We start from the raw sequence: 57,671 nt of genomic DNA, 5'->3' as shown, positions 1-57,671 counted from the left end.
AACATCATCCCGACCACTTACTTCGGTACAGATGCCTATGCTGCTCCGCTCGTCGGTATTGCCGGCGCGCTGATCGTCTTCATCGGCGGCCTGTGGTGGCTGGAACGCCGCCGCAAGCAGGCAGCTGCTAACGGGGAAGGCTATGGCACCGGCCATAAGAACGAACCGGAGGTGCTGGAGAACGCCAAATATCCAAACATCTGGATATCTGTTCTGCCGCTTCTGCTCGTGCTCGTATTCAACTTCCTGCTCAGCCGGACGTCCATGTCGGTGACCAACTGGTACAGCAGCGAGCTGCTGGAAACGTTCAATATCGCTAATGTCAAAACTGTATCCTCAAGCTGGGCCTTGATTATTGCCCTCTGCATCGGGGTTATCGCTGCCGGATGTATCAATATCCGCCAGGTCAAAGGCAAAATGGCCGCTGGCCTGACCGCCGCAGCTATGGGCTCCCTGCTGGCCATTTTCAATACAGCCTCCGAAGTAGGCTTCGGCAACGTTGTCAAAACACTCCCAGGCTTCAAATCCATCCAGGAATGGATCATGAATATCAGCGATCATCCGCTAATTTCCGAAGCGTTGTCCGTCAACATTCTCGCCGGAGTCACCGGCTCCGCTTCAGGCGGTTTGTCCATCGCCCTGGAGGTCATGGGCAAATCCTACCTGTCCATGGCCCAGACGCTGGGGATCAGCCCGGAAATGCTGCACCGCATCGCTTCCATGGCATCCGGCGGTATGGATACGCTTCCACACAACGGTGCCGTCATCACTTTGCTGGCAATTACCGGACTTACGCATAAGCAATCCTATAAAGATATCTTTGCCATCACCTGCCTGAAGACAATTGCCGTATTCACTCTTGCCATCGTTCTATCCATCTTCTAATTCATCCCCATGGAGGTTATGCAGAAATGAGCAGATTTTTGGAAAATAGAGCTGCATTCGTCACCGGCGCTGCCAGCGGCATCGGTCTGGAGATTGCCCGCAAGTTTGCCCATGAAGGCGCCAAGGTAGTCATTTCCGATGTACGTGAGGAGTTGGCCGTCAACGCCGCCGAAGAATTGCAAGCCCAGGGCTATGAAGCCTATGGCCTCAGATGCGATGTTACCCAGGAAGCGGAATACAGCGCGGCGATTGCCAAAGCCAAAGAAGTCTACGGAAGACTGGATATTCTGGTGAATAACGCAGGGTTGCAGCATGTGTCGCCGATTGAGGATTTCCCCGTGGAGAAATTCGAGTTCATGCTGAAGGTGATGCTGACCGGCGCTTTTATCGGCATCAAGCATGCCTTCCCGATTATGAAGGAGCAAGGCTACGGCCGCATCATTAACATGGCCTCCATTAACGGAGTCATCGGTTTTGCCGGCAAAGCCGCTTACAACAGCGCCAAACACGGCCTGATCGGGCTGACCAAGGTCGCCGCTCTGGAAGGCGCTGCCCACGGCATTACCGTGAATGCCCTCTGCCCGGGCTATGTGGATACCCCGCTGGTGCGCGGACAAATGGAGGATCTGGCCCGAACCCGGAATGTGCCGCTGGAAAGCGTACTGGAGGAAGTTATTTATCCGCTCGTCCCGCAGAAACGCCTGCTGGCCGTTGAAGAAATCGCCGACTACGCCATGCTGATCGCCAGCGAGCGCCTCGGGGGCGTCACCGGCTCTACCCTGCTGATTGATGGCGGGTATACTGCGCAGTAAGCCAGATTATTCAGTCCTCATACAAAGTTAAGCAGCGGTCCTCCCGTTAACTGGGGGACCGCTGTTTTGCTGTTTTGTGTTATAGCTGCTCAAGCTCCTTAGAGACTTGTTCAAATCTGTTTATACCTTGGACTATTTCCATATAAAAGAAAAATACATAATTATTCAAATATCGAAGCTGAAGCATGGAGATTTGCTTTCTTTTAATTTCAGCTTTGATCATTATTAAAATCTTTGTAATGTAATCAAAATGACCGTAAAAAAAATCAGGAGATTCTTGTATTAATGGATTAATGGACATGTAATACTGATCAAAATAGTCACGTAATACAGTGATTCTGTTCTCAAAAAAAAGGGTCAGCAGTTCAATGTATTTAATCGTATTGTTGTCTAAGTCAATTGCTGCTTCCAGAGCTTGCTGCTCTATTTCATACATAGTTTCGATTCTTCTTACCAGGATCCTTAACAGGCGCCTGTTTAGCATTACCCAGTGAACGTCATACGAGACGTATTCGAATATCGGTTGGTAGAATCTCAACTCTCTTTTTAATTCATCAAATTTTTTTCTTCTCCTTTTGGCTTTAAAGAAGATAAACACCCCCTTTAAGAGATAATTCTATTACCTTATATATCCATATGCATCAGCATTAATCACACGGTAGTGGAACAATTTTCTGCTGAATCTTGCACCACTTTCAACATATATGTTATATATGTAATATAACAAACAAAATGTATTTTGAATACAGAAATAACCATAAGGAGGGATATTCGTGTTCATAGAGCTCGATCTGCAATCGGACACCCCGCTGTACACGCAGCTGGCCGATCAATTGACCGAAGGGATCGCGTCAGGCGAGCTGAAGCCGGGTGATCCGCTTCCGTCGATCCGGAGATTGGCTGAGGACCTCGGGATCAATCTCCATACCGTCAACAAAGCCTACAATTTGCTTAAGCAGGAAGGCTTGCTTCAAGTGCACCGGAAGACGGGCGTTATTGTTCAGCCGGACGGGATGCCCGGTGTGACGGAGGCGTTCGAGGCAAAGCTCCGGCGGCAGCTGCGCTCTCTTGCGGCAGCGGCTGCGGTACGTGGCATGGCGGAAGAGGTATTCGCGCAGGAGAGCAAATCGGTATACCGGGATATAATTACGAACCGTGGAGGGGAATAACGGTGACACAAGAACAGATGATTATTATATCCAGCAGCTATTCGATGATTGCTCTGATGCTCTGCTTACAGGTCTACATCGGCTTGCAGACCGTTCTATTCGGCATTGTGCTGCCGGAGGAGGCCCTGAAGGATCCGTCCGTTCGTGCCATCCGCCGGAATTACGCTTTGCTGACCTGCGGTTTTGCGGTTGTCATCGGGGGTGCCTGCTTGTTCTGGCTACGCCAACAACCGGCGCGGGGTCTCCTGATTTTGACGTCATCCATCTTGCTTTTAATGATTGCTTCATCCTTCGCAGCCCGGCTAAGCCGGATATCCGCGCAACACTTGAAGGCAGCCAGAGGCTGGAAGGCTGTAGTGCAGAAGAAGCGCACAGCCAGCCTTACGGCCGGCCGGATGCATAGCCCGGTGCTTAGCTCTTGGTGGTACTCGGCAAATGCCGGCGTTAACGCGCTATGCATCTCCTTTGCTATTGCCAGGTGGGATAGAATTCCGCAAGTGCTGCATCTCGGAAATTGTAGCTTTTACAAAACCGGTTTGACGGTGTTCTCTTTAAACTTCGTGCAAGCACTGAATATTACCGTGTTCGTCTGCTACAACCTGCTGATCAGCCGTGCCAGAACATCGCTGGACCCCCAGGACCGGGAAGGTTCGCTGCAGAAACAGTTGAAGCACAAGAGAATCCATTCGCTTCTGGCTTGGGGCGCCTCGCTCTTAATGGTTGTATTCTACGGGGTGGCGCAAGCCATAACATTGTACGGCTGGAAGGGAAATCTGCTCTTCCTCTCCGGCATGTGGCTCTGTACAGCACTCTTAGTCGCACTGTTCGGCGTCATCCTGTATATGCGAATCAAGGGTATTGATCAGCTGAGGGACGTTCCGTCGCTGGAGGAAAAGCACTGGAAGTGGCTTGGCCGCCTCTACGTGAATCCTGAAGATCCGGCGTTGATCGTTCCGAACACCCGTGGTTTCGGCTGGACGATCAATTGGGCCAATTCGCGCAGCAAGACCATAATCTCCGCCATCCTAGCCGTTCTCGTGATCGAATTTATAATTTGCTATCCTATCTTCAATAAATATCTTCAATAAATAAAGAAATCCTGGAGAGGGGGAGTTCAAATGATAAGAAATCGGTGGAGAACCGCAGCTGTACTATTCTTGTGTCTGCTTCTCCTACTAACCGCCTGCAATGACAACACACCAGTGGCTGAAATGCAGAACGTAGCAGAAGCACTGAATACGGCTGAGGTAACCCTGTCAAGTGCTGCTCCGCAAGCCGTGTCAACGGCGGAAGCGGACTCGCCTCCACAGCAAGCTGTATCCACTTACGAAATTACCCGGCAAGCCGCACAGGAGAAAGCAGAACTTCTCACAACTACATATGCCACGAACAGCGTGCAATACGCCCTTATCGATCATGGCAGCATCACCGTATCCGGCCAATCCGGCAAGAATGATGAGCAGGGCCTGAACCCGCTCACGAAAGACACGATGTACGGGATCGCCTCGATAAGTAAGATGTTTACCACGGTTGCCGTTATGCAGCTGGCCGAACAAGGGATAATCGGTCTCGACACGCCGGTCATCCGGTATATCACGGAGTTTACGATGACGGATGAACGCTACAAGCAGATTACGCCGCGCATGCTGCTGAATCATTCCTCCGGGCTGAACGGATCGTCGAACGTGAACGCTGATTTATTCGAAGACAACGATACTTATGCCCACGACACACTGCTGAAGCAACTGTCCGGTCAGACCTTGAAGGCGGACCCCGGCGCTTATTCGGTGTACTGCAATGACGGATTTACACTGGCCGAGATTCTGGTCGAGCGGGTCAGCGGCATGGACTTCACCTCTTATGTCCACCGGTATATTACGGAACCCCTGGGTATGATGAATACGCTGACGCCGCTCGATTCACCGGACAGGGCAAAGATGGCGGGACTCTATTATCCTGCATATCCCGGACAACTTCCGGGCCAGACGGTCAACGCGATCGGAATGGGCGGCATTTATTCCACAGCGGAAGATTTGGCCCGGTTCTCGCAACTTTTCACGGGAGAAGCGGAAGAAGTATTGGCCGGCAAATCGGCTGCGCTCATGGCACAAGACGAGTATAAGACGCCACTCTGGCCTGACGATGCGGACAACTCCTTCGGATACGGTCTCGGCTGGGACAGTGTCGATCTGTATCCCTTCAGTGAATACGGAATAAAGGCGCTGACCAAAGGCGGGGAAATCACTCTCTATAAAGCGTCGCTCGTTGTGCTTCCCGGACAGGACATAGCGGCAGCTGTTGTCTCTTCCGGAGGGAGCGGCATGTACAATCAGCTCATGGCGAACGAAATTCTGCTGCAGGCATTGAAGGAAAAAGGTACAATTACTGAATTTAAGCCTGAGAAGTCATACGGTGCGCCGATACAAGCTGACATCCCGGAGTCCATGCTGCAGTATTCGGGAATCTATGGCGCGACTGGTACAATGATGAATATCAAAATATCCGCAGGCGGCGTCTTGTCCATTACTTCGGAACAGCCCTCCAATAATCCGAAACAGATCTTCAACTATTCAAGGGACGGCATGTTTCATAGTTCGGATGGAGATGCGATGGTCAGCTTCGTGAAAGAGGAGAACGGCCGCACTTACTTATGGATTCGTCAATACGTTTCGGTGCCGGGTCTTGGGCAGACCGCATCGTCAGAGTACACTTCCGAGAAGCTCCAGCCCCAAGAGCTTCCGGCAGAAACCAGGGAAGCATGGATGAAGCGCGACGGCAAGAAGTATTATCTGCTGAATGCGAAGTATACGTCGCTCGGTTATCTCGTATTGCCTCCCACCGAATTGAATGTGTCGGAGCAATTGCCGGGGTACGTGCTCGATAAGCGAATAACCGGTCCGGATTCAGCCGTCTCCGAATTGCAAATTCCGGGAAACAGCGGGCGGGATCTCTCCGGTCTTACGTTCTTTACACAAGATGGCGTTGAGTACTTGAATCTTGCCGGATTCATCTTAGTGAACGAGGACGCCTTGAAGCCTACTAATTTCGCTAAGAAGTCAACCGTAACGATTCCGCCGAGCGGATACGCCAGGTGGTATACGATAAGCGACAAAGACGGGGGCAAGAACATCAAGGTGAGTATGCCCTCGAAAGCCTCCTTCGCCGTTTATGATGCCAAGGGAACATGCATCTATTTCAGTGTCATCGGAGGCAAGGATCAGATCACGCTGCCTGCGGGAGGATCGATTGTGTTCGCAGGGGATGCCGGCACGAAGTTTGAGGTTTCAGTGCAATAACATCGTATCGGGTAGTTCTTCATCATTACTCTGGAGGCCCGGCACCCCGGATGCGTCTTGATGTTACGTGTGCCCGGCCGGCCGTAAAGCGTTTTGTATTTTTTTCGAGAAATGAAAGTAGTCTTGTGAGCATTAGTCCTTCACCGAAGAGGACTGAGAATCCGTTATTTGAGTAAATTCGGCGAAATTGCCGGTTAATCGGAATCGCTTAATTGACCTGGAATGCCTTCTTTTGGGTTCAAATGAATAAGATAACGGAATCTCAGTCCGCTTCAGGATATATGAACCTGGGGAGGGGCAGCTGGCCTGACAGTTTGCTATCAAGTGGAAACGCACCGTCCTTTAAAGGACGGTGCGTTTCAGCGAGAAATAGAAGGATAAGTTATCATGAGAAGCATATAAATTCTGGCGTAATATTTCAAAAAAAGCAAAGCTCCAGTGATAGGAGCTTTGCCTGCAATAATATTGTTCTATATTTCACAAACCTTCTGATCATCCTGGCAAGGATGCCGCCTTCTCGGATGTCTGCAGCTTATATCCGCTCTATCCTTGCTCTATCTTCGCGAATCTTTGCTCTATATCCGCTCGATAATTGTCGTGACGCCATGCCCGCCGCCGATGCATAGTGTGGCAAGACCGGTGCGTGCACCGCGCTGCTTCAGTGCATGTACCAGTGTTACGAGAATTCTAGCGCCGCTCGCACCGATGGGATGGCCCAGGGCGATGGCCCCGCCATTCACATTGACCTTCTCCTCCGGGAAGTCCAGGGCCTGGCCTACCGCCAGCATCTGTGCGGCAAACGCCTCGTTAGCCTCGATAAGATCGATATCGCTGATCGTCAGGCCGCCCCGCTGCAGCGCCTTCTTCGTTGCCGGTACCGGCCCCATCCCCATGATGGAAGGATCCACACCGCCGGACGCGTAAGACAGAATGCGCGCAAGCGGCTTCAGCCCCAGCACCTCTGCTTTCTCCGCCGACATAATGACCAGCGCCGCAGCACCGTCGTTAATGCCCGAGGCGTTCCCGGCGGTAACACTGCCGTCCTGCTTAAAGGCCGGGCGCAGGCCTGCCAGCTTCTCGGCCGTTGTTCCTTTCCGCGGAAACTCATCGGTATCGAAGATGATGGCATCGCCTTTTCGCTGCGGAATGACTACAGGCACGATTTCTTCCTTGAAATGGCCTGCTTCAATGGCGCGCACGGCCTTCTCCTGGCTGGACGCCGCCAGGGCATCCTGCATTTCGCGGCTGATCCCGAATTGTTCGGAGACATTCTCAGCCGTGATCCCCATGTGGTATTGGTTGAACGCGCAGGTCAGGCCGTCACTTACCATCGTATCGATCAGTGTGCCGTTGCCCATGCGGTAGCCGTAACGGGCCTGATCCAGCACATAAGGCGCTTTCGACATATTTTCCATCCCGCCGGCTACAATAATCTCACTGTCTCCCGCCATAATACTCTGCGCAGCCAGGTGAACCGCCTTCATGCCCGAACCGCAGACCTTATTGATAGTCAGGCTTGAGGCCTCTACTGGAATGCCCGCTTTCATTGCCGCCTGACGCGCCGGATTCTGGCCCAGCCCGCCCTGAAGCACATTGCCCATAATGACTTCATCGACCTGCTCCGGAGCAACACCCGCCCGCTGCAGCGCCTCCTTGATGACCAGCGCCCCCAGATCTACAGCGGCAATTCCGGCAAGACTTCCGCCAAAGGTGCCGAGTGCCGTCCGCACCGCACTGACAATGACAATTTCTTGGGCTGTATTCATAACAACACCTCATTCGAAGGGATATTCCGCATGGGAGACAGATCCGCAGAAACCGTAAACGCTGCACCCGTTCTATTTGTAACCGTTTCCAATTCAACGCCCGGAGCCAGCTCTTCCAGCACCAGCCCCTGCGGGGTGAAACGGAATACCGCCAGCTCCGTGATAATCATCGATACTGCGCCGCGCGCGGTTAGGGGCAAGGTGCAGTCGCTTACGATTTTGGAAGCACCGTTCTTGGAGGTATGCTCCATAGCGACAATAACTTTCTTTGCACCTGTGACCAGATCCATGGCGCCGCCCATGCCGGGCACCATTTTGCCGGGAACCATCCAGTTGGCCAGATTGCCGTGCGCGTCTACCTCCAGCCCGCCAAGAATGGTAACATCCACATGTCCGCCGCGGATGAGCGCAAAGGAAGTGGCACTGTCGAAAAAGGAACCCCCGGGCAGAATGTTAGCCGGTTTGCCTCCTGCATTGACCAGATCGGGAATGATCGTATCCTGCACCGGTCCAAGTCCGATATAGCCGTTCTCGGATTGCAGAATAATGTTGATGCCTGCCGGCAGATAATCCGGGATCAGCGTCGGCAGCCCGATGCCCAGATTGACTACGTCCCCGTCATGCAGTTCAACTGCCGCTCTGCGTGCGATCAGCTCTTTCGTATCCATGTTATTCACTCTCCTTATAGCAGATGATTTTATCGACCAGGACACCCGGCGTAACCACAATATTGGGGTCAAGCTCCCCGGTTTCCACAATTTCATCCACTTGAACAATGACCAGATCGGCGGCCAGCGCCATCAGCGGATTGAAATTGCGCGCCGAATTGCGGTACACCAGATTCCCCGACTTATCCGCTTTGTGTGCTTTCAGCAGGGCAACATCAGCCCGCAGCGGCAGCTCCACCAGAAATTCCCTGCCCTCAATGGTCAGCGTCTGCTTGTTGTCTGCGACCATCGTCCCTGTTCCTGTCGGCGTCAGAATGCCGCCGAGCCCTGCACCGCCTGCCCGCACCCGCTCGGCAAGCGTACCCTGCGGCACCAGCTCCACCGCCAGCTCCCCGGCGAGCATCTGTCTGCCCGTCTCCGGGTTGGTGCCGATATGCGAAGCGATCACCTTCTTCAGCCGCCTGCCCAAGACCAGCGGGCCTACTCCTGTGTCGACCAGAGCCGTGTCGCTGGAGATCAGCGTAATGTCTTTGATATCCCGGTCCATCAGAATGCCTACCAGTGCACCAGGTGCTCCGGTTCCCATGAACCCGCCAACCATAATGGTCATACCGTCATGCACAAGTTCGCCTATTTCTTCAAGCGTCGTTACTTTCCCCACACCGAACCCCTCCTGTTTTTTTGCTGCAGCCCATTGACAAATGTGATGCGGATGTCTTTATGTATACAGTGTACAACGCGCTTTTTTAGGGGTAAAATTCAGACATCGCATGCAAACCATGAAAATATATCATAGATTGGAGGCGCTTACTTTTGGATGTGCGGAACCTGAAATACGTGCTGGAAGTGGCCAATTTGCACAACATCACCAAGGCGGCGGAGAAGCTTCACCTGACCCAGCCCACCCTCAGCAAGATGGTTAAGAGCCTGGAGGACGAGCTTGGCGTCATCCTGTTTGACCGCTCAGGCAAATATGTCAGGCTGACCGATGCCGGAACAGCGGCGATGGAGCAGATCAGGCTGATTATTGCCGCAGTGGACAATCTGCATATGACGCTGGACGACATCAGCAACCTTAAGACCGGTACGATCAAGATTGGCCTTCCTCCGGTGATCAGCTCCGTTTTTGTCCCCAAAGTCGTGACTCCATTCCAAAAAAAATATCCCAACATCTCCTTCGAGCTCATTGAACAGGGCTCGAAGAATGTTGAGAATATGGTGCTGGAGGGCAGCATTGATCTGGGCGCCGTCCTGCTTCCCGTCCGGGAGGGCAGCTTCGGAATCAAGCCTTTTGTCCGTGAGAATCTGGCAATTGTTGTCCATAAGTCACATCCGCTGGCGGCACTTGAAGAGGCTTCGCTGACCGATCTCCGGGAAGAGCCGCTGATCCTTTTCGCCAAGGGGTTCGCCATGCGGCAGCATATTATCGAAGCCTGCATCAGCGCAGGGTTTGAAGCCAATATCGCTTATGAAAGTGCTCAATGGGATCTGCTGGTCGAGCTAGTGTCGGCCAATCTGGGCATCGCCTTCCTGCCTGAGCCGCTCTGTGAGAAGGTATCTAACCAGAATGTGCGCATTCTGCCGCTGCGGAATCCGTCCATTCCGTGGAACGTTGTGCTGATCTGGAACAAGGAGCGTTACATCAGTAAATGCATGCGGGAATTCATCCGCTTCCTGGAGGATCATTCCCTGGTTGTATAGCGCAATATCACTATATAGCTTGATAACTTGAACTGGTAATCTTTCGGATTAGTCCCGGGCTCCCCGCTTGAACAGCTGGCTGTGCCAGGATTCACGCCGTCTAAGCTATAAGTGTATTTTGTGCAACTAAAGCGGGCGATTATTGCGCTGTGAGGATTTTAATTGCACTTTCTACACTTAAAAATCCACATATTTCGTAAAAGGGGATCTCACCGCTTTTTTAGTTGTACAGAATACAATTAACCCGGAAAATCCGGAATCTCGCCGTCTTTTAACTGCAGAAAATACAATTAAATGCTATGCACATCACGCTAGTTACTCTCCAATAGACTTGCAAATGCAGAGTTCTGTGGAGTAGGTTATTCCCGAAGTTCAATCTATATAGCTGCATAAGAACAAATTCCTCATAAGGGCAAATCAAACCACACACCAGAAATTGAATGATCCAACCAAATTCCAATGAAATTTATCCACAACAGACGAATTTCATAATTTCCTAATCAACAAAAAGCAGAGCCCCTTCATTCCACAGGAACTCTGTTATACCGCTTACTTTCGTAAGGCATATCCGAATCTATATTCACCGGAGCCGAGCGTAATCTTCACCGACTGCTCCAGCTGCTCGGCAGAATGAATACCGCGGACCGCCTGAAGCTCCTGCCCGTTCTCCAGCACACCCGCCAGCAAAGCGTCCGGGAGCAGTACAGTAGCCGAGGTATTCGGGGGAACTACGGTCACCAGCTCTATTTTGCCGGAATCAAGCGTCCACTCGGAGCGGATCTTCCCGTACATAGATTCCAGCCCGGCGGCAGCCGAAGTCAGTCCGCCTCCCGGATGCGGCTGAATCAGAAACTGCTTATAACCCGGATACTCTTCCACCTGCTCGATGCCGGCAACACAGCGGTACAGAAAATCGCCAATCGCCCCATATGCATAATGATTGAACGAGTTCATATCCTTGCTCCAGAAGCTGCCGTCCTCCTTAATCCCGTCCCAATGCTCCCAGATGGTCGTCGCCCCCCGGGTAACCTGATACAGCCAGGAAGGGTAATCGGTCTGCAGCAGCAGCTTGTAGGCAGCATCATAATGCCCCGCTCCAGCCAACACCAGATTCAGATAAGGCGTGCCGACGAAACCTGTGGTGAGATGATATTTGTTCTCTTCCAGCAGCTCTATAAGCTTGGCAACCGTGCGTTCTTCCGCCTTACCCTCCACCAGACCGAACATCAGCGCCAGCACACAGGCTGTCTGTGTAGCTACACTTATCCGTCCGGCAGGCGTGATGAATTCCCGGTTAAAAGCTTGTTTGATCCGCGCATGCAGCTGTGAATAGTACTGCTCATCTTCTGTTCTGCCCAGCACTGCCGCAGTCTTACCCATAAGCTCTACAGAATAGGCACAGAAGGCAGTCGCGATATAGTCCCTGTCCGTAGCGCCGATGTAGCTGTCCGGCTTGGCATCCAGGCCCAGCCAGTCTCCGAAATGGAAACCGGTATTCCACAGGAATTCATCCGTCCCCTGCCGGCGGATATACTCCACCCAGCCCTGCATGCTGCTGTACTGCTGCTCCAGAATCCGCTTGTCGCCATAACACTGATAAATCGTCCACGGACAGATGACAGCCGCATCGCCCCAGGCCGCGGAAGAATGGGAATTCTCATCCAGCACATGAGGAATTACGAACGGAACACCGCCGTTATCCAGCTGATCGGCCGCCAGATCCTTGAGCCATTTGCTGAAAAAGGGGGCCACATTCATCAGATACGCCGACGTACGGATGAACATCTGCGCATCCCCGGTCCAGCCGAGCCGTTCATCGCGCTGCGGGCAGTCTGTCGGCACATCGACGAAATTGCCTTTTTGCCCCCAGAGAATGTTATGCTGCAGCTGATTCAGCAGCGGATTTGAACAGGTAAAGCTGCCGGTCGGCTCCATATCCGAATGCAGGACAACACCTGCGAAATCCTGCAGATTGAGGTCCTCCGGGAAGCCGGTCAGCTGCACATACCGGAAGCCCTGGAAGGTGAAACGCGGCTGGAAGCTCTCCCGGCCTCCACCTTTGGCAATATACGTAACCGTCTGTCTCGCCGCCCGCAGGTTATCTGTGTACACATTGCCTTCCTGATCCAGCACCTCGAAATGCCGCAGCTGAAATTCCTGTCCTGCCTGCCCTTCCACCGTAAAGCGCATCCAGCCGACCATATTCTGGCCCATATCGAGCACAGTCTCCCCGGCCGGAGTGCGCATGATTGCTATAGGTATCAGTTCCTCTACAGCCTTCACAGGAACATTCTCCTGGGCCAGCAGAATATCCTTGGTGTACGGAAGGATCTCCGCAGGCGTCCATGACTGGTCATCGTACTCCGCCCTGCTGAAACCGGTCTGCTCCAGACGGGCATCATAGGTTTCGCCGTGATAGATCTCCGACATCAGCAGCGGTCCGGGCGATACTGTCCATCCCTGATTCGTTCCGATGATCTGCTCCACCCCGTCCGCATAGATGAGATGAATCTGCATCAGCAGGGCCGTGCGGTCGCCGAACACATGCTTTTTGTTATCCCAGGCCAGGTTTCCTTTGTACCAGCCGTTCCCCAGCCAGGCGCCAACCGCATTGTCTCCCACTGCCAGCTGCCTTGTGATGTCATAGGTCTGGAACTGCAGGCGGGTGCTGTAGCTGGTCCAGCCGGGGGTCAAATAATCCCCGCCGACTCTTGTACCGTTCAGCTCAACTTCGTAGAGACCGAGACTGGTCACATACATTCTGGCCCGGGTGACCTGCCGGTCTACATGGAAGCTCCGCCGCAGCAGCGGAGCCTGCTCTGCCTGGACATCCAGGCAAGCCAGCGGCGCTGTAATCCACTCTGCCTCCCAATCCTCCGGCGAGAGCAGGCCCGTCTCCCACCAGGCGGTATCCGACCACTCTGTAGGCCGGTTCTGCTGATCCCATACTCTGATCCGGTAATAATAGCGCTGCTTAGGCTGCAGCTGCAGCTCCTTCAGCTCAATATGCAGGGATTGTCCGGACTCCACTCTGCCCGAATCCCATACCGTGCTTCCGAAGTCCTGATCCATTGCTGCCTGAAGCTGATACGCCTGCTGCATGACATCCCGCTCATCCGCATCCAGCTGCCAGCTGATTCTTGGATAACGGACATCCAGCCCCAGCGGATTGTCTTTGTACTCCACACGTAATTTATGAACAGCTATCATTTCATTACACCCCGTCTTTTCTGGGATTGCCCCTATAAATATGAAACGCTTTCTATTACAATTATAGAATTCCGCAGCATTTACATGACCTGCAATATGGACATTTCACCGGGGTAAAAAGGACATTCTGTTGTTTAGAGGAGTGAACTGATGCATTCGGCCAATCATACGCTAAAAGGGGAGTATTTCTTCCAGAACAATCTCCAGTTATATGTGAACCGCGCTACCGAGAACTATGATCTTCCGCTTCACTCCCATGACTTCATGGAGCTGACCTTCGTTGCCGAAGGCAAAGGCTTCCATTATATCGGGCAGCAGGCTCAGCAGACCGGCAAGGGCCAGCTGTACTATATTCCCGTAGGAGTCTCCCATGTCTTCCGTCCGTCTTCACCCAGCCCGCTCCGTGAGCCGCTCGTGGTGTACAATTGTTTGTTTAAGCCGGAGCTGCTGGACAACCTTGCCGCTCTGATCCCGGACCCGCCGATTGCCTCCTACCTGGAGCAGATCCGCAATCATCAGCTGCCCGCATTCTCCGTGACGGATCTGAACGGTTCCATCGAGAGCCTGTTTCTGGCGCTTCACCGGGAGGTTCATCTTCCGCAGACCGGCGCGGGCAGCTATTTGCTGACCTTGTTCATTCAACTGCTGATAAGTATCTACCGGCTCAGGCATGACGAGGTCCAGTTTCCGCTGAACAAGCAGACGCAATTCCTGCAGATTCTGAATTATGTCAACCAGGAGTACGCGCAGGAAATCACCCTGAAGCGTCTGTCACGCAGCTTTGACTGGAGTGAAAGGCATCTTCAGCGGCTGTTCAAGGCGAATACCGGGCAGACCTTCCATCATTACCTGCAGAATGTCCGGATTCAGAAAAGCTGCCTGCTGCTGGTTCAGCAGCCCAAGGCGCCCGTTCAGCTCATTGCGGAGCAGGCCGGCTACCATGACCCGAAGACCTTCAATCTGGTGTTCAAGCGGATTATCGGCACCACTCCGGGGAGCTACCGGCAGGCGTCCGGGAGGAAGCATCTGAAGGGGCCGGAGCCGGGAGAAACAACTTTAACGCAGAATGATTGATGTTATTTGTAAATAGTGTTAGGCTATCAACGGTAAACTCAACATCTGTGCTCTTCAATACATCCTAAAATAGTCACAAATTTAGTTAGAAAGAAAGGTAACACTATGATAAAAGCAGAACACTTATCCTTCTCATTCCCGCAAAAAGAACTATATAAAGATATTTCCTTTACGCTTGAAGCCGCACAGCATTGTGCTTTCATTGGAACAAGCGGCAGCGGGAAAAGTACACTGACCGATATTCTGATGGACCCGGAAAGATATCTGTTTGAGGGCAGGTTAGAGATAGATCCTACTTGCAGCATCGGGTATGTAAGCCAGTTCTCCCAACCGGAAAAAACTAAAGATACAACCGTTTTTGAATATATCGGCGAAGAATTTATTAAGGTACAGAATGAAATAAATTCTATTTTGGCTGAAATGGAAACCTCCTCGGATATGGATTCGCTGCTGGAAAGGTATCAGTTAGCGTTGGACGCCTTCGATGCTATGGACGGGAATGATTACGAAAGCAATATTAATAAGAAACTAAATCTGGCAAACCTCATGAAGCTAAAGGATGTCAGGGTATCTGACCTGAGCGGCGGGGAATTCAAGCTCATTCAAGTAATGAAGGAAATGCTCAGCCGTCCGGACTTCATGATTATGGACGAGCCCGATGTATTTTTAGATTTTGACAACCTAAATTCACTTAAGAATCTTATTAATGCCCACAAAGGCATACTGCTGGTGGTTACGCACAACCGCTATCTGCTCAATCATTGCTTCAACAAAATCCTGCACCTTGAAAACAAGGAGATCCAGGAGTTTGACGGGCGGTATATTGATTACAACTTCTCCTTGCTGCAAACCAAAATTGAGCTGCAGGAGCTCGCCATCGCTGAAGAGGAAGAAATTGCGAGAAATGAGAGCATCGTCAATAACCTTAGAGCAATCGCAACTTATAATTCAGAGGCCTCCAGAGGGAGAGCGCTAAAAGCCAGAGTTAAATTTCAGGAAAGACTGGAAGCGCGCAGAATTAAAGCTCCATTCGTAGAGATTAAGCAGCCGGATATCCGTTTCAGTATCGATCATGAACTGGAAGACACGACTGTTATAACTGTTAATAACTATAGCGTTTCCTTTGATGAGCTGCTGTTAGAGAATGTTAACTTTGAGATCAAATCTACGGATAAAGTAGCCCTTATCGGTGCAAACGGCACCGGGAAAACGACATTACTCCGGGAGATTTATAGGAATAATCATGATGCAATTGAAGTAAATCCGGATGCTAAAGTGACTTATTTATCTCAGCTTCAAGGTGAAATGCTGAAGGATTCTAATACCATCCTGGAGGAATTCATCGATGCCGGGTTCGCAACGTATGATGAGATTAGATCGCATCTTTCAAGCTACGGCTTTGAAGGGGAAATCCTTGAGCAAAGAATAGAATCCTTATCCGGCGGCGAAAAAAATATGCTTCAGTTGGCTAAAGTTTCTGCCAGTAAAGCGAACGTACTGCTGCTTGATGAACCGACAAGCCATTTGGACACCTATACACAAATCGCACTGGAGAACGCTATCCAGAACTATAAAGGTGCGATTCTCATGATATCTCATGATTTCTATTCGGTGGTAAACGGGATGGATTATGTTCTGATCATTGACGGCAAGACGATTAGAAAGATGACGATCAAGAAATTCAAAAAGATGATTTATGCCCGGCATTTCGATAAAGACTATCTGGAACTGGAACAAAATAAAAAAGCTGTTGAAACGAAAATCGAGCTGGCTTTAAAAGCTGCTAATTTTGAACTTGCACAAGGTTTGATGGATGAGCTGGAAGAGCTGATTAAGCAGCTGTAAATTATAACTAAATAGGATTCACCTGTCAGAAAAAAACGACAAAAGAAGCCTTATATTTAGGGTTTCTTTTGCTGTTTTATGGAAAATATTTATTAAGATTCTCTGGTGTGATGCCGTTCCATAACCAAAATTGATCCCCCTGCGATACAAGTAATCGATCGAGCCATAGTTCAAAGCTTAAATTAAGCGGCTCACCATTATCACGAGCTGAGGTATAGATTGACTGGTCAAACAGATAGTCTTTTCTGCCTTGCTTTACATAATCGCTATTTACACATATTAAAGTCTCACTGAATTTTGCTATAACGTATACGTGCTCAGGGGTTGGAAACTTTTCCAATGCATCTAGAATTTCATCCACTCCAAAAATATGCCAATGAGGTGCCGATTCTTCAACATCCTTATATAATTCCATTCCGTTATGAAGAGACAAAAAGAACTTATAATCCTCAGGCAGCTTTAACTCCGTCTCCGCTTCAAAATCCTCGATTTCTTTCAATAAGACGGGCTTAGAAAATGAAAATCTACATGTAAGCTGAAATCCTAAATTTCTTTGTATAGAAAAATTTTTGTTATTGTAAATTACCTTCTTTAAAGCCTCTAAGGATGCGGTTATTAATTTTGACATTTGCCCTCCCCCTCATAAAAAAACCACCAATTGATTTGTAAAACCCATCATATCTAGGGTATTCGCTTAGTATTTAAACAATCCTGCCCTTAATGAAAGTACCCGCAATCTAATACTTTTGTCCTTTGAACATCAGGGGATCGCCTCTTTTCGGTTTGATTTGGTCCGGCTTACCATTATTCGGCAGGGCGGCTTTTCTCCCGCAAAAAAGCAAAAAATCCCCGGAGTCCGGGGATCTTTCGGTCAATCAATGCATAATTAACGCTCACATCAGGCAAAAACAACATGCAGCGTATGAATCTCATACGGTTTGAAATCAAGGCGGATGGCCGGTCCGTCCACCGCTTCAGTCTCCAGCGGACGCTCCATCAGATCGCGCAGCTGCCAGGAGACGGCGGAGTAATCGCTGCCGATATTCGCCGTGCTGCGTGTTCCCGTATACTCATGCAGTCTGACGATACATCCGCTGCCATCCTCAGCCAGCTTAACGGCATCGACGGCAATGTTCGGGGCATCGCAGGTGATCAGCGACTTGCCGTTACCGGCGGCATAACCCCCTTCGGCAGCGAGGAGCGGATTATTCAGCGCCCACGCTTCCTGCACGGTGCCTGCCGCAGCCCAATCCCCTTTATGCGGAAGCAAGGCATACGTGAAGCGGTGCTCGCCCTGGTCAGCCATCCGGTCCGGGCTGGTTGCCGATTTGATCAGCGACAGCCTCATCGTGTGATCCTTGATGTCGTATCCGTATTTGCAGTCGTTCAGCAGGCTGACGCCATAGCCCCGCTCCGACAGGTCAGCCCACTGGTGGCCGACACTCTCGAACCGGGCATAATCCCAGCTTGTATTCCAATGGGTCGGCCGCTTCACGTTGCCGAACTGGATATCATAGGTAGCTTCCGTGGCGCGAACCGCAACAGGGAAGGCAGTCTTCATCAGCTGATGCTGTTCATGCCAGTCCACCAGGGTCTCGAAGTCAATCCGTGCACTTCCGGCATATACCTTAACCTTCTGGGTGATCGAGGAATCCATGTACTTCCAGGTGAACTTCAGCACTGCCTGCAGCGGGCCGCATTCGGTCAGCTCTACAGAGCGCAGATCGCTTACTACCCGCATTTTCTCCTGGTAATACAGATCGATATCCCAGGCGTCGAACATCTTCGGCTTATCCTCGAATACCTGCAGCAGATTGCCGCATTCGCCCGCTGCCAGCACCTCGCGCGCTTCCTTGCGGTCATAGATCCGGCTCAGCTGTCCGGCTGCATTCCACTCCAGAATATAATAAGGTGTTGTTAGTGTTGAATCCTGCCAGGTAAAAGGAACGGACGGTTCCGGATTCTCTCCGGAAGCGGCGGGTTGTGCAGCGCGGATCACTACACTCCCCATCGCCGGAACAGCTTCTACCCCGACCAGCCACTGACTGCCGGAGCGCTGGGCGGCCAGCGGGTTGCCGGCGGCATCCGTCCAGACGGCAATCTCTGCGCTGTGAGGGACGGCTGCCAGACGGGGACCTCCAAAGAGGGAGCTGTTGAACAGCGTGTACTCCTTGTGTGACGCGGTATCCGCCGGGTCATCCTCACCCGCTGATGCAGCATCAGGGCTCTTCAGTTTGACAAGTCCATCCGCCGCAGCATCAAGGGCAGCCCGGCCCAGCTGCTCTGCTTCGGCATATTCCAGCCGTGAATCCTGATAGACCTCATGAATGGAGGAGCCGGGGATAATATCATGGAACTGGTTACGCAGAATAATCTGCCAGCCTGCCAGGAGCGATTCCGCAGGATATTGTGCATATCCGCCTGTCTCCGCAGCAAGGAGTATCTGCAGCCACTCCGCCTCGCGGTACAGCAGCTCCAGCTTGCGGTTCATTCTTTTGTTATAAGCCTGGCTGGTGTAAGTCCCGCGGTGAAACTCCAGATACAGCTCCCCGTCCCAGGTATGCACATATTGATCGGTGCCTTCTATCGTTTCATGCAGCCGCTCGAAATAGTCATCCGCACGGCCCGGCTTCACTTGCGGCAGCCCCGGCATGGTATCCAGCCTCCGCCGCATCTCCAGCATCTCGCGGTTCACACCGCCGCCGCCGTCGCCATACCCGTAGGAGAGCAGCAGCTCACGGTTCAGGTTCTTGTCGCGGTACTGGTCCCAGATCCCCTGCACAGAGAAAGGCTCAATAAGGCCGTTATACGTATAGTACCAGGCACTGGAATCAGGAGCCTCGGGTGTAGTGATGAAGTGGGTCAGTACCTCGCTGCCATCAATGCCCCTCCACTGGAACGTATCATGCGGCATGCGGTTATATTGGCTCCAGCTGATCTTGGTCGTCATGAAGGTGTCAATGCCCGACTTGCGCAGAATCTGCGGCAGCGCCCAGCTGTAGCCGAACACATCCGGCAGCCATAGGTACTTGCAGTCTACGCCAAATTCCTCGCGGAAAAATTTTGTCCCGTATAGAATCTGGCGCACCAGCGACTCGCCGCTGGTCAGATTGCAGTCCGCTTCCAGCCACATTGCACCTCCGGCTTCCCAGCGGCCTTCCTCCACCCGCTGCTTAATTTCGCTATAAATCTCCGGATAATCCTGCTTGATGTAGGCATAGAGCTGCGGCTGGGTTTGCAGGAAGATGTACTCCGGGAACTGCTTCATCAGCCGAAGCACTGTGGAGAAGGAGCGGGCCGCTTTCTCCCGGGTATGGGTAAGCCGCCATAACCAGGCCACATCAATATGGGTATGGCCGATCGCGGTTACCGTAACCGGATGCTGCTGCTCCAGCAGGGCCAGGGCCTCGAGCAGGCTCTCCTCAGCCTCCTGGACTGAAGCATAGAAATCTGCGCTGCCGGGCCTTGACCAGTCCAGCTTGTTAAACGAGCGGTTCAATGCCATCAGCAATTCATGCTTCTCGATCTGGCTGTCGGCAAGCTGCTTGAAACTATCCAGTGCCGCCCGGCCTGTATAATAGAGGTTGTCGGCTGATTCATCCAGATAAGCCAGCTCAGCCTGCTTGATCCGGTGTTCCTGAGCAATCAGCTGGCCGTCTCCGTTCAGGCCTGACCATAAGCGGAAGGTGAAGTCCAGCTCCCTGCCAGCGGCATCCTCAAGAAACACCTCCTGGTGATTGGAATCCACGCCCTGATACGGCTTGCCGTCCAGAAACAGCAGGGATTCGAAGCCGCTGTTGTTCCCTCCGCCTGTCCGGCCGAAATCGAATATACCTACAATACGTTTCCCCTGCCAAGCAGCTGGCACTGTGATCTTTCTGTGGAGCCACAAATATACATCACTGCCGGTCCAGTAATCCCCTATACGAAGCTTCTTGTCTCCTTCCGGGGCGGACGGATAGACACCATTGTCACCCTCCTGATCCTCTGTAACCAGCCATTCATCAAGCGTAATAACCTCACGGTACCGGTAACCCTCCAGCTCCTTCAACCGCAGTGCAAGCTTCTCTTCAGTCCAAAACATTCCCATTCCGATTTTCCTCCCTTTTGTATAACACGTGTTATCAAATGGGCAGAAAGACGGTCCATCCGTGTAAGGATGGTACCGTTCCCTGCTAATTAGGATAAGCTGCCACTACAAAGTGAATCGCTGCTTAAGGCATATTGCCTGTTAGCTCAGCCGGCTCAGACTATGTGCAAGCTAAAGCTACATCGTCCCCCAGCAGAAGCTGTTCAGGCAGTGCCAGCAGCAAGTGCAACACCATGAATGGCTTAGCCTCCCCTTCATACCAAGCGCGGTTACGCGCTTTCTCCTGCCCTTAATACTGCTGGAAGCCAGATTTTGTCCGCCTGTCCTGCTTCGTTCCTGCCGTTCATCTGCGTAAGTAAGCAGCGTACCGCCTCTTCCCCCATACTCACATAAGGGATTTCTACGCAGCTTAGAGACGGCAGGCTAAGACGGTGACCCTGAATCGTATTATCTGCCGCCATGATCCGCACATCTTCACCGATACGCAGGCCAAGCTTGTGAGCCGCCCGGTACAGATCGGGAATTGCGCTTGACCAGTTGACCAGCAGCGGCGCATGCTGTGGCCCGCTATCCGCCAGCCTCTGCAGGCACGCTGTCCAGTCGCCATGGTGTTCCTCCAGACGGATCACGATTGGCTCCATCCCATGTGCGCTGCACCAGCCGGTATAGGCATCGCGGCGGTTCCGCTCCGCCCAGTTATCCGCGCTATGCCCGTGGTATACCTCGGCATAGACCGGGCCGGGCTGCTGCGGTGTACCCTCCCGCAGCAAATAATTCAGCGCCGTCTCCACACTGCCCGAATAATCGGCCAGCACGGAAAACACACCGGGCACTTCTGCGTACCCTTCCACAGAAACATAGGGGATTCCGGCATTCCCTATGCGGGAAGCCCACTCCTCATCGTGGTAGCTGGTATGATCCAGCGTCACAATCCCGTCGATCTTCCGCCGGTGATATAGCTCCAGCAGCTCGGTCCTGCCGTTGGCGTTCCCCTTATGGCGCGGAGAGCAGAGCAGAATATGATACCCGCTGAGCTCACACTCCCGCTGCATGCCTTCCAGCAGCCGGGTGAACAGCGGATGACGCGTATCACCGAAAGCGGCAAGCGTCATGCTTCTTCCCGTCTTCATGCTGCGCGCTCCGGCGTCCACATGGTAATTCAGCTCGCGGATGGCTTCCAGCACGGCTTCGCGCGTCTCCGCTCCAACCCCGATGCCGGGAGTATCATTCAGCACCGCAGATACCACACTGCGGGACACGCCTGCCCGCTTGGCTACGTCAAAGCTGGTCACTCTTTTTTTGCCCATATATCAGCACCTCACCGAGAGTATAACACGTGTTATAAAAAGTTGTACAGCGCTTTCTTTCATTTTTATATCTGGTTAAACAGGGGAAGCCTTTGGCAATATACTCCGCCGCGTGGCCTCCGCTAAGAGCGCTTGGAATCTAAACTGGCCTCTCCGAAGGCGGGTTCGCCGTCTCCGCCTCCCTTCTGTCCCTGCGGTAGGCCCCGGGGGTTTGTCCGGACCATTTCTTGAACGTTTTGATAAAATAATTATCGTTCGGGAACCCGACGCTGCGGCCGATTTCATTAACGGTTAAGTCTGTCTCGCGGAGTAAGCGCCGGGCTTTCTTCACGCGCACATGCTGCAGGTAGTTGATGAGCGTCTCCCCTGTCTTCAGGCGGAAAAGCCCGCTGAGATAATGCTCCTCCATGGCGACATAACGGGCGACCGCCCGCAGAGTGATGTTCTCGGCAAAACGGCTGTGGATGTATTCCAGCACACGGTTGATTTCGGGATGATTGGTTGTTATTCCCTCCGCTGCGGCCATGCGCACCTGCATTTCATCCGCGGCCGCCAAAAAGCAAGCGAGCAGCTCCCGGTGGGTGGCCACTTCGCGCAGTTGCTGAACAGGCCCGGACGGAGGCTGATTGCCGATTTCGGCAAAGGTCCGCACCAGGCGTTCCGCCTTCTCCATCACCAGGCAGAAGGGCAGCCGGCTTGCCCGCAGCGTTTCCCACATCGCGCAGGCCGTACGCTGCATATCCGCGCTCCGCCGCTGGGCAAAGGCCAGAACAATCTCCTTCTCCATGACCCATATAGGCGGAAGCTTCGGCTCTCCGGCCGCCTCGGGCCCGGCGGCAGATGTAGAGGCGGACTCTGCTCCGCTGCCGTCTGCCGGAGCTTCGCCCTTAATTTCGTACCAGAGGTCGTTTAGCTGCCGGTAGAGCCGGGTCCACTCCGCATGGATGAGACCGGGCGGAACCGGACCGCCGCAGGCCACGGCCTGAACGGGCATGCCCGCCGTAAGGTTACCGGGCAGCCTAAGGCCGCCGTCAGACCAGAAGAAGCAGGTCGTACAGCCGTCTGCCGTAAAAGAACCGGTCCAGACCTCCTCCATCCAGGTGTCTGGCGGACAGGCTTCCAGGACGGCTGCCAGCAGCGGCCGGGCGGTCCCGATGCAGGAGACCATGAGCAGCCGCCGGTAGGATGCCGGAGGCGCAGGCGGCGCTGTCTCCTGCCCCGCCTTCACCGCCTCCCAGACGAGGCCATAATAACGGTTGAATTCCTGTCCCAGCAGCGCATGCCGCTGCCTGCGCGAGGCTGACAATTCTTCGCCGATCTTAAGCAGAAGCTCCTGCAGCTCCGGGATGCTCAGCGACAGCTTGAGCACATATCCGCTGGCTCCGAGCTCCAGCGCTTTGCGGGCATATTCGAACTCGCCCATGCAGGTCAGCATGACAAACCGGCTGTCCAGCCCGGCATGGCGCGTCTGCCGCAGCAATTCCAGGCCATCCATGCGGGGCATAAGAATGTCGGCAATGACGAGATCGGGTCTCAGCTGATGCATCAGCTGCAAGGCCTCCTCTCCGTCGGAAGCTTCCCCTGCCACACTGAAGCCATAAGCTTCCCAGTCCACCAGTTTAAGCAGCTTGCGCCGGACAAACGGCTCGTCTTCAACCAGAAGAATTTTCCACATGCTCTGCACCTCCGGATTGGAAAGGATTTGCAATCAATAACGGGATGGTGATGCGTGCCATTGTCCCCTTCTCCCCCTCCAGAAGAACGAGACTGCCATCTTCCCGGAACAGCAGCTGCAGGCGCTGGCGGATGTTGGCGATTCCGATGCTCTTGCGCGAGCGGAGCTCCGGGTGTTCCCCGGCGCGGGCAAGGCCGACACCGTTGTCCTCCAGCTCCAGAATCAGCGAGCGTCCCGATCTCCTTGCCCGGACTGAGACCCGGGCATCCTCCTGCAGCGTGGAGAAGCCGTGTTTGAAGGCATTCTCCATCAGCGGCTGCAGCGCCAGCTTCGGAACAAGAGCATAGGCCAGCCCTTCCTCCACATCCAGAGTGACCCTTACTTTGCCTTCATAGCGGATATTCTGGATATATACATACGCCTGCAACAGATCCAGCTCATTCTGCAAGGGAATCAGCTCTACATCCGAGTACAGGCTTGTTTCCAGCAATTTGCCCAAAGAAATCGATATTTCCGCGATATCATCCTCTTCCTTTTCATAGGCGATCCATTTGATCGTGTTCAGCGTGTTCAGCAGGAAATGCGGATTCATCTGGGCGGTCAGCATCTGGTAATGCAGCGCTTCCTTCTGCCGTTCCTCCAGCTTCAGCTTCTGCAGCAATCCGCCGATATCCGTCATCATCGTATTGAATGTGGCCGCCAAATCCCTCATCTCTCCATGGAAAAAGGATTCTTCCACCCGTGTATTCAATTCCCCCTGTGCGGATAATGCCATCTTACGCCGGAGCAGCGCGATGGGCCGGGACATGGCACCGGCGATGAGGAAGGTAAGCAGGAGGAAGCCGCCGGACAACAGCAGGGAGAAATTGAAATTCTGCTCCCGCAGTTCCTTCATATTCCCAAGATAAGTATTCAGCGGCATGGACGCGGCCAGATACCAATCCAGATTGTAGAGCGGGCTGATCGTCAGAATTGACGAGCTCTCATAATCAACCCGCTGCATAGGTTCCTCTCTTTCCGGAACGCGGATCATTTCTTGGATGGCCGTGCGGTCCACCGCCCGGAAGTAATCGGAGGAATTGAGCAGCTGGCCTCCCTGGTCCATCAATACATAATGCTGCTGGAGCAGCAGATCCCGCGACGCTTCGGCAAGCCAGCCGTCATAATAAAAATTAATCCGCAGATAACCGAACGGCTGCTGCCGGTTATCGAGCAATACAGCATACATGGACAAATCCTTGCCGGTCACCCAGCGGAAGGAGTCTCCCTCAGCACCGAGTCCGGCAAACCCGCTCTCCCGGACAAAATTGGCATGCTCCTGCCCGGTCTGCACAAGCCCGTCGGTGTGGTACAGCGTGCCGGACCGGTCGGCCAGGGTGACGGTAATCTGGGCGGGCAGCTCCAGCGATGCCGGACGGGCGGTGCTTTGCAGGAATACCGCTTTCTCCGCAGGATTGAGTTGGCCCGGATACAGCAATACGGAGCGGGTATAAGGGTCCCGCTCCAGGTACACATAATAGAGGAAAGCTTTATTGATCTCGTTGTTCAAGGCGTCGTTAACCACGTTGAGCTGCTCGATTGCCTTTTCCTGAAACTCGCGGGACACGGTCCGTTCCATCATCCGGTAATTATAGATTTGCAGCAGGAAAAAGGGCAGCAGGAGGAAGATCACAACAGCGGCAAACAAGCGGTTTCTGAACTTTTGTGGCCATATGCGTTTCCAGCCTCCCATCGTCTTCCCTCCCGGTTATCGTTACCGTAAATTCATGCTACAGTATATCACAACTGCCGGCCTCCGCAGGGTTATCCTGCTCATTCCGCATAACCCAGCTCCTGCAGCTGTTTCATTGCGCTGTCCTGGAAGAGCTGATACTTGAAGGTCGTGTTCAGCTTCTCCAGGAAGCTGTCGTATTGCTCCAGCTTGTTTTTGCCGTATTGGAATTTGAGCATTTCCTCGTTCTTGAAGCGGTCGGCATCAGCTGCGTTGTAGTTCTGAGGGAAGACAACAAACCCGTTGTAGGTATCCAGCACTTCAACCTGTTCGCTAGCCTGAATATAGTCAATCTGTTTGGCAAATTTGGTGCTCAGATATTCCGCTTCCGGCCGGCCGGCCAGTTGGTAGACCCAGGTGAATGCCGCCTCTGCGGACCGGTCCGTAATCACCGGCTTACCGTTTTCTTTGGTGAAATGTACACCTTCCTGGCCAAACTGAACAAGCTCGGAGCCTTCACCGGAGGCTGTATAATTGATAAGGTCAAAAATGCGGTTCAGTTTGGTTTCGTCTTGGGCGGCCTGGCGTGAAATGGCTACGATGCCGGATACGCTGGATTTATCCATGGCGGCAAGGATATTCGCTTTGGGTCCCTGCAGCTTGTTCAGCATCAGGAATTCCGCATCCGGATTGGCGCCCTTCCATTTCTCCACTTCATTGTCCTTCATAATCTGCGTCCAGTCACTGATGATAATGCCGGCCTTGCCCTGGAACGCTTTATCTTTGGCGTTGTCGCCCTTGTTGCTGGCAATCTCCGGATCGACCACGCCGGAATTCAGCACCTTCTGAGTATAAGCCAGCGCTTCCTTCATTTCCGGCTCGAACATGCCGTTGACCATCTTCCCGTCCTTGATATACAGCGCGTCGGCGACGCCATGCTGCAGGTTGATCAGATGCACCAGAGTGCCGAGACTGCCTGTGATGCCGAAAGTATCTTTCTTGTTATTCCCGTCCGGGTCCTGTTCGGTAAACGCTTTCGCAACTTCAAATACTTCATCCAGGGTCTCTGGAACCGGCAGCTGCAGTTTATCCAGCCAATCCTTGCGCAGCCAGAATAAATTCCAGTTACTCTGGGGATTAAGCGATATGGCGTAATGCTTGCCGTTAACCTCCACCCGGCTGTACACATTGTCTCCGATGGCATCCGCTGCGGGCTTCAATTTCTCCTTATACGGCTCCAGATCAAGCAGAATGTTCTTCTTGACATATTCCTGGAACTCATTCCGTCCATTGAAGAGGATCACATCGGGCAAGTCGCTGCCCGCCGCCCGGATATTCAGCTTCTGAATGAATTCATCCGCAGAAGAGGTCAGCGTCATTTTCAGATCAATATTGAGCTTCTCATCCAGCGTCTTCTTCACGAAGTTATCTTGTTCTTTGGGCATCTGGGTGGTGGTGTTCCAGCCGACCCGCATGACCTCGATAGCTACCTTCTCCGCCCGGGCGTCCGCCGGAGCGTCTGTAGATGAACCCGGCCCCTCCGTAGCGGAGGAATCTGACTGCGGGCTTCCTCCGCAGGCGGCCAGCAGCAGGCCCGCTGTTAATACACAGGCCAGTACAGCAGGAATACGCTTCTTTTGTTTCATGATGATGCTCCCCTTTCGTATACCAAATGTTGTATTGAGTCGGCGCTGCCGGCGTTTGAACAGCGCCGGGAACAATCCGTTAACCCTTCACGGCGCCGATCAGCATGCCCTTGGTCAGATGCTTCTGCACGAAGGGATAGACCACGATGACCGGCAGGCTTGCCGCCACTACCGAAGCCATCTGCAAGGTCGTTGTCGGCAGTACAATGTCCGCATTATATTCCATTTGCTCGGAGGATAATAACAGACCGCGGATGATGACCTGAAGCGGATTCAAGCCGGGGTCAGTAATATAGTAGACGGCGCTGAAGAAGGTATTCCAGCTGCCTACGACACAGAACAAGCCGATGGTCATCAGTACCGGGATGGAGAGCGGCAGGGCCAGCCGCAGCAGCACTGTAAATTCGCCCGCACCGTCGATCCGTCCCGATTCGAACAGTTCTTCGGGCAGGCTTTCGAAGAACGTTTTGACCACAAGCACATTCCAGGTAGACATCGCCCCGGGAATAATCATCGCCCAGACCGTGTTAAGCAGGCCGGTTCCTTTTACGACCAGGTAGGTCGGGATCAAGCCGCCGCCGAACATCATGGTGAACACGATCAGGAAGATGAAGAAGCTGCGGCCGACCAGATGCTTACGGCTCAAGGTATAGGCCATGAGCACTGTCAGGACCAGATTGATCAGTGTGCTCATTACCGTAACGAAGCTGGTCACGAGGAAGGCGCGGGGAATAGCATCCATTCCAAACAGCGCCTTATAGGCCTCAAAGGTAATCCGGCGGGGAATCAGCACAAAACCGCCGTTGCGCAGCACTTCGCTGTAGGGTGTAATGGATACGGCGAACACATACAGCAGGGGAAAGACGGAAATCACGGCCAGCAATATCAGCAGGATATTAATGAAATAATCGAAATAGCGTTCGTTTCCGCGGCTTACCATAGATTGCCCCCCCATCTCCGGGCCAGCTTATTAGACAGGAAGATAAGCACAAGTCCAATCAAGGATTTGAACAATCCGACCGCTGTCGCCAGGCTGAAATTCAGTTGCTCCAGGCCTACCCGGAATACCCAGGTATCAATAATATCTGCCACCGGCATTACCTGGAGATTGTACATAATGTAAATCTGCTCGAAACCGGCATCCAGTGCAGAGCCGACCTTCAGCACCAGCAGCAGGATAATCACGGAACGTATGCCGGGCAGTGTCACATGCCAGATCCGGCGAAGCCTTCCCGCGCCGTCGATGCGGGCTGCTTCATAAAGCGTAGCATCAATGCTGGACATGGCTGCCAGATAAATGATAGCCCCCCAGCCAAGATCCTTCCAGACATCGGTTCCCACCAGCACACTGCGGAAATACGCTGTCGAGGTCAGAAACGGAATGCCGTTCCCGCCCGCTTCCACCACCCAGCGGTTGACGAGGCCTGAGGTTTCGGACAGAAAGGCAATTGCAATGCCGTAGATAATGACATAGGACAGAAAATGGGGCATATAGCTCAGCGTTTGTACGATCCGGTTCAGCCAAAGGCTGCGGCTTTCATGAATGAGCAGAGCCACGCCGATGGCAGGAATCGTTCCCCAGATTGTTTTATACAGACTGATCAGGAATGTGTTCGTGAGCAATTGACTGAAATAAGGCGATTCGAAAAAAAACTGAAAATGCTTGTACCAGGGGTCTGCCCACGGACTGCGCACAATTCCGCTCAAAATGTCATAATCTTTGAAGGCAATCAGCACTCCGTACATGGGTATATACTTGTAAATAATGTAGTAGGCCACACCGGGAAGCAGCATGAGATACAGGGTACGCATACTCCATATGCGCTTCCACACCTTAGCTCTGTATGCGCTCTTCGGCGTTGCGGCAGTGTTCAGGGGAGCCGGGAAATGCGCCACAAGGAATTCACCTCTTTGCATTGATATCGTTTACAAGATAAGAATAACAAGGGAACCGCGGCGCAGCCATGAACGGATTTAAGGGATTGATAGAACAATATTACTATTCGGATTGAGCCGGTCTGTAGGGGGACATGAAACAGCAATAACCTGCATTACAGTTTCAACTCCAATCTATCTGGGCCGCACTATAGACAACAACCCGACAATTTACCGAATGATCGCTGTAGGACTGGCGGAATACGTCAATTCCATGCGCGTGATTCGTTGCCGGCTGAATGGAGACACTCTAGAAGTACTGAAGACAAAATTGTTGTACGTTTTACAACTTTGATTCACGGATAGCTCAGTGTTCGGGAGGATTGTTGTATAAAATACAAGAATAATCCGGCTAAGCCGTCTGAAATAGGCTAAATGTTGCATTTGATACAACAATATTGGATTTGAATCGATATTAGGAGGAAAATGTTGTATTTTGTGCAGGATTTCACAAAAAGTCACCCGCTCCTGCCACGGAAAGCGGACGAATGAGGAAATTCCTGAGGTAACAAAGGTAACAAAGGTAACAAAGTATTATTGCATACAAAAAGGCCCGCAAACTGCGGAAACGCAATTTACGAGCCTTATCACATTAGCTGAATGATCCTGTTAGCGCAGGCGGGCATGCTTGTCTGCATTCCCATACTGTACCTTTACTGTACCTTCGCTGTACCTTCGCTGTACCTTCGCTGTACTTTCGCTGTACCTCTACTTTACCTTCACTCTAATTATATTCTATTCTTACATTACCTCTACCCTACCATTTACTCTACTTTTACTGCACTCTCGCCGTACCTTCACTGTATCCATACTATACCTTCTTTGTACCTTTTCTGTACATCTACTGTACCTTTACTCTACCTTTACTGCACTCTCATTGTACCTTTACCGTACCCACACTGTTCCTTCGCTGCCTCCTTACTGTACCTTCATGTTGTACCTTTACAGCACCTTTGCACTACCGCAAATCCAGCCACTCCAGGGATGCCGCACCAGCCGCAGCGCTGACTGTCAGCTCATGTGCTCCAGCTTCAAGCTGCTGATCACTCTGAATCCGCACCGTCCGCCAGTCCTGCCCGGAGTCCGAGGCATTACCGTGAATCCGGCCGATCTCCTGACCATCCAGCTTCACCAGCAGCTCACTGTCCGGCCCGCTCATCAGGACCCGCAGCTCCAGAGCCAGCGAATCCTGCCTATCCTCCGAGCCCTGCGTGTCCTGCGACTCCTCCAAGACCCGCGTGTCCTGCGACTCCTGCGTGTCCCCCGGTTCCTCCAAGCTCTGCAACTCTGGCGCATCCTCCGGGTCCCGTGACTCCTGCCGCTCCCGCAAGCCCTCCGTATCCTCCGGGCTCAGCCGCTCCGAATCCCGGTCCGCAACCGTAAATTCATACGCCGCCCAGTCGCCCTCGGCCAGTACGACACACAGCCTCTCCTCAGGCAGCCAGACTTCCCCGCGGCCATGCTGGAAATTGGGTACCGTCCGGTCTCCCTCCACGAAGCGGAAGTCCATTCCGTCCTCCTCCCGGAAGCCGATGCCTGCCGCAGCCTGCCTGCCGGGAGCTCTCCCGAAGCTCAGACCGCTCCCCTTGTAGCCATAAAAAATAGCAGGAATCCGCACCGGCAGCCGCCGGAACAGCGAATGGACAACATCTGAATGGTACACACAATGGTCCAGACTCAGGTTGTGCAGATATTCATCCAGAATCGCCTGTGCCTCCACACGCTCCGGCTTCACGCCTCCCTCCAGATAGCTGACCAGCTTGTGCCAGCCTTGCGGAAGAACGATGGAACAGGGGGAATTATCGGTGTCGAGCTTTTTCCAGGTCCAGAAGTTCCAGGAGATGCCGTGATCCTCAAACAGCTGGAATGCACCGGCGTACCAGTCCTTATTGTTCTCCCCGCCCTCGCCCATGAACAGCGGCAGATTTAGCCGCTCTCTTGCGTCCAGATACTTCTGAATACTCTCCGTATCGGGATTGTTCCAGTACTTGTGAAACTGCAGCATTACATTATCATCCGGCAGCTTATTATCCGGCAATCCCTCGAAGATCGACCAGTCCGTCGCCCAGTGCACACCCTCCAGAATTATCATATGCCGGGCATCAACCTCCCGGATAGCCGCGATAATCTCGCGGTACAGCGGCATCACCTGGTCATTGTACTGCGAGAACCAGTCCGGTAGCGGCTCATTCAGCAGGTCATAGCCCGCAACGATCCACTCGTCTTTGTACCGCCCGGCGAGCATCCGCCAGATGGCGATGGTCAGCTGCTTGTTGCGTTCATCCGTGAACAGCTCCGGCAGATCCTGCGCGGAGTCGTCGATATTCGTTCCGGTCTGGCCGCCGGGTGCTCCATGCAGATCCAGAATGGCGTAGACTCTGTGCTCCCTGCACCAGCCGATAATCTGATCCAGCCGCACCAGATGCTCCTCATGCCAGCCGGACACTCCCTCTTCTTCCCGCAGGATATAGCGGGCGTTAATCGGAATCCGGATCGAGTTGAAGCCTTCTGCGGCAATCCGCGCAATATCCGCTTCGGCCACATAGCGGTCATAATAGGTCTCCCAGAACGCCTCCGCCCTGTCAGCACCAATAAGCGCTATAATCATCGCTTCGATCCGGCGCGGACGGTCTCCCTGTTCCGGGAAACGCCACATGTACCCTTCAGGCAGCAGCCAGCTTCCAAGCCCTACACCGCGCAGCAGCAGCTCGCGCCCTTCCCCGTTTCTTAAGCGGTGTCCGTCTGCATAGAGAAACCCGCTTACTTCATGATGGTCCGGGTGAATCATTTGTATTTCCTCCCTTTACCCTTTGACGGCGCCTTCGGCAATGCCATTCAGAATATATTTTTGCAGCAGCAGATATAGAATTACAACGGGCAGCATCGTCAGCACCAGCGAAGACAGAATCGCCGACCAGTCATTATTGCCATATTGTCCGAACAGCATGTTGGTGGACAGCAGCAGCGTATATTGATCGGCATCCGTGAGCATGAGCAGCGGCAGCAGAAAGTCATTCCACATCCACAGCAGGTTGAGAATCGCCACAGTTGTCGTAATCGGCAGCAGAAGCGGAAAAATAATCGTAGTGAACAGCCTGACCTCCCCGCAGCCGTCGATCACCGCAGCCTCATCCAGATCCCGGGGGACCGATTTGACGAATCCGTGGTACAGGAAGATGGCCATCGACACGCCAAGCCCGATATAGATCAGGCCGAGGCCGACCGTTGTGCCCTGCACCGCCAGCTTCATGGAGATCCGGTTCAGCGAGATCATGATCGAATGGAACGGAATCAGCATCGACAGGACGAACAGGTTGAACAGGAACGTGCTCAGTCTGCCGGGTGTTCTGGACAGCTTATAGCCGGCCATGGACGAGAATAGAATAATGCCGACCAGGCCGGTAGCTGCGACCACCACGGTATTGCCGAGGCTCCGCAGGAAATTTGTTTTCTCAAAAGCATCACTATAGTTGCCGAATTCCAGCTTACTCGGAATAGCCAGAATATTATTCATCATGTCCCCTTCCGTCTTCAGAGAGTTGAGCACCCCCATGTAGATCGGAAAGAGCGTAATTACGGCACCTGCCAGCAGGAAAAGAAAGACGATAAACGAAGACAATCTGCGCCGCCCCGCAATACCGGACTTAGATGTTGAATTCAACCGGACGGTACTCATGCCTCCACCTCTCTTCGTTTCATGATGCTCAGCTGTATCAGCGTGATCACCAGGACCACCAGGAACAGGATCATCGCCTTGGCACTGGCGTAGCCGTAACGGCCGCTCATCTTGAACGCTTCCTCAAAAATATTCAGCGCAAGCACCTGCGTCGCTCTTCCCGGCCCGCCCCCGGTGAGCGCGAACACGGCATCAAAGGCCTTGAACGAGCTGTTCAGCGTCACGAAGATACCGATCGTTACAGCCGGATAGACCATAGGCAGCGTAATGCTGCGGAAGGTCTGCCAGCTGTTCGCGCCGTCGATTGCAGCCGCTTCTTTGAGCGCATCCGGCACCCCTTGCAGAGCCGCAATATAGATCACCATCAGGTAACCTACGCCGCCCCACAAGGAGACAATGACAATCGCCAGAAAGGAGTATTTCGGGTCGCCGATCCACGACTGGTCCAGAAAAGCCAGGCCCGCATGCTCAGCGATATAAGGCAGCGCCTTGGTGAAGATGAACAGCCACATGAAGCCGCCGATAATCATGCTGATCATGTTGGGCATGAAGAAGATCGTCCGGAACCAGGCCTTGCTGCTGCGGCGTGATTCGATCAGTACCGCCAGCAGGACGGCCAGCACATTCTGCAGCACGACCATAAACACTACAAATTTCAGGGTAAACCAGACTGAATCAATGAAAAAAGCATCATCCGTCAGCGCTTCGATGTAATTGGCGAATCCCACCAGATGGTAGGCGGGATTCAATCCGTTCCAGTCCGTGAAGCTGTACCATGCCCCGCCGAAGGCGGGAACAAGCATGAATACGGCGTAGAACAGCAGGGCGGGAAACACGAAGGCCAGCAGAATGAGCGACTGTTTGCTTTTATTGCTTCCACTCATCTCTATCACTCCTATGCTGTTTCTGGGTTTCCTTAGTTACCTGCTTTTACCGCATTGGCCCAGGTCTTGTCGAGCGTTTTAATGAATTCCTCCTGAGTTACACCCTTGGTGTAATAGCTCTGAAGCAGCTTGGCCGTCTCATCGGTTACGCCGTTCGGGAGCGACAGATCCAGATAAGCCTTGCCTTCGGAGACATAAGAGCTGGCCTCGGTCACCCACGGATAGGTATTGTAGGTGTGCTGCTTCGCCACCGGATTAAATTTCAGCTCCTCGAACAGCGCCGAAGAATCCTGGTCATCCAGCACATAATTCACCAGATCCAGCGCCACATCCTTGTTCTTGCTGTTAGGGGATACCGCCAGAGATGTCGAGGTCGCCAGATTAATCTGTGTAGCCGCGGGATCGTTACTGACTGGCAGCGGAGCCACACCAAATTCCATATCAGGATTGGCTTTGAGGATGGATTCCGCCTGCCACGGTCCCTGCACCCACATTGCTGCTTTGCCGTTCGCAAAATCCGTGGACCCTGCCGCACTGCCCACCTCAAACGGTTTATCCGTGCCGTTAGCCATAATCAGATCAATAATGTTGAAGACATCCTTCACATCGGCATAGGAGGCTTCACCTTTGTTCATCTTCTCCACCCAGTCCGGATGCTCGGAGGATACGATGCCTCCAAGAGACAGCGCCATCATCAGCTGCGGAATCCACGATTCCTGGAAGCTCAGCTCGAACGGCTTAATCCCGGCTGCGTTAAGCTTGTCAATCGCTGCCTGCATGTCATCCAGTGTCTGCGGCGGCTGAATGCCGAGCTCGCTGAAGATTTGCTTGTTGTACAGATAACCCCAGGACAGGCTCTCCAGCGGCAAAGCTACAACTTTATCATCATAGGTAACGGTCTGCCGGACACTGTCATACAGCTTCGGTACGAAGTCCTGATCCGACAGATCGCTCAGATAGCCGGCCTTGTAATACCGGGGCACATCCGCAATCGCATGGAGAGTGAATACATCCGGCGCATCATTTGAGGCCATCCGGGTCTCCAGAATCTGCTTGGCCTGATCCGGGTTCGGCATCTCCAGCTTGACGGTGACATCAATATTTTTCTCCGCCAGCTCCTTAGCCTTGAATTGCTCGAAATACTTATCGAATTGATCCTTAAAACGCGGGAAGCTCATGAATACCTTCAGCTCCACTTTTTGGGCCGGGCCTTCTGTCGCTGCTGCCGCCGCACTTTCCTGCGGCTTGCTGCTTGCGCTCTCACTTGGCGTATTTCCATTTGAACCGGAGCTGCACCCCGATACAATCCCCAGAACAAGCATCAGTGTCATTGCTGTATTAAGCGCTTTCTTCATTTCTGTTACCCCCTTCTGTTATGTCTGCCTCTTTAGTCTAGGGGATATAAGGGGCAGCGTCTTTTGAGGATATTAACATCGGGAGTTGCATTATATTGATACGCTTTCATTTCTCGCTGCGCAGCTCTCCGGGGGTAATGCCGTAGTGCTTCTTGAAGACACGGTAAAAGTATGCCAGATCCTCGTACCCGCAGAGTCCGGCAGCCTCCTTGATCGGCATGTCACGCCCTGCGATCAGCTCTCTGGCCCGCTCCATTCTCAGCCGGGTAATCCGGTCGAGTACCGTATCTCCCGTTGCCGCCTTGAAAGCGCGGCTGAGATGCTCCTTCGTCACCAGGAAATGTGCGGCGATGCCCTCCAGAGACACCTGCTCCAGGTAATGATTCCGGATATAGCCCTCTACCTCCGCCAGATCAAGCTTAACGCGGTTCTTGCGCTGCTCCAGAAGCGTGTTGATCAGCTCTGTGAAGTGATCCCCGATCCCCGCCACCATGGCCTGAACCGACGGCCATGGCTTATCAGGTCTATCGGGCGTATCCGGCGCATCCGCTGCCGTCCCCCCCCCGTTTGTCTTCGCGGCTTCACCTGCTAGCAGGAGCAAATCACGGGCAGTCCGCTCGATCATTGCTTCCAGCTGATGCTGCGGCACCGAGCGTTCCAGCTCCCGTCCCAGCTTCTCCAGCTCTTCTCTTGCCGCCGGCTTGTTCAGCGCCAGCAGCTGATCGTAGATCCGCTGGCGGTAGGCGAGATAACGCTCCATCAGCGCCTGATCCATGAGCATCAGCGGTGAACCGGTTAAGCGCTGCCGTTCCCGCTCCTTCGCGCATTCTGAGAGAACGTTATTCAGCTCTGCCCGGTCCACCGGCTTCAGCAGATATTCAACCGCCTTCGAGCGGATCGCCTGCTTCAGGTAGACGAAGTCATCATATCCGCTCATCACAATAATCTGCACCTCCGGGTACTGATGCTTCAGCCTCTCCAGCAGCTCGACCCCGTCCAGTCCGGGCATCCGCATATCGGTAATTACGAGCCCCGGATGAAGCTTCTCCACCAGCTCGAGTCCTTCGATTCCGTCCTCTGCTTCGCCGATCACCTGCATTCCGTGTTCTTCCCAGGCGCCGAGCGACTTCACGACCTGTCTGGACCAGGGCTCATCGTCAATAATCAGAACCTTCAGCATTCCGCTCTCCCCCCTCTGCGGCCGCAGGCCACTGGATCACAACCAGTGTTCCCGCCCCGGCCTTGCTGTATATACGCATTCCATATTTCTCTCCAAATTGCAGCACCAGCCGCGAATGGACATTGTGCAGGCCGATGCCCTTTCTCCGCCGGGGAAGCTCTCCCGCCCCGGGATCGGCCAGCATCGTGACATTCCCCCGGAGTGCCGCACGGATCTCCTCCAGCCGCTCCGGCGTCATGCCGACGCCTTCGTCCTTAACCATGAATACGGTGCGGCTGCCGACGGTCCGGATCCGGATCAGCAGCCTCCAGTGCCCGCGCTGCGGCTGCAGCCCATGCTCAAAAGCGTTCTCCACCAGCGGCTGCAGCGTGAAGCGCGGCAGCAGACTGGCGCGGGAGAACTCATCCGCCTCAATCACCACGCTGCAGCGCCCCAGGAAGCGGTTCTCCTGAATGAACACATAGTTGCGCACATGCTTAAGCTCTTCCTCCAGCTTCACCAGCCCGCCTTCATTGCTGATCGAATAACGCAGCAGGTCGCCAATTACCCGGGTGATGTTATAAATATCATCGGCATTCCTAGATAAGGCCATTCCCCCAATCAGCTGGAGCGTATTGTTCAGGAAATGCGGGTTGATCTGGGCCTGCAGAGCGAGGAGCTGGGCATTCTTGACCTCGATCTCCTGGCGGTATTCCACCTCAATCAGCTCCCTGATCCGCTCCATCATCGAGTTGTAGCCGCGCTCCAGCAGCCCGATCTCATCACGGCTCTGCACCGAGTGCTGTTCGAAGTTGCTGACATGCGCCTTGCGCATCGACACCGCCAGACTGACAATCGGGCGGGTAATGCGCAACGAGAACAGGATGGACAGCAGAATGGAGGCAATCATGAACAAGCCTCCGGTCAGGAAACCGGCAGCAATCGTAGGCCGTGCGCTCTTAGCGATAGTGGATAAGGGAATGGCTTTCACAACGGTAAGCTGGCCGTCGGCCACTTTTTTCATGAAGAAGAAATAGCCGTCCTCCTGCCGGAATTCCAGTTCATGCTCAGAGACGGCAAGGCTCTGCAGCCGCCTGCCGATATCACCGGAGCTCTCGGAAATGCTCGAGCCGGAGAGCAGCTCGCCCTCATCATTCAGCAGGAAGACCGAGCTCTCGTCTTCGGACTGGAGAATATGGCTGACCTCCTCCCATACCTCCCGGTTGATCCGCACGCCGATGCCTCCGAGCAGCCGGTGATCCTCGAACCGGTTAATGCCGTGGTAGGCATAGATGCCGCTGACGTTCTGCTTGAAATACATGTTGACCGGCCCGTAGGGCAGCCGGCTCCAGGGCCCCTCACCGATATCCAGCGGGGAAACGCTTCCACTATTCACGAAGTCAACGGAAATGGCTTTCAATTGGTCATGCATGTACAGTGTAAGCTCGTCTACCTTCCGGGAGTTCGTATAGAACTGCGAGGTTATGGCTTCGCGGATATTATTCAGTGAACGGTACTGGACACTAATGTCCGGGCTGTCCATACCCGTTAGCCCCGCCATAAGCTGCGGGTTAATCTGCAGGGTGTAGAACAGGGTATCCAGCTGTTCAATCAGCTCATCCAGATACTGGTCCGCCCACTGCATCCGGGAGTTATTCGCATTGATCATTTCCTTCTCCACGGATTGCCGCGTATTGTACGTGGCAATGGTGGTAACAGTGAGCACCGGCAATGTGGTCAGGCAAATCATGATGACCAGGAGCCGGACCCGGAGACTTGTCCGCTTCATCATAGGCTGATTCCTTTCTGCGAAGCTGGATTGCTTTTACCGTCAAAATATAGCATGCCGGATCAGGCCAGACAATACGGTGCTGAGAATATCGCAGGTTGGCTGTTCTATCTGTTCTTAGGTCCATGCACGCCAAACAGGATGCGCCACAGCCTTGATTCATTCCATTCACGGCTGTATGGGACATCCTGCTGCTGTTACTTTGTGCGTGCTCCTGCTTATTTCTGCAGCTCCAGATCCTTTTGCTTCAGCAGTTCAGCGTATTCCGCTTTGTACTGTTCCAGCTTCAGCTTCAAGTCAGCGCTGTCCGGACTCGCTTTCAGCAGGCTGCTGGTGGCCAGAATATTATTGACAGCAGTATCAATTTTAGCGTCGATGACTTCAATTTTGCTCTTGGTCACGGTTAAGGATGGATCAGGCGTAATCACCGGCACCGGGCGGAGAATAGCATTCTTATCACTTGAGGAAGAAGCGCCTCCGTCTGACTTCTCATCCAGGCTGATCGTTTTGCCCTCTACAGAAACCTTGAACCCGGCTAATTCACCGATTGCGCGTACGGGCGCATAGCTTTTGCCGTCAATTACGATGGCCGGATCGGCCAGCTTCTTGCCATACACCTTCACGGTATACTCCGCCTGAATTGCCTTTCCTACCAATGTTGCCGAAGCGCCAAGCGCCTGCGCACCCACCATCAGTATCGCCCCGGCAATGAATCCGGCAGCAATCTTTTTCATAAGAAATTCACTCCCCGTCAAAGACTATGACTACTATTCTATCATTTTACAGCGGCCTGTGCCGCCCTTTGGCGCTGATTTCGTGGGATGTGCCTCGCCGAAGGAACCTTTTAACCCAAATTTAAACCCGGCAGATACCTGAGTTTAACCTTCAGTCTGTACACTTTAGAGAGGCTGAAGGTACGCAGCATGCGGTCTCACTGTGAATATAAATATAGGAGGTACATATGAGAGTATTGGAGATTATTTTGACCGTGTCAGCATTATTATTAATGTTCAGCTTCGTGTCAGGCAAGTTGTTTCTCAAGGTAAAATTGGTATTATCTGCTATTAGCATTACATTGTGCGCGGCACAGCTTTGGATCGAAGGGTACCGCTGGCAAATGGCGGGTGTGTATGTAATTGTGCTGCTTGGCATGATCCTCCGCATGGCAGGCATAATCAGAGGCCGCTCGCAGAAGCTGTTATCCACTGGCCAAAAAACCGGGGAATCTGCATTCCGCTCGCTGAAACGCTGCTGTGTAGTTGCAGGTACTACAGCAGGTATACTTATGGTGATCGGCTCGGCAGTACTGTCTTCCACGATTCCGGTTGTGAAGTTCCCCGCTCCGGCAGGACCATATGCCGTTGGTATCCAGACTCTACATCTCACCGACAGCAGCCGGCCGGAACCTCAGACACCTGACCCCGGGGATTCGCGGGAGCTGATGGTTTATGTATGGTATCCGGCAGCGGCAATGAATGATCGCCAGACCGCACCTTTGCTGCCTGGTGATAGACCAAGCAACCGGAAGCTGACGTCCGCTTTTGCCGGATCATTGGGCATCCCACCATTCTCCCTGGATTATTGGCAGTACATTCATATGAATGCTTATCCTAATGTGGACTGGCTGCGCTCAGAAGGACCTTATCCGCTGATCCTGATCAATCATGGTAACAGCACCTCCAGCCTGCTGCATACCACACTTGCAGAGAACCTGGCATCGAACGGTTATATTGTAGCGGCCGTAGATCATACCTACAGTACAGCGGCTACTTTATTTCCAGACGGCACATTTACCGGGTTCAGCGAGTCTTTAAGCAGTGATCATTTCATAGCAACAGGAACGCAGCTGGGCAACGTATGGAACGACGATAACCGCTTTGTCCTCAGCCAATTGAAGCAGCAATTCGCAGATTACATAGATACTGATCACATTGGGATAGCTGGACACTCCTTCGGTGGAGCGGCTGCGTACGAGGCGATGTTCTCCATTCCTGAGCTTAAAGCGGGAATTGATCTGGATGGAAGTTTGTATACCCTCACAGGTCCGTCCCTGGGTAAACCGTTTTTGTTCATAGAATCGGAGGATTACTATAACCGGAAGAAGCAGATTGCAGATCCGGATATCGATGCCGAGGAAAAAATAATGAATAATGCCAGGCTAAGCGGGGGCGGCAAGCTCTATATCAAAGGCACAGCGCACTTCAACTTTACAGATCTGCAGCTCTATTCAAGCCTGCTGAAGTACACCGGAATGACGGGCAGCATTGACGGCGGGCGAAGCAACGAAATTGTGAATCAGCTTGTGCTGGATTTCTTCAACAGGCATTTGAAGGAAATCCATGAGGATGGAGAGGATGGCGGGACCGCTGCCGGGACGGATGCCGGGACCGCTGCTGGGACGAATGCCGGGACGAATGCCGGGTATGTGGAGGTGGTTAGGCCTTAATCTCCCCTATCAGAATCTAATTCTCCATCCTGAATGCTCCACCTGCCCGGCTTCAAAAAGTCCCCCTGAGAATTCCCCGTTTATGCAGACGGGGAATTCTCAGGGGGACAACACTGAACGCTCTATGCTTAATGTTCGTGTTCATACTCATGCTCATACTCATACTTATGTTCATGCTGAATACTTATGCTCAATGCTCACGCTCATGTTCATTCCTCATGTTCCATGCTTCACCTTTCGCGCTTCACATTATACTCCGCGCTTCGCATCCGGAGACGCAGCCCGCTTACAGCCGGGCCGTCACAATCTCACATATCGCCCCATACAGCGCCGGCTCCAGCTCCAGAGAAGTCAGCGCGGCAAGCGTAGCCGCAGGACCTGAGCTCTCCTTCACCAGCTGATAGATTTGTTCCTTATGGTCGAACCGGATCTGTGCAGGGTTAGCAGCGCAAATACCTCTTCCTCCACCCGGTTCACCGCAACCCGCGCCGTAGTGAGCGTTACCGTCAGCTCCTCAGTCACCTCCAGCTCCGGCACAGTCACGGTCAAAGTATGCGAAGCCTCATTATACTTGGTTTCGCCCGCAACCGCTGCTCCTCCAGCCTGGACTGTCACCTCCGTCTCTGCACAGCCCATGAAGACCAGCTTCCAGCTCCGCCGCTCCGGCACCACCGCAGTATTACCTTGCGCAGGCTGAATGGTGAAGACCGCCGACTGTCCGGCTTGTTCCCATGCCAGGGCCATCCCGGTAACACACCAGTTCCCGTCCAGGTCTTCCGCAGTGTCACCTGCGTCCTCCCAGAGCTGGAACTGGCCGTCCGCTCCGGCGAACACCCTTACCTCCAGCTGCTGCGGATTGTCTACCGCTGATGTATGCCCGCTCAGATCGGCCATCGGCACGATGGCCCCCGCCTTCGCCAGCACCGGAATCTGCTCCAGCGTGCGGTACAAGGATAGCCTTCTGCCGCCGTCATAGACTCTTCCGCTGAAGAAGTCGGTCCACAGCCCTTCCGGCAGCCAGGCCTTGAACACCGCCACGCCTGTCTTGGAATGTACAGGCTGGGTAATCGGGCAAGCGATCAGCTCGGTGCCGAAATAATACTGATTCGGCACCCCGTAAGCTTCCCGCTGCTCTGCGTGATGGTAATACATCGGCTGGACCAGCGGAGACCCTTCCCGGCTGGCATAACGGTTCATCGTATACAGATAAGGCAGCAGGCGGTGCCGCAGACGCAGGGAATCCTTCATAGCCTCCCCGGCAATTCGATTGAACCGCCATGGCTCTTTGCTGTTGAACGGACTGGCTGAGCTGTGCAGCCGCAGCAGCGGGGAGAATACGCCGAACTGCACCCAGCGCAGTGCCAGCTCATCATCCAGATACCCGCCCATATGGCCGCCGATATCATGACTCCACCAGCCATACCCGCTATTCGACGCTGTTGCCGTAAAATACGGCTGGAAGTCCAGCGACTCCCAGGTGATGATCGTGTCGCCGGAGAACCCTACCGGATAACGGTGGCTGCCAAGACCTGCATAACGCGAGAAGGTAAGCCGCCTCTTCCCCCGCCGCCCGCTGTCCAGATAATGATAGTGGTTCAGCATCCACAGCGGATCAAGACCCGGAACCTTAGTCATCCCGCCCTGCTGCCAGTCGATCCACCAGAAGTCTACACCCTCTTCCTCCAGGGGATGATGCAGGAACTTGAAGTAGGCCTGCAGGAACTGCGGATCGGTAATATCAAACTCCACTGCCTCCCCTTGCTCCGGGTCCATGCCCAGCTCCGCCGCAATTGCCAGATACGGCTCCTCGAAGGCCCGTACCCCGTCAGCGGGATGGACATTCAGCGTTACGCGCAAGCCCCTGCCATGCAGCCAGGTCAGAAACCGCTGCGGGTCCGGGAACAGCTCCCGGTTCCAGGTGTAGCCGGTCCAGCCGCTGCCGTACTTCGGATCAATATCGACCAGATGCCAGTCCATGTCCATTACAGCCACCGAGAACGGAAGCTGCTCCTGTCCGAAGCGTTGGATCAGCGACATGTATTCTTCCTCTGAATACCGGTAATACCGGCTCCACCAGTTGCCCAGCGCATAGCGGGGCAGCAGCGGAGTGCTGCCGCACAGCCGGTAGAAATCCTTCAGGCACTTCAGGTATTCATGGCCATAGCCGAACAAATACAGATCAAGCCCGTCCTGCTCCCGCTGCTGCACCGTGCCGTCTGCCTCCATGAGCAGAGAACGGCTGTCATCAACCACCGTATACCCGGCAATTGACAGCAGTCCCGGCTCCAGCGGAATGGCACCGTCGGCATTATCCAGCGTGCGCGCGGTACCGCCGAGATCCTGCACCTCATCCCCATAGTGCCAGACGCTCAGCAAATGCCCGGATTCATTCCTCACCTTCACACTCAGCCCATGCCGGGAGAATGGCGCTTTGTCATAGGTGAGCTGCAGGCGGTCCGTCATGATTTCAAGCCTGTTCCCGAGATCGGTCACCCGGAAGTCAGGAACCGGGAACTTACGGTTCATCACCATTTGGGTCGCCCGGTCTTCGAAGCCCCCCTGCGGACTGTATTCCATCCGGATCAGCGCCGGAGTAAGCACCGTGAACCGGTAGCATTCGCCCTGAATGACTGCTCCTGCACTTGCGGCTGGTTCAGATGCGAACCGTAAGTGCTCCGGAAGCGGCAGCAGCTCTTGAGTTGTTGTATTCATCGATAAACCTCATTTCTGCGTAGATAAGCAATCTGTCTATTCCTTCACGGCACCGATCATGACGCCTTGATTGAAATACTTCTGAACGAACGGATATACACACATGATGGGAACGGTAGCAATGATAATAACGGAATAGCGCATCATATTAGCCAGACGCAGCGCAATCTGTGCCGCTTCACCACTGCCGATGCCCGACTGCATCTGATTCGTGATCAGAATGTTACGGAGAATCAGCTGCAGCGGATACATATTTGGATTCTTCAGATAGATCAGGGCATTGAAATAAGAATTCCAATATCCGACGGCAATCCATAAGCCGAGCACGGCAATAATCGCTTTGGACAGCGGCAGCACCACCTGCAGGAAATAACGCAGATTCCCGCAGCCGTCAATTTGCGCCGCTTCCCACAGATCTCCGGGAAGGCTCGTCTGGAAGAAGGTCCGGGCTACGATAATGTTGTAGACGCCAACCGAGAACGGCAGCACCATAACCAGGAAGGTATCATACATGTGGAAGTCCCGGATCGTCAGGAAGGTCGGGATCAGCCCTCCGTTGAAGAACATGGTGAAGATGAAGAACAGCGAGAGGATTTTGCGTCCCGCCAGATCTTTTCTGGACAGCGCGTAGGCTGCCGATATATTCACAACCAGACCGATGGCCGTCCCCACCACCGTGTAGAGGATGGTATTCCGGTAGCCGATCCAGATGTTTTTATGCCGCAGCAGCTCCTGATAACCGTCAAGCGTGAACCCCCTCGGGAACAGCCAGACCTTGCCGCCCGCCACCGCAGACGGATCACTGAATGAAGCAATAACGATGAAATACAGCGGATAGATCAGGATGATCAGAAACAGGATGGCGATAACATACATAATAATTTCCATTACCGAATCCGAGGACCGGTTATTTTTGATTTTGCCAGTTCTCTTGCTGGCTGCAGGCTCTAGTACTCCCATTGTGCTGCTCCCCCTTCTACCACAGGCTGTTTTCACTAAGTTTTTTGGAAAGCTGGTTCACCATGATCAGCAGAATAAAGTTGATGACCGTATTGAACAGGTTGATGGCCGACGAGAAGCTGTATTGGCTGCTGAGCAGACCGATTTTGTAGACATAGGTGGACAGAATCTCACTGGAGGTGATATTCAGATCATTCTGCATCAGATAGACCTTCTCAAATCCTACACCGAGCAGGCCGCCCACCCGCAGAATCAGCAGCGTGATTGCCGTCGGCATCAGCATCGGGATATCGATATAACGGACTTTATTCCAGCGGCTGGCCCCATCCACCGTAGCAGCTTCGTACAGGCTCGGATCGACCGACGAGAGCGCGGCAATGAAAATAATGCTGTCCCAGCCGACATGCTGCCACACATCCGACCAGACATACACACTGCTGAATAGCGAGGTCGAGCCCATCAGATCGGGAGCCTCCCCGCCGAACAGGCTGTACAGATTACCGACCAGCCCGGTGCTTGGCGAGAGCAGAATCATCATCAGGCCCACCATTACGACTGTGGAGATGAAATGCGGCATATACGACACGGTCTGGAAAAAACGTCTGAACCGGTTCGGCCGCATCTGATTGACCATTAGCGCAAGTATAATCGGGATCGGGAAGGTGATCAGGCTGTACACGCTGATAATCAGCGTATTCTTAATCGTGTTCGAGAATTGATAGGAATTGAAGAACTTGTCAAAATACTTGAATCCCGCCCACGGACTGCCGTCAATTCCCAGCGCCGGGCTGTAATTCTTGAAGGCGATGAGCACCCCGTACATCGGTTTGTATGCGAACAATAACGTAAGCACAACTGCGGGAAGCAGCAATAAATACAGTCCCCAATTTCGTTTGATCTGTCCGATGGCTGCTGCCGGACTGGACTGACCGGATTTCATTGTGACCCCTCCTAAAAGTTTGAGTTTGTTAGCATAAGCTTCATGATCGACTTCGGCAAAACCCGCTCCGGTAGCATACGCTTATCTATATTTTCATTCAGTATACCTGCCCCCCGCCGCGCCAGCCGGACCTCCTACCAGCGTAAACCGGACTTTCGTTGTCCGTAGGAGAGAGCTTCGCGCGGTCCGTTACCCGGGAGACACTAAACCGGACGGTATGCAGACCTCCGCTAACGTTATCCGGACTTTCGGGGCATAAACCCATATTTTGGATAATTGTTGGAGTACGAAATCACCCGGAAGGCTAATCCGGCAGCTAAGACGAATTAGGCTTAACCCATCCAGCGTTCCCGGCGGGATTAAAGGGATTTATCCCTTTATTTCCTTCTTCCCGCCTACTTCCAGCGGGATTAAAGGGATTTATCCCTTTATTTCCCTCTTCCCGCCTACTTCTGGCGGGATTAAAGGGATTTATCCCTTTATTTTCTTCTTTCCGCCTACTTCCGGCGGGATTAAAGGGATTTATCCCTTTATTCCCCTCTTTCCGCCTACTTCTGGCGGGATTAAAGGGATTTATCCCTTTATTTCCTTCTTCCCGCCCACTTCTGGCGGATTTAAAGGGATTTATCCCTTTATTTCCCTCCTCCCGCCTACTTCCGGCGGGATTAAAGGGATTTATCCCTTTATTTCCCTCTTCCCGCCTACTTCCAGCGGGATTAAAGGGATTTATCCCTTTGTTTCCCTCTTCCCGCCCACTTCCGGCGGGAGCAAAGGGATTTATCCCTTTATTTCCCTCTTCCCGCCTACTTTCAGCGGGATTAAAGGGATTTATCCCTTTGTTTCCCTCTTCCCGCCCACTTCCGGCGGGAGCAAAGGGACTTTCCCTTGCCAACAAAAATACCGCCCTGCAACAGACATCGGTGCGGGACGGCATTTTACCAAAGCCAGCCTGAAGCTTGCTCCTACTGCTTATTTCATGCTTCAATAATCACCGGCCGGCCGCTGCAGTGCAATCTGCCCTCGGCCACGGTTACCGCGCTGCCGTCAATCAGATTGACATACGCTCCATCCGGAAGCTCCAGCTCCACATCTCCCTGCCTGCCTCTCAGGCTGAACACACCTGCCAGCTTCTGCTCTCCCCAGGTATGCATGCCGCAGACAATTCCGTCTTCTTCATGTGCCGTAAACTGGCAGACACCATGGGCCATAATTGCTTTGTGCTTAATGGGGTACAGCGCCTTGAACAGCCAGGACAGGTCCTTGCCCGTATTCCAGTTAACGGTATTCTTGTCGAACAGATCGGGACAGATTTCATTCTCCGTCTCCTGCCCGCCGTAGATCAGCGGCATTCCCTTTTGGAAATACATGAACGCCGTCCAGTTGATCAGCTCATTCTCCTCCGGGAACAGTGCCTTGGCCCGCGGCCGGTCATGGTTCTCCAGAAACCGCAGCTTCACATAATTGCCCGGATAGATATACTCCTGCGCATTGATCTTCTCTATATAGCTGCCCAGCGTAACGCTGCCGTTCAGATAGCCCGTGAAATACGGGTACACATCATAGTCATAGCAGGCATCAAACGCCTGGAGCACCTCGCTGTCGGACAGACTGACCATGCCCCGGGAACGCAGATGCATCGTGAAGTCTGGTTCGATCGATTCGGCAAGCCATAGGCAGCCGGGGTTAACGTCAGCTACTTCTTCCCTGGCGCGCAGCCAAAAGTCCAGCGGCAGCAGAGGGGCTACGTCACAGCGGAAGCCGTCTACCATTCCCGCCCACATTGTCAGCGATTCGATCTGATAATCCCACAGCTCCTGATTGTTATAGTCCAGATCCACAATGTCGCCCCAGTCGCCTACACGGTTACCGAGCTTGCCTTCCAGAGTTCTGTAGAAGAATTCAGGATGGTGCGCTGCCAGCCAGGAATCGGGCGAGGTATGGTTATAGACCACATCAATGATGCATTTCATCCCGAGCCTGTGAATGGCCTCCGTCAGACTCCGGAAATCCGCCAGAGTGCCAAGCTCCGGATTAATCTCCCGGTAATCCTGATTGGCATAAGGACTGCCGAGCCCGCCCTTGCGGGCAGCAAGGCCAATCGGATGCACCGGCAGCAGCCAGATGATATCCACACCAAGCTCCTTGATGCGCTCCAGGTCCTTCTCTACTGCCTTGAAGGTTCCTTCTTCGCTGTGATTGCGCACATAGATGGAATAGACCACTTGGTTCCGCAGAGTCACTTCCGTTAATTTAGCCATACTTACACTCCTATTGGTTACACGATTCTGCTTACCTTGAGATGCTCCGGAAGCCTGATCTTCCCGGTTAATGTCCGGACAGCAAGAGTGCCCAGCTCATATCCGGCCCTGACCAGCTGCTGTGCAGCCTCAAAATCAGCCATATTCTGCTGCATACCCGCACTTATGATCCCTTCATCACCGCCGCAGCGGCCTGCCAGGACAAAAGGGTAGCCGCTGCCCTGCAAATACCCCATCACAGCCTCTTCCCCGCTGGATGGCAGCAGAATGACTCCGTCTGCGCGGTGCCCCTTCAAGAGACCGGAGACGGCCTTCAGTTCCTCCTGCTCATCCGCACCTGAACAGATGATCGTGTCATATCCTAAGCGGCCCGCCTCCGCTATAATTCCGCGCAGGGTCTCCATGAACATCAGGCCTAAGATGGCCTGCTCTGAAGGCCCCGGCAGCAGAATGCAGAAGCAGCGGGCTGACTTCGACACCAGGCTCTTCGCGATGATATTCGGCGTATACCCCAGCTCCTCCATCACCTGCTTCACCTTGCGGGAGACTTCCTCCCGGACCACCGGCCGGCCGGACAGCACCCGGGAGACCGTGGAGATGGAGACTCCCGCTCTCCGGGCGACCCTTTTCATCGTAACCGTCATATAGAAGCCTCCTTCCTCGATTCAGTGAATCTTTAGAGCAATGGTCTTTATTTCACGCTGTTGTAACGTCCGTATGCATCCGTGCGGATCTTCACCAGCTTATCCAGACCCATATCGTTCAGCTTCTTCACATAAGCATCCCAGTTCCCGTCGATATCCCCTTTGCTGATAAACTGTGCACGCATGGTGTTCACATAAGTATCGATATCCGTGGTCAACGTCGGAAGCTCTTCGAACTCCTCGGAAGTGTACATTACGTTAGGGAACGGTGTCGTTACATATTCACTGCCAAGCTTGTCGAGCTCCAGCTTAAGACCGTCACCCGCTTCCGGGTTAAGCACGATCTTCTGTTCGAAGGACGGGCTGACATATTTCGGTCCGAAGTCCCGCAGGGACTGATCCCAGTACCAGGCATCTGCGCTGGTTCCGCTTGGAGGGTCCATCAGCGTATAGGTGTCGTTATCATTCTTCTGGATAACCGTTCCAATCGCACCCCAGAAGTTCTGAATGCTCGCTTCGTTCGTGTAGAACTGGTCCGCCCAGCGTGCGGCAATCTCCGGTGTTTTGCAGGAAGAAGTGATCAGCAGCTCGTTGCGGTTCAGGCTCATCCCGATCGGATTGCCGATGGTGTAGCGGTTACCATCCGGTCCGGCAACCGGCGGAATCGTTACATACTGGTCACTCCATTTGCCGAATACGGCATCCGGTGTCCACTGGTAGGTGAAGCCGACGATCGGCGCATCCGGATTTTGGAACTTGGCCGAGATCATCGTTGCATCCTGGGTGAACAGCTCTTTGTCGAGCAGACCTTCGGAATACAGCTTATTCTCCCATTTCATGCCTTCCTTGTACTCTTCCGTTATCGGGTAATACACAGCCTTGCCGTCTTTAACCAGCATGTTGTTGGTATTCAGATCGGCGATTCCAAACGGACTGATCATATCATTGCTTACTTCGATATACGGAATTTCATCCGCTTTGCCGTTTCCGTTCGGGTCCTGCTCCTTGAAGGCTTTGAGCACAGTGTAGAGCTCGTCAATCGTCTCCGGAACCTTCAGGCCCAGCTTGTCGAGCCAGGTTTTGTTGATGACCGGCTGGCGTGAGCTCTTCGGACGCGAAGGCAGGCGGGTCGGCATGGAATAGATTTTACCGTCCGGGAAGGTGCTGATCTTCTTCATATCCGGTGTTTCTTCCATCGCGGCCTTGAGATTAGGCATGTACTGATCAATATAATCATCCAGCGGACGGAAATAGCTGAGATTGTTCACAATATCGGAGTCGGTGAAGGTCTGATCGCCCAGCACGACATCCGGCAAGGTGCCGCTGGCCAGCAGAATGGATTTCTGTTCGGCCCAGTCGTTGGAGGACATGACCTGCCAGTCGATTTTGACATTGGTATTCTTCTCGAGATCAATCAGCCATTGGTTCTTGGTGAAGGTATCCCCCATGCTGCCCCAGCGTACCGTCAGTACCTTAAGCGTAACCGGCTCCTTGACGATCGGCAGGCCTTCTTTATTGAAGCTGTCCGTGTCTACAGCCGCCGTGTTATTCTCTTTGTTGCCGCCGCCGCATCCGGCCAGTCCGACAAGCATCACTGCCGCCATTAGTGAGATAGCCCACTTCTTGGCCACCGGTTTCCTGTTCTGTTTAACCATTCATAATCCCCCGTTTCGGTGTATTAGATCCTTTTGACATCCCTAATGATACCTTCTTGCTTCTCCGCATTCCGGACAATAACGCCCTGTTATTCGGACCTATGCATCCGCTTACATTATTTAGGGAAGCCAGCCCCCGGTTTCAGGCAGTTTTCATGACGCTATTCAGACTTTTACTTGCTGTATCCGGACTTTGGGGTGAAAAGCCGGGATTTCCCCATGTTTTTTTGATCCCGGGGTTTTATAATGACTGTGTTACCTACTCGCAAGTAGTACGTCCGGAAACGGACATACAGGAAAGGACTTCACCAGACAACTATGGCCAAAAAACCGGCAAGAAACAAACCCTACCCGATACGCCATTATGTAAAAATCACGATTCTGATCTCATTTATTGTGCTTATTCTGGATCTTGTCATCAGCGTTGCTTCCATTTCCATCGTCAAGCAGCAGTCCACCCGGTATTTGCAGGATACCGCCGATTTGTATATCAACCGGATTAATCATGATTTTGCCTACATTAATCATTATATGGGCTGGACGCTCGCGAACGATGAGAGCCTGAATATGATGAATGCCCACGACAAGACCAGCAAGGAGTTCATTAATTCAAACGAGGATCTGCATAAAAGGTTCACCGAGCTGCAGAAGAATTACGGTCAGGAATATAACTTCTTCTACTATCTAAAAAACCAGTCCTTCTTCCTGAATTGCGCCCCCATCAGCATCGATTATACCGTCTACCGGGAGCTGAAGAAGCAGATTATTTCTTTTATCGATGATAAAGAGGTGTATGAGAAGTTCTATTCCCGCTGGACCCCTATACTCGTGAACGGTAAATATTACATTATCAACATTGTTCCGTACCACAACCGTTATTTCATCGGGATGATCTCGGCCGATAATCTCATTACCCCGCTCCGCCAGATTAATCTGGGCGCGAACGGCTACGCTTCACTTGTTGATGAGAACGGGACAGACCTATCCACACTGGTTACGAACAGCGGCAAGCCTCTGCAGGAAGAGACGGGCATCCGGAACCTGTTCCAGTCCCGTACCATCATTAAGAGCGAATTCTCAGGTACGGCTTTCAGCGCCAAGATGGTGATCAAATTCGGGGCTTTTGAGAAAATAATGATCGCCCAGCTGCTCATCATGCTGCTCTTCTTCATGGTCACCTCTACGCTCTGCGCCGTAATGCTGTTCTTCAACCGCAGGGTGCTCGGGCCGATCCAGAGCTTCTCGGAGAGTCTGACGCACCTTAATGAAGACGGCCAGCCCGCCGGGTTCAAGAGCAGCAAAATCATCGAGCTGGAAGAGGCCAGCGCGCAGTTCAAGGATTTGGTTGAACAGATCCGCAACTACAAAATCGCCATGTACGAGCAGGAACTGGAGAAGCAAAATATCCAGCTGGACTTCATGAAGCAGCAGATCAAGCCGCATTTCTTCCTGAACTGCCTGACCAGCATCTACAGCATGGCGCAGATTCAAATGTACGAGGAGATTGAGCAGATGGCGATGTCCACCTCGAAATATTTCAGATATATTTTTCAAGGCAGCGAGGACTTTGTCCTGCTTGCGGATGAGATTGAGCATGTGCGGATCTACCTCGATATCCAGAAAAGCCGCTACCGCGACGCCTTCATTTATCAGATTGAACAGGAAGCGCAGACCACGGACATGAAGATCCCTCCGCTGGTGCTGCAGACCTTTATCGAGAATTCTGTCAAATACGCGATCTCCAGAGCTAACGAGATGCAGATCCGGCTTACTGTGAAACGCCGCAGAGTAGATGATGAAGAAATGACCGTGATCCAGATTTCCGACACCGGTCCCGGATTCCCCGCAGAGGTGCTGGATAAGCTTGTGCAGGGTAAGCCGCTGGACCAGTCCAAAGGCAATCAGATCGGCATTATGAATACGCTTAAACGGCTGGAATACCTATATTTAAGCAGAGCAACCGTCAGCTTTTCCAATCCCGCAGAAGGCGGCGCATGCATCACCCTTTGCCTCCCGGATCTGCCGGAACTCTCAACAGGAACGGAGCAACTCTTATGAATATTTTACTGGTTGATGATGACTACTATGTAATTGCCGCGCTGCAAAAGAGAATTGACTGGGCGCTGCTTCAGATCGAAACCGTGTTCACTGCGAGCAATGTGTCACAGGCCCAGGACATCCTGGAGAACCATTCTGTACAGATTCTCATCTCCGATATCGAGATGCCGCAGGGGAGCGGGCTGGAGCTGCTGGCCTGGATCAGAGAGCGGCAATACAGGATCCAGACGATCCTGCTGACCAACTATGCCGATTTCAACTATGCCCAGAAGGCGATTGAGCTGCAGAGCTTCGAGTACTTCCTGAAGCCGATCGAATTCGACAAGCTGATGCTGATTATCCAGAAAGCGATTGCCCGTGCCAGAGAGCAGCAGCATAACGAGAAGGCCATTCAGGAAGGTCATTTCTGGCAAAAGAATCAGGCAAAAATTCTCGAGCACTTCTGGCGCAAGCTGGTCAATGACAGCACGGCCTTCCCCATCCGGACCTCTGCCATCTTCCATGCCATGGAGGAGCAGAATCTGAGCTATCAGATGAATGAGATCATTCAGCCTGTGCTCTTCAATCTGTTCCCCCATAACGGCAGCATGGGCAAGGAAGAGAAATACCTGTTTGATTTCGCGCTGCTGAATGTGCTGTATGAGCTGTTGGGGAGCCCGTTTTTCTCGATCGAGAGCATTCTTGAATATAAGGAATCGAACTGGATCGCCATTCTGAAATGGAACAGGGCACCTGAGCTTCACCTGCTGGAAGGGCTATGTAGTTCTTTTATTCAAAAAGCCAATCCGTATTTAAAATGCGACGCCTGCTGTACGATCGGCTTATCAGGTGAACTTGGCGAGGTCGGCAATGTCTTCAAAGCTGCGCTGACAATGGACGAGGAGATCACCCGCAGCCGCAATCATACCTTCCTGGTGGAGACGTATCATCAGCACAGCAAAGCTGCTTATCTTCCGCCGGATCTGACGCAGCTGGAGGAACTGCTCAGCCAGAACAACCTTTCCGCTTTTCTGGCCGAGGTGACCGGATACCTGCGGGGGATGCTCCGGGGCCGGGCGCTGGATACCTCTATCCTCAGCCTGTTCCGGCTTGATATCGTACAGCTCGTCTACTCCTTCCTCAAAATGAAGGGCATTCAGGTCCACAAATTATACACCGGCAAAACCCATGACCAGCTGCTGCTGCACTCGCTGGCATCCATTGAGGATATGGAGGAATACCTGAACTATCTGGTCAGCACGGCGATGAAATACCGGGACTTCACCTCGCAGCCCCAGTCGATAGCCGAAGAGATCAAGCAATACATCCATACCCATTACGGCGATGATCTGACCCGGGGCGATCTGGCGGAGATCGTCTACCTGAATCCGGATTATCTGGCCCGGCTGTTCAAGAAGGAGACCGGCATCTCCTTAGGCAGCTATGTCATTCAGGTCCGTATCGCCGCCGCCAAGCATCTGCTCGAAACGACCCACCATTCCGTCTATACCATTGCGAACAAGGTAGGCTACACTAACTACTCCTACTTCTCGAAGCTGTTCAAGCAGGAGGTCGGCCTGCCGCCGAATGAATATAAGAAGGATCAGCATTCTCAACCGGTGCAGTAGCTATATGATAATGTTCATCTAGTTAAAGCTAAATGATCTCAATCAAAAATCATCCCCTGCATCTTCAAAATGATGTAGGGGATTTTATTTATATTGATTTTGATCGAGCTGTTGCTTAGAAGAGTTTCTTTGAGGATTGACAACCTTGCTGTTCCTCTCTATTATAATAAAATATAATCTAGTGATAATGATTATCATATTCATTTAGGTGTAAGGACAATTTCACAGATGAGGACCGGCTGCTCTTACCTTCAACCTTTCCCCCTGTCTCTGCGGACCATTTAACTCCGTTGTAAATAGCGGAACACGCCAGTTAGAGGAAAACATCCCTTTAAGTTCACTACAAGTAGGCGGGGCAAAGCCGTTGCGCGGGCTTCTACTTTCTTGATAAAGGGCCAGTTACATAACAAACTATCATAAAGGAGCGTCATCCATGCTAAGCACAAAAAAGATATTTCTTCCTTTAACCCTTCTGCTCCTCACGTTGATTCTGTCCTCCTGCGGACAATCGAACAACAGTAATAACGCAGCTCCGGCTTCTGCGGCTGCAACGGCAGCTGCTACCGAAGCACCGGCTGCCACTCCGGCGGCAACAGAGCCCGCTGCAGCTACAACACGGCTGTACACGGATTATAAAAAGAGAGAGGTTGAAATTCCGGCCGATCCGCAGCACATTGTATATGTCGGCAGCAATCCCGGCGACCTGCTGGCGCTTGGAGTGAAGCCTATAGGAGCCTCACTTAGTGTCATCGGGACGCAGGTTGCCTACCCTGATCTGCTCGAAGGCATTGAAGATATCGGGTATCCGTTCTCTCCAGAGAAGATCCTGGCCTTATCACCGGACCTGATCATCTTTGACGACTGGGATGAGACCGGGATTGAAGCGCTAAGTCAAATCGCACCGACCGTAGTGGTTGGTCTTGACGGCACCTTTCCCACGGAAGAACGCGTGCGCCAGTTAGCTGAATTGTTTGGACGTACTGCAGAGGCGGATACCTGGTTCGATGCTTACAAGGCGAAGGTTGCGGCTGTGAAGGAACAGCTGAACTTAACAGAAGGCGAAACTGCTACCTCCCTGCTTGTCCTGGGCTCTGACCTGTATATCATGGGCAACAAAGGCCTGAACGAAACGCTGTACGGACAGCTCGGATTCAAACCGACAGAAGGTGTCCAGAAGCTGATTGATGCCGACGAACGGTTCGCGAACATCTCCGACGAGGTGCTGACGCAGTATATCGGCACACACATGTTCATTCTGACCGACAACAGCAGCGAAACCGTAGCGAGACAGACGGCACTTACAGATAGCGGCTTATGGAAAGCCATTCCTGCGGTCAAAGAAGGCCGCGTCTACACCTTCGACAGCAAGTACAACTTCGACGACCCGATTACGCTGGACAGGCTGCTGGATGAGATCACTGATATCTTCAGCCGTACGTCCGCCAAATAAAAGAATGGGGCTATCCCGTCAGCCGTGCATTGGCTGCTTGGATAGCCCCTATTTTTTAAACAATACTCCATAAACCTGCAGCTCAAACCAGCTTACTTTCAGGCAACCTGATGGTTTTTGAAGGCCCGGTACGTAAATGGCAGCAGCAGAGCTATAACGATAACGGCAAACCCAGGTATAACCTTATACTCCGGAATCAATTGACCAAAAATATGAATAACCTCGTAATCCGTTATTTTCCGGAAGCTGTCAAACATATTGCTTGGCAATAATGCCATTAGATGATTGAACAGCCGGCTGCTCTCACTTGCCGGAATAGCCATGGGGACGAACAGCAGCATCCCGGCGGCAATGATCACAGGGAAGGGACTTCGCATACGGCTGGACATCCACAGGGTTATCCCGCCAACCAGCAGACACGCAAGACTGCCGATCAGGACTGCCCACATATAAGTTTGCAGGACGGTATAGGGAACCGGGGCTCTAAACTGAATCATCTGCACACTGGCGGTTCCGCCCTCAAAACCGCATATGCCAAGCAGCAGGAACGTATAGAGGCCCAGGCCAAAGATAAGCAGCATTACTGAAACAATCAGGCTTGCCCTCAGTTTCGCGGCTATAAGCCTGCTGCGCCCATAACGGGAGGATAGAAGGAGCGCATCGGCTCCGCTCTGATATTCCCCGGCGAAGACAGGGGCCAGACATACTGCGATGACAAAGGCAGTGAACAGAAAAATAAACTGCAGGTTCTCAAACACATTGGCCCAGCCTGTGACGTAGTTCATCTCAAAAGGAACCGGGATACGTTCATTCATGCGGATAAAGAAGGCCTTCTCCTGTGCCGAATAATTGCCCTCGGGATGCTCTGCATTCAAATATTCGTGTACCCTCTCCATGCGTTTCTGATAAAAGGCAGCGGCGTCACCAGGTTGCAATTTATCGCGGATATAATAATCGTATTCATTCAAAGGAGAGAACGCCCGGGAAATTAAAGAATATAGCTGTTCATACTGGACCTCATTCTTAGCAAAGGCACTAACGGTCAGCTCCCCTTTCCCATCCAGATTATCAGGATCTTGCAGCAGGCGCTGATGCCGGATTATCGTTTGTTCCAGCTTGTCTGTGGTTAATGGACCCGCGAGCTGTCGTTCATACTCTCTTTCTAGCCGGATCGCGCGAACCCCATTCAAGAAATTGCCGTCCCGGCCTGTGATCTGCGCATTGTTCACCAGTATAACCGACATTAAGATTGCCACAGCCGCTATGATCGCGACTCCTGCATAAAATGATTTCTTCCGCATAATCTTCCGCAACTCAAACCGGGTTAATATATCCATTCACTGCACCTCCCGTATGCCTGCACCAGCTGCAACAGTCAAATCATCTTGAAAATGATACAGATAGAAGTCCTCCAGCGTAGGCACAACAGCTACTGCTTGATCCCCCGGCCTCTCCTGAGACACTATACGCAGCTCTGCCCACTCCCCTTCATGCCGCAGATTGCTGATGCAGTAGCGGGCATTCCATTCTTCAACCTCCCGGGCCGGAATTCGGCATGACCATACACAGCCCTCAGCCGCAGCTGTCAGCTGCTGCACCGTACCTGTCATCAGCAGGCTTCCCTGCTTCATCACCAGAATCTGATCCGCTATGTATTCTACATCCGCAACAATGTGCGTCGAAAGAATAATGATTTTCTCCTTGCCCAGATCGGCTAGGAGATTACGGAAGCGTACCCGTTCCTTGGGGTCAAGTCCTGCTGTCGGCTCATCCAGCACAAGAACGCAGGGGTCATTAAGCAGTGCCTGGGCAATGCCGAGCCGCTGCTTCATTCCTCCGGAGAAGGTACGGATTTTCTTGCGCGCAACCTCTGACAGAGCAACCAGCTGCAGAAGCTCCCTTGTTTTTCCTTTTGCCGCCGGCAGACTCAAGCCTTTCAATGTCCCTATGTACCAGAGAAATTCCTGTGCGCTGAAATCCGGGTAATACCCAAAGTCCTGCGGCAAATAGCCGAGCATATCGCGGTATCGTTCGCCCATCCGGCTAATGTCCCGGCCATTCATTTGAATACTCCCTGAGGTTGGTATCAGAATGCCTGATATCATCCGCATCAGCGTTGTTTTGCCCGCCCCGTTTGCTCCCAGCAGACCATATACACCGCTGTTAAGCTTGATTGAAACTCCGTTTACGGCATGCTTCGCGGCAAAATGTTTATGTACCTGGTTCAAAGTCAGCTCCAGCATCCTATACTCCTCCTTGTGCGGCCGTTTCCAGACTCCGGCAGGTCTTGCGTATACCGTACCCTTCATAGACCAATCCTGCTGCCGAGAGCAGCAGTAACACCAGACCTCTTCCTGCAGCTGATGAATTGAGCAGCAGGAGCGGGGGATTAAACGAAACAATGAGCTGTAGCAACACCAGCAGGCAGCAATATAAGAGGCAATAGTAACCGCAGTTTGGTGTGCGCACCCGGTTTAGCAGCCACAGACAGCCAAAGCAAGCCAGATTAAAGGGAATCAGCAAGTATAGGACCATCTCCAGGACTCCGGCATCTGTCCATGTACCCAGTAAGGCCCCAAGCAGCGTTAATCCAAGCAGATCGGCCATTCCCAGCAGGCTCATCCGGACAGCTGTCAGCTTATCAAGCAGATGATAGGTACTGAGTTCAACCTCCAGCATAGAGCGGCTTAATGACCGGGTCATGGTCTGTATCCCTGTGATTACAAGTAAAGGTGCAGCCAGAGAGGCCAGCATCATAAGCTGTATATTTGCCCTCTGCCCTTGCATAGAGTTGTGCAGTAAGAATGCCATTCCCATAACAATCAGCAGCTGCGCCGCCCATACCTTCCGGCTGATGAAGCGGAGCTGCAGCTTATAGAAATCTGCTAAACTTGTTCTCCGTCCGCCCAGCGCCTGTCTTAGCTCTGTCTCAGCTCCCCCGATGGTTTCCTCCAGCCGCTTCCGCTCAACGGGGAACGAGGGGGAGTTCTGCAGGATTCCGATGATGGACTGCTGATGCTTGTTCAACATAATCACTCCTCTCCAAATGACTCCTTAAACTGTTCAGCCCGCGCTTAACACGGTACTGTACCATACATACATTCACTCCCGTAATACGGGCGATATCGCGGAAGGTCAAATCCAGGCAAAAACGCATAAATACCGGCTCCCGCTGCTCCTCCGGAAGCAAGTGAAGCAGTTCATCGACCAGCTGCCCCTTCTCCACCTGTTCCTCTATAGAAAGGCCCTGCCAGACAGCTTCCCCGGTGACAGCTTCATCAAACTCCA

43 protein-coding genes (2 of these 43 only partly in view) are annotated in these 57,671 nt (G+C 53.0%); 12 read left to right on the top strand and 31 right to left on the bottom strand.

From position 1 onward, the window contains the following. Together NYE33_RS16200 and NYE33_RS16195 are read left to right on the top strand one after the other, a co-directional pair. Positions 1-885 carry the 3' portion of a GntP family permease gene (locus NYE33_RS16200; protein ID WP_039295304.1) on the top strand. The gene continues 495 nt to the left of window position 1, outside the view, so only the last 885 of its 1,380 coding nucleotides appear in the window; its start codon lies beyond the left edge, outside the window; its stop codon occupies positions 883-885. Positions 886-911: 26 nt separating this feature from the next. Continuing rightward, on the top strand, positions 912-1,697 hold the full coding sequence (locus NYE33_RS16195; protein WP_341066661.1) for a 3-hydroxybutyrate dehydrogenase: 786 nt from the start codon (positions 912-914) through the stop codon (positions 1,695-1,697). Positions 1,698-1,776: 79 nt separating this feature from the next. On the opposite strand, the gene NYE33_RS16190 is transcribed toward NYE33_RS16195, so the two are convergent. After that, positions 1,777-2,133, bottom strand: a complete 357-nt coding sequence (locus NYE33_RS16190) for a hypothetical protein (protein ID WP_341066659.1) — start codon at positions 2,131-2,133, stop codon at positions 1,777-1,779. 337 nt (positions 2,134-2,470) lie between these two features. On the opposite strand from NYE33_RS16190, the gene NYE33_RS16185 reads away from it, so the two are divergent. From NYE33_RS16185 to NYE33_RS16175, 3 genes are read left to right on the top strand one after another with little or no spacing between them, the layout of a single operon-like run. Next, on the top strand, positions 2,471-2,866 hold the full coding sequence (locus NYE33_RS16185) for a GntR family transcriptional regulator (protein ID WP_042138822.1): 396 nt from the start codon (positions 2,471-2,473) through the stop codon (positions 2,864-2,866). 2 nt (positions 2,867-2,868) lie between these two features. Then, entirely contained in the window at positions 2,869-3,954 is a 1,086-nt protein-coding gene (locus tag NYE33_RS16180) for a DUF5808 domain-containing protein (RefSeq protein ID WP_341066656.1), read from the top strand. A 30-nt stretch (positions 3,955-3,984) separates the two neighbouring features. Beyond that, positions 3,985-6,162, top strand: a complete 2,178-nt coding sequence (locus NYE33_RS16175) for a serine hydrolase domain-containing protein (RefSeq protein ID WP_341066655.1) — start codon at positions 3,985-3,987, stop codon at positions 6,160-6,162. 575 nt (positions 6,163-6,737) lie between these two features. On the opposite strand, the gene NYE33_RS16170 is transcribed toward NYE33_RS16175, so the two are convergent. Genes NYE33_RS16170 through atoD form a run of 3 tightly spaced genes read right to left on the bottom strand, consistent with a single transcriptional unit; the run spans position 6,738 to position 9,257 of the window. Then, on the bottom strand, positions 6,738-7,928 hold the full coding sequence (locus NYE33_RS16170; protein WP_340944025.1) for an acetyl-CoA C-acetyltransferase: 1,191 nt from the start codon (positions 7,926-7,928) through the stop codon (positions 6,738-6,740). After that, complete coding sequence (locus NYE33_RS16165) at positions 7,925-8,596, bottom strand: 3-oxoacid CoA-transferase subunit B (protein ID WP_042138826.1); 672 nt, start codon at positions 8,594-8,596, stop codon at positions 7,925-7,927. The genes NYE33_RS16170 and NYE33_RS16165 overlap by 4 nt, the downstream gene beginning before the upstream one ends. A 1-nt stretch (position 8,597) precedes the next feature. Next, positions 8,598-9,257, bottom strand: coding sequence for an acetate CoA-transferase subunit alpha (atoD, locus tag NYE33_RS16160; protein WP_341066652.1), 660 nt, complete (start codon positions 9,255-9,257; stop codon positions 8,598-8,600). A gap of 158 nt (positions 9,258-9,415) precedes the next feature. On the opposite strand from atoD, the gene NYE33_RS16155 reads away from it, so the two are divergent. After that, the gene (locus tag NYE33_RS16155) at positions 9,416-10,297 is read left to right on the top strand and encodes a LysR family transcriptional regulator (RefSeq protein WP_341068689.1); all 882 of its coding nucleotides are present in this window, start codon (positions 9,416-9,418) and stop codon (positions 10,295-10,297) included. 549 nt (positions 10,298-10,846) lie between these two features. On the opposite strand, the gene NYE33_RS16150 is transcribed toward NYE33_RS16155, so the two are convergent. Continuing rightward, on the bottom strand, positions 10,847-13,507 hold the full coding sequence (locus NYE33_RS16150) for a glycoside hydrolase family 78 protein (RefSeq protein WP_341066649.1): 2,661 nt from the start codon (positions 13,505-13,507) through the stop codon (positions 10,847-10,849). Between the two features lie 150 nt (positions 13,508-13,657). On the opposite strand from NYE33_RS16150, the gene NYE33_RS16145 reads away from it, so the two are divergent. Continuing rightward, complete coding sequence (locus tag NYE33_RS16145; RefSeq protein WP_341066647.1) at positions 13,658-14,581, top strand: AraC family transcriptional regulator; 924 nt, start codon at positions 13,658-13,660, stop codon at positions 14,579-14,581. Positions 14,582-14,686: 105 nt separating this feature from the next. Then, positions 14,687-16,426: an ABC-F family ATP-binding cassette domain-containing protein gene (locus NYE33_RS16140; protein ID WP_341066645.1), complete on the top strand. Its 1,740-nt coding sequence runs from the start codon at positions 14,687-14,689 to the stop codon at positions 16,424-16,426. Between the two features lie 76 nt (positions 16,427-16,502). Here NYE33_RS16140 and NYE33_RS16135 read toward each other — a convergent pair whose 3' ends face one another. The 15 genes from NYE33_RS16135 to NYE33_RS16065 form a co-directional block, all read right to left on the bottom strand. Then, positions 16,503-17,054 (bottom strand): SMI1/KNR4 family protein, encoded by a 552-nt coding sequence (locus tag NYE33_RS16135; protein ID WP_042138830.1) that lies wholly within the window; start codon positions 17,052-17,054, stop codon positions 16,503-16,505. 270 nt (positions 17,055-17,324) lie between these two features. Next, positions 17,325-20,510, bottom strand: a complete 3,186-nt coding sequence (locus NYE33_RS16130) for an alpha-mannosidase (protein WP_341068686.1) — start codon at positions 20,508-20,510, stop codon at positions 17,325-17,327. A 275-nt stretch (positions 20,511-20,785) separates the two neighbouring features. Further along, the gene (locus tag NYE33_RS16125; protein ID WP_076245761.1) at positions 20,786-21,823 is read right to left on the bottom strand and encodes a LacI family DNA-binding transcriptional regulator; all 1,038 of its coding nucleotides are present in this window, start codon (positions 21,821-21,823) and stop codon (positions 20,786-20,788) included. A gap of 139 nt (positions 21,824-21,962) precedes the next feature. After that, complete coding sequence (locus NYE33_RS16120; RefSeq protein WP_341066642.1) at positions 21,963-23,498, bottom strand: response regulator transcription factor; 1,536 nt, start codon at positions 23,496-23,498, stop codon at positions 21,963-21,965. Further along, on the bottom strand, positions 23,476-25,230 hold the full coding sequence (locus tag NYE33_RS16115) for a sensor histidine kinase (protein ID WP_076245765.1): 1,755 nt from the start codon (positions 25,228-25,230) through the stop codon (positions 23,476-23,478). Before NYE33_RS16115 ends, NYE33_RS16120 begins: the two co-directional genes overlap by 23 nt. An 80-nt stretch (positions 25,231-25,310) precedes the next feature. Next, positions 25,311-26,855 carry an extracellular solute-binding protein gene (locus NYE33_RS16110; RefSeq protein WP_042138833.1) on the bottom strand — a complete coding sequence of 515 codons (1,545 nt, stop codon included), beginning with the start codon at positions 26,853-26,855 and terminating at the stop codon, positions 25,311-25,313. 79 nt (positions 26,856-26,934) lie between these two features. Beyond that, positions 26,935-27,795 (bottom strand): carbohydrate ABC transporter permease, encoded by an 861-nt coding sequence (locus NYE33_RS16105; protein WP_039301338.1) that lies wholly within the window; start codon positions 27,793-27,795, stop codon positions 26,935-26,937. Continuing rightward, the gene (locus NYE33_RS16100) at positions 27,789-28,667 is read right to left on the bottom strand and encodes an ABC transporter permease (RefSeq protein WP_341068683.1); all 879 of its coding nucleotides are present in this window, start codon (positions 28,665-28,667) and stop codon (positions 27,789-27,791) included. Before NYE33_RS16100 ends, NYE33_RS16105 begins: the two co-directional genes overlap by 7 nt. A gap of 1,081 nt (positions 28,668-29,748) precedes the next feature. Further along, on the bottom strand, positions 29,749-31,578 hold the full coding sequence (locus NYE33_RS16095) for a glycoside hydrolase family 5 protein (RefSeq protein ID WP_341066638.1): 1,830 nt from the start codon (positions 31,576-31,578) through the stop codon (positions 29,749-29,751). A gap of 15 nt (positions 31,579-31,593) precedes the next feature. Then, entirely contained in the window at positions 31,594-32,451 is an 858-nt protein-coding gene (locus NYE33_RS16090) for a carbohydrate ABC transporter permease (RefSeq protein WP_256703941.1), read from the bottom strand. A gap of 11 nt (positions 32,452-32,462) precedes the next feature. Next, positions 32,463-33,350: a carbohydrate ABC transporter permease gene (locus tag NYE33_RS16085; RefSeq protein ID WP_341066635.1), complete on the bottom strand. Its 888-nt coding sequence runs from the start codon at positions 33,348-33,350 to the stop codon at positions 32,463-32,465. A gap of 32 nt (positions 33,351-33,382) precedes the next feature. After that, positions 33,383-34,705 carry an ABC transporter substrate-binding protein gene (locus NYE33_RS16080; protein WP_336103884.1) on the bottom strand — a complete coding sequence of 441 codons (1,323 nt, stop codon included), beginning with the start codon at positions 34,703-34,705 and terminating at the stop codon, positions 33,383-33,385. Between the two features lie 106 nt (positions 34,706-34,811). After that, the gene (locus NYE33_RS16075; RefSeq protein ID WP_341066634.1) at positions 34,812-35,885 is read right to left on the bottom strand and encodes a response regulator transcription factor; all 1,074 of its coding nucleotides are present in this window, start codon (positions 35,883-35,885) and stop codon (positions 34,812-34,814) included. Continuing rightward, positions 35,863-37,656 carry a sensor histidine kinase gene (locus tag NYE33_RS16070; RefSeq protein ID WP_341066632.1) on the bottom strand — a complete coding sequence of 598 codons (1,794 nt, stop codon included), beginning with the start codon at positions 37,654-37,656 and terminating at the stop codon, positions 35,863-35,865. Before NYE33_RS16070 ends, NYE33_RS16075 begins: the two co-directional genes overlap by 23 nt. A 215-nt stretch (positions 37,657-37,871) precedes the next feature. After that, on the bottom strand, positions 37,872-38,387 hold the full coding sequence (locus NYE33_RS16065) for a hypothetical protein (protein WP_341066629.1): 516 nt from the start codon (positions 38,385-38,387) through the stop codon (positions 37,872-37,874). Positions 38,388-38,614: 227 nt separating this feature from the next. Between NYE33_RS16065 and NYE33_RS16060 the strand changes: the two genes are divergently transcribed. Then, on the top strand, positions 38,615-40,099 hold the full coding sequence (locus NYE33_RS16060; protein ID WP_341066628.1) for an alpha/beta hydrolase family protein: 1,485 nt from the start codon (positions 38,615-38,617) through the stop codon (positions 40,097-40,099). Between the two features lie 390 nt (positions 40,100-40,489). On the opposite strand, the gene NYE33_RS16055 is transcribed toward NYE33_RS16060, so the two are convergent. The 7 genes from NYE33_RS16055 to NYE33_RS16025 all read right to left on the bottom strand — a co-directional run bounded on the left by NYE33_RS16055 (position 40,490) and on the right by NYE33_RS16025 (position 49,268). Beyond that, positions 40,490-42,811, bottom strand: coding sequence for a glycoside hydrolase family 31 protein (locus NYE33_RS16055; RefSeq protein WP_341066625.1), 2,322 nt, complete (start codon positions 42,809-42,811; stop codon positions 40,490-40,492). Between the two features lie 36 nt (positions 42,812-42,847). Beyond that, positions 42,848-43,771 carry a carbohydrate ABC transporter permease gene (locus tag NYE33_RS16050; RefSeq protein WP_042138840.1) on the bottom strand — a complete coding sequence of 308 codons (924 nt, stop codon included), beginning with the start codon at positions 43,769-43,771 and terminating at the stop codon, positions 42,848-42,850. Positions 43,772-43,787: 16 nt separating this feature from the next. Further along, on the bottom strand, positions 43,788-44,711 hold the full coding sequence (locus NYE33_RS16045; RefSeq protein WP_042238062.1) for an ABC transporter permease: 924 nt from the start codon (positions 44,709-44,711) through the stop codon (positions 43,788-43,790). A 316-nt stretch (positions 44,712-45,027) separates the two neighbouring features. Beyond that, positions 45,028-45,603 carry a hypothetical protein gene (locus NYE33_RS16040; RefSeq protein WP_341066621.1) on the bottom strand — a complete coding sequence of 192 codons (576 nt, stop codon included), beginning with the start codon at positions 45,601-45,603 and terminating at the stop codon, positions 45,028-45,030. Positions 45,604-45,685: 82 nt separating this feature from the next. Beyond that, a complete protein-coding gene (locus NYE33_RS16035; protein WP_042138843.1) occupies positions 45,686-46,969 on the bottom strand; it encodes an alpha-amylase family glycosyl hydrolase in 1,284 nt (427 codons plus the stop codon). A 17-nt stretch (positions 46,970-46,986) separates the two neighbouring features. Continuing rightward, entirely contained in the window at positions 46,987-47,613 is a 627-nt protein-coding gene (locus NYE33_RS16030) for a LacI family DNA-binding transcriptional regulator (RefSeq protein ID WP_341066618.1), read from the bottom strand. 47 nt (positions 47,614-47,660) lie between these two features. Continuing rightward, positions 47,661-49,268 (bottom strand): extracellular solute-binding protein, encoded by a 1,608-nt coding sequence (locus NYE33_RS16025; RefSeq protein WP_042138844.1) that lies wholly within the window; start codon positions 49,266-49,268, stop codon positions 47,661-47,663. A gap of 318 nt (positions 49,269-49,586) precedes the next feature. On the opposite strand from NYE33_RS16025, the gene NYE33_RS16020 reads away from it, so the two are divergent. The 3 genes from NYE33_RS16020 (at position 49,587) to NYE33_RS16010 (ending at position 54,383) form a co-directional block, all read left to right on the top strand. Next, on the top strand, positions 49,587-51,326 hold the full coding sequence (locus NYE33_RS16020) for a sensor histidine kinase (protein WP_341066615.1): 1,740 nt from the start codon (positions 49,587-49,589) through the stop codon (positions 51,324-51,326). Beyond that, positions 51,323-52,933 carry a response regulator gene (locus NYE33_RS16015; RefSeq protein ID WP_341066612.1) on the top strand — a complete coding sequence of 537 codons (1,611 nt, stop codon included), beginning with the start codon at positions 51,323-51,325 and terminating at the stop codon, positions 52,931-52,933. Before NYE33_RS16020 ends, NYE33_RS16015 begins: the two co-directional genes overlap by 4 nt. A gap of 433 nt (positions 52,934-53,366) precedes the next feature. Continuing rightward, on the top strand, positions 53,367-54,383 hold the full coding sequence (locus NYE33_RS16010) for an ABC transporter substrate-binding protein (protein WP_042138847.1): 1,017 nt from the start codon (positions 53,367-53,369) through the stop codon (positions 54,381-54,383). A gap of 98 nt (positions 54,384-54,481) precedes the next feature. Here NYE33_RS16010 and NYE33_RS16005 read toward each other — a convergent pair whose 3' ends face one another. The 4 genes in view from NYE33_RS16005 to NYE33_RS15990 are tightly spaced (at most 1 nt apart) and all read right to left on the bottom strand, a layout consistent with a single transcriptional unit that may run on beyond the window. Continuing rightward, the gene (locus tag NYE33_RS16005; RefSeq protein WP_341066609.1) at positions 54,482-55,720 is read right to left on the bottom strand and encodes an ABC transporter permease; all 1,239 of its coding nucleotides are present in this window, start codon (positions 55,718-55,720) and stop codon (positions 54,482-54,484) included. Further along, positions 55,721-56,626 (bottom strand): ABC transporter ATP-binding protein, encoded by a 906-nt coding sequence (locus NYE33_RS16000; RefSeq protein WP_341066606.1) that lies wholly within the window; start codon positions 56,624-56,626, stop codon positions 55,721-55,723. It abuts the gene before it with no gap. 1 nt (position 56,627) lies between these two features. Continuing rightward, positions 56,628-57,413: a hypothetical protein gene (locus NYE33_RS15995; RefSeq protein WP_341066604.1), complete on the bottom strand. Its 786-nt coding sequence runs from the start codon at positions 57,411-57,413 to the stop codon at positions 56,628-56,630. Then, positions 57,349-57,671, bottom strand: the 3' portion of a protein-coding gene (locus NYE33_RS15990) for an RNA polymerase sigma factor (RefSeq protein ID WP_042138850.1). 274 nt of this gene lie beyond the right edge of the window; the window shows 323 of its 597 coding nt (coding positions 275-597); its start codon lies off the right edge, out of view; it ends in the stop codon at positions 57,349-57,351. The genes NYE33_RS15995 and NYE33_RS15990 overlap by 65 nt, the downstream gene beginning before the upstream one ends.

Origin of the sequence: Paenibacillus sp. FSL R10-2199 (assembly GCF_038000235.1) — a bacterium.
GTDB lineage: Bacteria > Bacillota > Bacilli > Paenibacillales > Paenibacillaceae > Paenibacillus_AQ > Paenibacillus_AQ phytohabitans.
This window is presented reverse-complemented; position numbering and strand designations above follow the sequence as displayed.

Coding starts and splice junctions, on each gene's coding strand:
- NYE33_RS16070 (WP_341066632.1), bottom strand. CDS start 37,656: ATGATGAAGCGGACAAGTCTCCGGGTCCGGCTCCTGGTCATCATGATT.
- NYE33_RS16005 (WP_341066609.1), bottom strand. CDS start 55,720: ATGGATATATTAACCCGGTTTGAGTTGCGGAAGATTATGCGGAAGAAA.
- NYE33_RS16030 (WP_341066618.1), bottom strand. CDS start 47,613: ATGACGGTTACGATGAAAAGGGTCGCCCGGAGAGCGGGAGTCTCCATC.
- NYE33_RS16045 (WP_042238062.1), bottom strand. CDS start 44,711: ATGAAATCCGGTCAGTCCAGTCCGGCAGCAGCCATCGGACAGATCAAA.
- NYE33_RS16025 (WP_042138844.1), bottom strand. CDS start 49,268: ATGGTTAAACAGAACAGGAAACCGGTGGCCAAGAAGTGGGCTATCTCA.
- NYE33_RS16035 (WP_042138843.1), bottom strand. CDS start 46,969: ATGGCTAAATTAACGGAAGTGACTCTGCGGAACCAAGTGGTCTATTCC.
- NYE33_RS16085 (WP_341066635.1), bottom strand. CDS start 33,350: ATGAGTGGAAGCAATAAAAGCAAACAGTCGCTCATTCTGCTGGCCTTC.
- NYE33_RS16130 (WP_341068686.1), bottom strand. CDS start 20,510: ATGTTTTGGACTGAAGAGAAGCTTGCACTGCGGTTGAAGGAGCTGGAG.
- NYE33_RS16150 (WP_341066649.1), bottom strand. CDS start 13,507: ATGATAGCTGTTCATAAATTACGTGTGGAGTACAAAGACAATCCGCTG.
- NYE33_RS16075 (WP_341066634.1), bottom strand. CDS start 35,885: ATGCTGAAGGTTCTGATTATTGACGATGAGCCCTGGTCCAGACAGGTC.
- NYE33_RS16120 (WP_341066642.1), bottom strand. CDS start 23,498: ATGTGGAAAATTCTTCTGGTTGAAGACGAGCCGTTTGTCCGGCGCAAG.
- NYE33_RS16015 (WP_341066612.1), top strand. CDS start 51,323: ATGAATATTTTACTGGTTGATGATGACTACTATGTAATTGCCGCGCTG.
- NYE33_RS16115 (WP_076245765.1), bottom strand. CDS start 25,230: ATGGGAGGCTGGAAACGCATATGGCCACAAAAGTTCAGAAACCGCTTG.
- NYE33_RS16095 (WP_341066638.1), bottom strand. CDS start 31,578: ATGATTCACCCGGACCATCATGAAGTAAGCGGGTTTCTCTATGCAGAC.
- NYE33_RS15995 (WP_341066604.1), bottom strand. CDS start 57,413: ATGTTGAACAAGCATCAGCAGTCCATCATCGGAATCCTGCAGAACTCC.
- NYE33_RS16105 (WP_039301338.1), bottom strand. CDS start 27,795: ATGGTAAGCCGCGGAAACGAACGCTATTTCGATTATTTCATTAATATC.
- NYE33_RS16055 (WP_341066625.1), bottom strand. CDS start 42,811: ATGAATACAACAACTCAAGAGCTGCTGCCGCTTCCGGAGCACTTACGG.
- NYE33_RS16165 (WP_042138826.1), bottom strand. CDS start 8,596: ATGGATACGAAAGAGCTGATCGCACGCAGAGCGGCAGTTGAACTGCAT.
- NYE33_RS16050 (WP_042138840.1), bottom strand. CDS start 43,771: ATGGGAGTACTAGAGCCTGCAGCCAGCAAGAGAACTGGCAAAATCAAA.
- NYE33_RS16010 (WP_042138847.1), top strand. CDS start 53,367: ATGCTAAGCACAAAAAAGATATTTCTTCCTTTAACCCTTCTGCTCCTC.
- NYE33_RS16110 (WP_042138833.1), bottom strand. CDS start 26,855: ATGAAACAAAAGAAGCGTATTCCTGCTGTACTGGCCTGTGTATTAACA.
- NYE33_RS16170 (WP_340944025.1), bottom strand. CDS start 7,928: ATGAATACAGCCCAAGAAATTGTCATTGTCAGTGCGGTGCGGACGGCA.
- NYE33_RS16020 (WP_341066615.1), top strand. CDS start 49,587: ATGGCCAAAAAACCGGCAAGAAACAAACCCTACCCGATACGCCATTAT.
- NYE33_RS16175 (WP_341066655.1), top strand. CDS start 3,985: ATGATAAGAAATCGGTGGAGAACCGCAGCTGTACTATTCTTGTGTCTG.
- NYE33_RS16000 (WP_341066606.1), bottom strand. CDS start 56,626: ATGCTGGAGCTGACTTTGAACCAGGTACATAAACATTTTGCCGCGAAG.
- NYE33_RS16080 (WP_336103884.1), bottom strand. CDS start 34,705: ATGAAGAAAGCGCTTAATACAGCAATGACACTGATGCTTGTTCTGGGG.
- NYE33_RS16060 (WP_341066628.1), top strand. CDS start 38,615: ATGAGAGTATTGGAGATTATTTTGACCGTGTCAGCATTATTATTAATG.
- NYE33_RS16140 (WP_341066645.1), top strand. CDS start 14,687: ATGATAAAAGCAGAACACTTATCCTTCTCATTCCCGCAAAAAGAACTA.
- NYE33_RS16190 (WP_341066659.1), bottom strand. CDS start 2,133: ATGTATGAAATAGAGCAGCAAGCTCTGGAAGCAGCAATTGACTTAGAC.
- NYE33_RS16100 (WP_341068683.1), bottom strand. CDS start 28,667: ATGCGTACCCTGTATCTCATGCTGCTTCCCGGTGTGGCCTACTACATT.
- NYE33_RS16195 (WP_341066661.1), top strand. CDS start 912: ATGAGCAGATTTTTGGAAAATAGAGCTGCATTCGTCACCGGCGCTGCC.
- NYE33_RS16125 (WP_076245761.1), bottom strand. CDS start 21,823: ATGGGCAAAAAAAGAGTGACCAGCTTTGACGTAGCCAAGCGGGCAGGC.
- NYE33_RS16065 (WP_341066629.1), bottom strand. CDS start 38,387: ATGAAAAAGATTGCTGCCGGATTCATTGCCGGGGCGATACTGATGGTG.
- NYE33_RS16135 (WP_042138830.1), bottom strand. CDS start 17,054: ATGTCAAAATTAATAACCGCATCCTTAGAGGCTTTAAAGAAGGTAATT.
- NYE33_RS16145 (WP_341066647.1), top strand. CDS start 13,658: ATGCATTCGGCCAATCATACGCTAAAAGGGGAGTATTTCTTCCAGAAC.